The 54,298-nt window shown below is 44.0% G+C and carries 47 protein-coding genes; 16 read left to right on the forward strand and 31 right to left on the reverse strand.

The annotated features are described in order from the left end of the window. From INT03_RS08750 to INT03_RS08760, 3 genes are all read right to left on the reverse strand, one after another. Window positions 1–739, reverse strand: a 739-nt coding sequence (locus INT03_RS08750) for a PhnD/SsuA/transferrin family substrate-binding protein (protein WP_193008634.1), incomplete at its 3' end; no start/stop codon positions are given. Window positions 740–742: 3 nt separating this feature from the next. Further along, the gene (locus tag INT03_RS08755; RefSeq protein ID WP_193008635.1) at window positions 743–1,237 is read right to left on the reverse strand and encodes a PAS domain-containing protein; all 495 of its coding nucleotides are present in this window, start codon (window positions 1,235–1,237) and stop codon (window positions 743–745) included. Window positions 1,238–1,509: 272 nt separating this feature from the next. Continuing rightward, the gene (locus tag INT03_RS08760) at window positions 1,510–1,872 is read right to left on the reverse strand and encodes a roadblock/LC7 domain-containing protein (protein ID WP_193008636.1); all 363 of its coding nucleotides are present in this window, start codon (window positions 1,870–1,872) and stop codon (window positions 1,510–1,512) included. Window positions 1,873–2,508: 636 nt separating this feature from the next. Between INT03_RS08760 and gdhA the strand changes: the two genes are divergently transcribed. Together gdhA and INT03_RS08770 are read left to right on the forward strand one after the other, a co-directional pair. Next, the gene (gene gdhA / locus INT03_RS08765) at window positions 2,509–3,855 is read left to right on the forward strand and encodes an NADP-specific glutamate dehydrogenase (protein WP_055124628.1); all 1,347 of its coding nucleotides are present in this window, start codon (window positions 2,509–2,511) and stop codon (window positions 3,853–3,855) included. A 195-nt stretch (window positions 3,856–4,050) separates the two neighbouring features. Further along, complete coding sequence (locus INT03_RS08770; RefSeq protein WP_055124627.1) at window positions 4,051–4,635, forward strand: PepSY domain-containing protein; 585 nt, start codon at window positions 4,051–4,053, stop codon at window positions 4,633–4,635. Between the two features lie 164 nt (window positions 4,636–4,799). Here the strand turns inward: INT03_RS08770 and hutI are convergent, their stop codons facing one another. The 5 genes from hutI to hutU form a co-directional block, all read right to left on the reverse strand. After that, complete coding sequence (hutI, locus tag INT03_RS08775; RefSeq protein ID WP_193008637.1) at window positions 4,800–6,128, reverse strand: imidazolonepropionase; 1,329 nt, start codon at window positions 6,126–6,128, stop codon at window positions 4,800–4,802. Between the two features lie 77 nt (window positions 6,129–6,205). Continuing rightward, window positions 6,206–7,234, reverse strand: coding sequence for a formimidoylglutamase (hutG, locus tag INT03_RS08780; protein WP_193008638.1), 1,029 nt, complete (start codon window positions 7,232–7,234; stop codon window positions 6,206–6,208). 33 nt (window positions 7,235–7,267) lie between these two features. Next, complete coding sequence (hutH, locus tag INT03_RS08785; protein WP_193008639.1) at window positions 7,268–8,830, reverse strand: histidine ammonia-lyase; 1,563 nt, start codon at window positions 8,828–8,830, stop codon at window positions 7,268–7,270. 119 nt (window positions 8,831–8,949) lie between these two features. Next, window positions 8,950–10,311, reverse strand: coding sequence for a YjiH family protein (locus INT03_RS08790; RefSeq protein ID WP_193008640.1), 1,362 nt, complete (start codon window positions 10,309–10,311; stop codon window positions 8,950–8,952). A 70-nt stretch (window positions 10,312–10,381) separates the two neighbouring features. Then, a complete protein-coding gene (gene hutU / locus INT03_RS08795; protein WP_193008641.1) occupies window positions 10,382–12,100 on the reverse strand; it encodes a urocanate hydratase in 1,719 nt (572 codons plus the stop codon). A gap of 304 nt (window positions 12,101–12,404) precedes the next feature. Here hutU and INT03_RS08800 point away from each other — a divergent pair, with 304 nt between their 5' ends. The 4 genes from INT03_RS08800 to INT03_RS08815 all read left to right on the forward strand — a co-directional run bounded on the left by INT03_RS08800 (window position 12,405) and on the right by INT03_RS08815 (window position 15,913). Next, window positions 12,405–13,190 carry a UTRA domain-containing protein gene (locus INT03_RS08800; protein ID WP_193008642.1) on the forward strand — a complete coding sequence of 262 codons (786 nt, stop codon included), beginning with the start codon at window positions 12,405–12,407 and terminating at the stop codon, window positions 13,188–13,190. A 314-nt stretch (window positions 13,191–13,504) separates the two neighbouring features. Continuing rightward, the gene (locus INT03_RS08805; RefSeq protein WP_193008643.1) at window positions 13,505–14,341 is read left to right on the forward strand and encodes an amino acid ABC transporter substrate-binding protein; all 837 of its coding nucleotides are present in this window, start codon (window positions 13,505–13,507) and stop codon (window positions 14,339–14,341) included. 53 nt (window positions 14,342–14,394) lie between these two features. Next, window positions 14,395–15,078, forward strand: coding sequence for an amino acid ABC transporter permease (locus tag INT03_RS08810; protein WP_201540277.1), 684 nt, complete (start codon window positions 14,395–14,397; stop codon window positions 15,076–15,078). Window positions 15,079–15,169: 91 nt separating this feature from the next. After that, entirely contained in the window at window positions 15,170–15,913 is a 744-nt protein-coding gene (locus INT03_RS08815) for an amino acid ABC transporter ATP-binding protein (protein WP_193008644.1), read from the forward strand. 164 nt (window positions 15,914–16,077) lie between these two features. Here the strand turns inward: INT03_RS08815 and INT03_RS08820 are convergent, their stop codons facing one another. From INT03_RS08820 to uraD, 10 genes are all read right to left on the reverse strand, one after another. After that, a complete protein-coding gene (locus INT03_RS08820) occupies window positions 16,078–17,025 on the reverse strand; it encodes a DMT family transporter (RefSeq protein WP_193008645.1) in 948 nt (315 codons plus the stop codon). Window positions 17,026–17,328: 303 nt separating this feature from the next. After that, window positions 17,329–17,976, reverse strand: a complete 648-nt coding sequence (locus INT03_RS08825; protein WP_193008646.1) for an anthranilate synthase component II — start codon at window positions 17,974–17,976, stop codon at window positions 17,329–17,331. Between the two features lie 33 nt (window positions 17,977–18,009). After that, window positions 18,010–19,428 carry an anthranilate synthase component I family protein gene (locus INT03_RS08830; RefSeq protein ID WP_193008647.1) on the reverse strand — a complete coding sequence of 473 codons (1,419 nt, stop codon included), beginning with the start codon at window positions 19,426–19,428 and terminating at the stop codon, window positions 18,010–18,012. Window positions 19,429–19,553: 125 nt separating this feature from the next. Next, complete coding sequence (locus tag INT03_RS08835) at window positions 19,554–19,829, reverse strand: Trp family transcriptional regulator (protein ID WP_193008648.1); 276 nt, start codon at window positions 19,827–19,829, stop codon at window positions 19,554–19,556. Between the two features lie 241 nt (window positions 19,830–20,070). Further along, window positions 20,071–20,619 (reverse strand): ureidoglycolate lyase, encoded by a 549-nt coding sequence (locus INT03_RS08840; RefSeq protein WP_226950182.1) that lies wholly within the window; start codon window positions 20,617–20,619, stop codon window positions 20,071–20,073. Window positions 20,620–20,803: 184 nt separating this feature from the next. After that, entirely contained in the window at window positions 20,804–21,640 is an 837-nt protein-coding gene (locus INT03_RS08845) for a bifunctional allantoicase/(S)-ureidoglycine aminohydrolase (RefSeq protein ID WP_193008649.1), read from the reverse strand. 55 nt (window positions 21,641–21,695) lie between these two features. After that, window positions 21,696–22,676, reverse strand: a complete 981-nt coding sequence (puuE, locus tag INT03_RS08850; protein WP_193008650.1) for an allantoinase PuuE — start codon at window positions 22,674–22,676, stop codon at window positions 21,696–21,698. A 97-nt stretch (window positions 22,677–22,773) separates the two neighbouring features. Next, window positions 22,774–24,099 (reverse strand): urate hydroxylase PuuD, encoded by a 1,326-nt coding sequence (locus INT03_RS08855; protein WP_193008651.1) that lies wholly within the window; start codon window positions 24,097–24,099, stop codon window positions 22,774–22,776. Window positions 24,100–24,221: 122 nt separating this feature from the next. Then, window positions 24,222–24,590 (reverse strand): hydroxyisourate hydrolase, encoded by a 369-nt coding sequence (gene uraH / locus INT03_RS08860; protein WP_193008652.1) that lies wholly within the window; start codon window positions 24,588–24,590, stop codon window positions 24,222–24,224. Window positions 24,591–24,632: 42 nt separating this feature from the next. Continuing rightward, entirely contained in the window at window positions 24,633–25,154 is a 522-nt protein-coding gene (gene uraD / locus INT03_RS08865) for a 2-oxo-4-hydroxy-4-carboxy-5-ureidoimidazoline decarboxylase (RefSeq protein WP_193008653.1), read from the reverse strand. 254 nt (window positions 25,155–25,408) lie between these two features. Here uraD and INT03_RS08870 point away from each other — a divergent pair, with 254 nt between their 5' ends. Further along, a complete protein-coding gene (locus INT03_RS08870; RefSeq protein ID WP_193008654.1) occupies window positions 25,409–26,074 on the forward strand; it encodes a TetR/AcrR family transcriptional regulator in 666 nt (221 codons plus the stop codon). A 157-nt stretch (window positions 26,075–26,231) separates the two neighbouring features. Here INT03_RS08870 and INT03_RS08875 read toward each other — a convergent pair whose 3' ends face one another. Continuing rightward, the gene (locus INT03_RS08875) at window positions 26,232–27,641 is read right to left on the reverse strand and encodes a uracil-xanthine permease family protein (protein WP_226950181.1); all 1,410 of its coding nucleotides are present in this window, start codon (window positions 27,639–27,641) and stop codon (window positions 26,232–26,234) included. A gap of 656 nt (window positions 27,642–28,297) precedes the next feature. On the opposite strand from INT03_RS08875, the gene INT03_RS08880 reads away from it, so the two are divergent. Both INT03_RS08880 and INT03_RS08885 read left to right on the forward strand, forming a co-directional pair. Continuing rightward, entirely contained in the window at window positions 28,298–30,379 is a 2,082-nt protein-coding gene (locus tag INT03_RS08880; RefSeq protein WP_193008655.1) for a TonB-dependent receptor domain-containing protein, read from the forward strand. Window positions 30,380–30,543: 164 nt separating this feature from the next. Continuing rightward, window positions 30,544–31,917, forward strand: coding sequence for a PepSY-associated TM helix domain-containing protein (locus INT03_RS08885; RefSeq protein WP_193008656.1), 1,374 nt, complete (start codon window positions 30,544–30,546; stop codon window positions 31,915–31,917). 131 nt (window positions 31,918–32,048) lie between these two features. On the opposite strand, the gene INT03_RS08890 is transcribed toward INT03_RS08885, so the two are convergent. From INT03_RS08890 to INT03_RS08910, 5 genes are all read right to left on the reverse strand, one after another. After that, window positions 32,049–32,375 (reverse strand): hypothetical protein, encoded by a 327-nt coding sequence (locus tag INT03_RS08890; protein ID WP_193008657.1) that lies wholly within the window; start codon window positions 32,373–32,375, stop codon window positions 32,049–32,051. Between the two features lie 35 nt (window positions 32,376–32,410). After that, window positions 32,411–33,181, reverse strand: coding sequence for an ABC transporter ATP-binding protein (locus INT03_RS08895; protein ID WP_193008658.1), 771 nt, complete (start codon window positions 33,179–33,181; stop codon window positions 32,411–32,413). A 100-nt stretch (window positions 33,182–33,281) separates the two neighbouring features. Then, window positions 33,282–34,376, reverse strand: coding sequence for an iron chelate uptake ABC transporter family permease subunit (locus INT03_RS08900; RefSeq protein WP_226951673.1), 1,095 nt, complete (start codon window positions 34,374–34,376; stop codon window positions 33,282–33,284). 116 nt (window positions 34,377–34,492) lie between these two features. Then, window positions 34,493–35,593 (reverse strand): ABC transporter permease, encoded by a 1,101-nt coding sequence (locus tag INT03_RS08905; RefSeq protein ID WP_193008659.1) that lies wholly within the window; start codon window positions 35,591–35,593, stop codon window positions 34,493–34,495. Window positions 35,594–35,710: 117 nt separating this feature from the next. Continuing rightward, window positions 35,711–36,760 carry a siderophore ABC transporter substrate-binding protein gene (locus INT03_RS08910; protein WP_193008660.1) on the reverse strand — a complete coding sequence of 350 codons (1,050 nt, stop codon included), beginning with the start codon at window positions 36,758–36,760 and terminating at the stop codon, window positions 35,711–35,713. Window positions 36,761–37,274: 514 nt separating this feature from the next. Here INT03_RS08910 and INT03_RS08915 point away from each other — a divergent pair. The 3 genes from INT03_RS08915 to INT03_RS08925 all read left to right on the forward strand — a co-directional run bounded on the left by INT03_RS08915 (window position 37,275) and on the right by INT03_RS08925 (window position 39,501). After that, a complete protein-coding gene (locus INT03_RS08915) occupies window positions 37,275–38,249 on the forward strand; it encodes an energy transducer TonB (RefSeq protein ID WP_193008661.1) in 975 nt (324 codons plus the stop codon). A 78-nt stretch (window positions 38,250–38,327) separates the two neighbouring features. Continuing rightward, a complete protein-coding gene (locus INT03_RS08920) occupies window positions 38,328–39,017 on the forward strand; it encodes a MotA/TolQ/ExbB proton channel family protein (protein ID WP_045453206.1) in 690 nt (229 codons plus the stop codon). An 82-nt stretch (window positions 39,018–39,099) separates the two neighbouring features. Beyond that, window positions 39,100–39,501 (forward strand): ExbD/TolR family protein, encoded by a 402-nt coding sequence (locus INT03_RS08925; RefSeq protein WP_193008662.1) that lies wholly within the window; start codon window positions 39,100–39,102, stop codon window positions 39,499–39,501. Window positions 39,502–39,658: 157 nt separating this feature from the next. Here the strand turns inward: INT03_RS08925 and INT03_RS08930 are convergent, their stop codons facing one another. Next, window positions 39,659–40,132 carry a DUF2799 domain-containing protein gene (locus tag INT03_RS08930; RefSeq protein WP_109589456.1) on the reverse strand — a complete coding sequence of 158 codons (474 nt, stop codon included), beginning with the start codon at window positions 40,130–40,132 and terminating at the stop codon, window positions 39,659–39,661. A 500-nt stretch (window positions 40,133–40,632) separates the two neighbouring features. On the opposite strand from INT03_RS08930, the gene INT03_RS08935 reads away from it, so the two are divergent. Continuing rightward, window positions 40,633–41,229, forward strand: coding sequence for a hypothetical protein (locus INT03_RS08935; protein WP_193008663.1), 597 nt, complete (start codon window positions 40,633–40,635; stop codon window positions 41,227–41,229). A gap of 287 nt (window positions 41,230–41,516) precedes the next feature. Beyond that, a complete protein-coding gene (gene topA, locus INT03_RS08940) occupies window positions 41,517–44,183 on the forward strand; it encodes a type I DNA topoisomerase (protein WP_193008664.1) in 2,667 nt (888 codons plus the stop codon). Window positions 44,184–44,351: 168 nt separating this feature from the next. Here topA and INT03_RS08945 read toward each other — a convergent pair whose 3' ends face one another. The 3 genes from INT03_RS08945 to lon form a co-directional block, all read right to left on the reverse strand. Continuing rightward, window positions 44,352–44,909 carry a superoxide dismutase family protein gene (locus INT03_RS08945; RefSeq protein ID WP_045444459.1) on the reverse strand — a complete coding sequence of 186 codons (558 nt, stop codon included), beginning with the start codon at window positions 44,907–44,909 and terminating at the stop codon, window positions 44,352–44,354. Window positions 44,910–45,107: 198 nt separating this feature from the next. Further along, a complete protein-coding gene (locus tag INT03_RS08950) occupies window positions 45,108–46,259 on the reverse strand; it encodes a hypothetical protein (RefSeq protein ID WP_193008665.1) in 1,152 nt (383 codons plus the stop codon). Window positions 46,260–46,401: 142 nt separating this feature from the next. Further along, on the reverse strand, window positions 46,402–48,834 hold the full coding sequence (gene lon, locus INT03_RS08955; protein WP_193008685.1) for an endopeptidase La: 2,433 nt from the start codon (window positions 48,832–48,834) through the stop codon (window positions 46,402–46,404). Window positions 48,835–49,449: 615 nt separating this feature from the next. Between lon and INT03_RS08960 the strand changes: the two genes are divergently transcribed. Next, complete coding sequence (locus INT03_RS08960) at window positions 49,450–50,823, forward strand: Na+/H+ antiporter family protein (protein WP_193008666.1); 1,374 nt, start codon at window positions 49,450–49,452, stop codon at window positions 50,821–50,823. Window positions 50,824–50,896: 73 nt separating this feature from the next. Here the strand turns inward: INT03_RS08960 and INT03_RS08965 are convergent, their stop codons facing one another. From INT03_RS08965 to INT03_RS08975, 3 genes are read right to left on the reverse strand one after another with little or no spacing between them, the layout of a single operon-like run. Then, a complete protein-coding gene (locus INT03_RS08965) occupies window positions 50,897–51,358 on the reverse strand; it encodes a hypothetical protein (RefSeq protein WP_193008667.1) in 462 nt (153 codons plus the stop codon). After that, on the reverse strand, window positions 51,339–51,590 hold the full coding sequence (locus tag INT03_RS08970; RefSeq protein ID WP_193008668.1) for a hypothetical protein: 252 nt from the start codon (window positions 51,588–51,590) through the stop codon (window positions 51,339–51,341). Before INT03_RS08970 ends, INT03_RS08965 begins: the two co-directional genes overlap by 20 nt. Beyond that, window positions 51,587–52,240, reverse strand: a complete 654-nt coding sequence (locus INT03_RS08975) for a 5-formyltetrahydrofolate cyclo-ligase (protein ID WP_193008669.1) — start codon at window positions 52,238–52,240, stop codon at window positions 51,587–51,589. The genes INT03_RS08970 and INT03_RS08975 overlap by 4 nt, the downstream gene beginning before the upstream one ends. Before the next feature lie 195 nt (window positions 52,241–52,435). Here INT03_RS08975 and fumC point away from each other — a divergent pair, with 195 nt between their 5' ends. After that, window positions 52,436–53,839 carry a class II fumarate hydratase gene (gene fumC, locus INT03_RS08980; RefSeq protein WP_193008670.1) on the forward strand — a complete coding sequence of 468 codons (1,404 nt, stop codon included), beginning with the start codon at window positions 52,436–52,438 and terminating at the stop codon, window positions 53,837–53,839. Window positions 53,840–54,298: the final 459 nt, after the last annotated feature.

Here is a 54,298-nt window from a genome sequence, read left to right on the forward strand (position 1 = left end):
AAGTTTGCATCAAATCTATCATAAATTCAGCATCTTCTTCGTCCATGGCTTCAAACCCTTGAGGCATGCCAAGTTCAGCCAATGCTTCTCTACCATCGTCATCATTATGCAAGTTCAGGATCGCATTCATGAATATTTCTGTATCAGGAAAGCCATCTTTAATCAGTAATACATGGCTAATATCTGCCAAATCACTTTCGATTAGCACTGACAGCTGAGTTTTGGTCAAGCGTGAAAAGCTATGAAAAATCTCTGCCAAGAAGAAAGCTGCTTGAGCATCACCTTTGATGACTTTACGGGCAGCTGCCTGATAAGTTTCAGTGATATCCCAGTTGAGATCAGACTCTTCTATATCTACAGCTTCTAATAAGCGTAAACCAATCAGCTTAACATCACGGTTGTCTGCCATTGCTACGGTCGCACCCGCTTTAATGTCTTCTAAGCGCTTGATATCACTGTTTGCCGCAGCAGCAATGACCATCTCATCCGATTTGCCGATAGGGCGTGCAACAGCGCGATAGCCTTGTTCACGGATCAAAGTAGCTGCATCAAATGGGTTGGCATAGATAACTTGAATGTCACCTGCCTCAATGATTTTCTCTTGTTCAGCATGTGAGGTAGGTATATTCAGATGCATATTTAGGTTGGCACGTTTTTGAATCAAAATATTAAACATGTGCCAGCCTGCAAAACGCTCAGGAGAAAAATCAGGGGCGATTAACATATTGTGTGTCGTCATGATTTAGCCTTCCTCATTTTGATTCATTTGGGCATACTGAGCCATAGCAGCTTCGATTTTGCTACGTGATGGCTTACGGCGTACCGAGGTATAACCCACTGTTTCGCCGCGACGAATGTTTGGCACAACGGTCGCATAGACCCAGTAGTGACTACCATCTTTGCATAAATTCTTAACGTAGCCATGCCATTTTTGCCCAGCCGCTGCGGTATTCCACAAATCTTTATAAGCGGCTTTTGGCATATCAGGGTGGCGCAAAATAGATTGTGGCTGACCAATAAGCTCATCAACGCTGTAGCCACTGATTTCGACAAAAGCATCGTTGACGTGAGTCAGCACACCATCCAAATCGGTGCGAGATACAATCAGCTTGCCATCAGGATAAGGGCGTTCAATACCAGTATCATAGACAGTCCGCGATGTACCATCATAATAAGTCAGAGTAATCTGCTCAGCGGGCATATCAGGCTTATGTGCATCAGGGATTGGAGAACCCATCGTAATCTCCTTTATTTATCGTTATATTTATAATGATTAAAAAGCCAATCTGGTGTGGTAGTTGTCGATAACATCATGTTGCCTTTCAGCTCAGTCGTCGTCCCAATATTTATCAGGCTATTATTCCATACAAATAATGTGTGCCATCTTAAATATTTTTTATGAGACAGTCACCTCATTTTGATTTAAAGTCATATTTATCAGTCGTGCTATGTGCTATATGACATTAAATAATAAAAAATGTGTTATCGACAAAAATCCAAATTTACCAATTAGATAAGTTTTGCAAGGGCTTCTGAGGCACGCTTGATATCTAAGAATATCAAACCAAGTTTTGCATTCGGTTTTGCCATAATAGTAAGTACCGCTTCATCTCCAGATGAGGTCATAATCACGTAGCCTTTTTCACCTTGAATCATAATACGATCGATACTACCACGTGCCAACTCATGACCTGCGCGGTCACCCAATGACAATAAAGCCGCTGACATAGCGCCAACACGGTCTTCATCAACGCCCGTTGGTAGTGCTGAGGCAATCATCAGACCATCGTTAGAAATAAGGGCAGATGCTTCAACATCGGCTGATGAGCTGTTTAGGTCTTCCAAAATTTGCTGGAATAAATCTGTACGCATATCGCTTTCTCTATGACGGGTTATTCAATTGATAAAATAACAGTTAGTAATGGTGGAGAATAAATGTTGACTAAGTCAGCTATTATAAACCCTTGCTGTCAATATTGATATACATCAGCTCAAGCAAAAAGCCATGTTTTTGGTTTTTTTATACCGTTTGGTGCTGATTATTGACCTTTCGTCTTTACTTAACGGTTATCAATACACAAATTTCCATTAATATTTGATTTATTTACCGATTAGGAAAACGAAGACTTTTTAGTAATACAGGACTATTTTTAGCACAATCAATGAGATCTGTAAGCTCATCAGTCGGCGCCTCAAGGTGCTATGCAAAGGCGCACGCTAGACTGTGCCAATAAAAATCGCTTATAACTTTTCATGATGGTGATATTTACTAGACTTATACGTCCCAAAAATGATATATATTATGGGATAAAAAATGTTCTTGTCTCTGAATGTGGCATCTAGGCATAAATTCAGTCAGCTTTTTTAATCCCATTTGTCTCTACACAAGCCAGCGTGTCGAGGCAATTTCAGTTTTACACCAGTGTCTACAATCCTCTCGTTTGTTGTCATACGACGTGACATCGGTGTAAGTACGCACGATCACCATTTTTACCCTAAGGAAAAGATATGAGTATCAGTCAGGCCATCGAAAAAGTCGAAGCGCGTTACGCCCATCAACCTGAATTCGTTCAAGCGGTAAAAGAAGTTGCAATTACGATTGCGCCGTTATACGACGCCCACCCAGAATATGATACTTTTAAAATATTTGAGCGCCTCGTTGAGCCTGACCGCGTTATTGCTTTTCGTATTAACTGGGAAAATGATCAAGGTGAAGTTCAGGTTAACCGCGGCTGGCGTGTCCAGTTCAGCAATGCCTTAGGTCCTTATAAAGGTGGCGTGAGATTTCATCCGACTGTCAACCAATCTGTGTTGAAGTTCTTAGGCTTTGAGCAAATATTCAAAAACGCTTTGACTGGATTGCCAATGGGCGGCGGTAAAGGTGGCTCTGATTTTGATCCCAAAGGCAAAACAGACAGTGAAATCCGCCGTTTTTGCTATGCCTTTATGCGTGAACTACATCACTATGTGAATAAAGACATCGATGTGCCCGCTGGTGACATTGGCGTGGGTGGGCGTGAAGTCAGCTATATGTTTGCTATGTATAAGAATTTAACGCACGAATACGGCGGCGTTTTGACCGGTAAAGGCGTTGGCTTCGGTGGCAGTTTGATGCGTACTGAGGCGACAGGTTATGGCGCGGTGTATTTCTTAGAAAACATGCTTACGGCGCAAAATGACGATATTAAAGGTAAGAGAGTATTGGTTTCAGGTGCTGGTAACGTCTCATTACATGCTGCTGAAAAAGCCCATATGCTGGGCGGCATCGTCGTCACTGTGTCAGACTCACAAGGGACTTTGTATGATGAAGCGGGTCTGAATCAAGAAAAAATTGATTGGCTCAAGGCACAAAAAGCAAAAAGCAAACCGTTGGCTGAGTACGTCGATGTTTATGGTGGAGAGTGGTTTGCGAAGCAAAAGCCGTGGCAATTCAAAGGTGACATCGCGATTCCATCAGCGACGCAAAACGAAGTCAATGAAGAAGATGCCAAGCTCATGGTTGAAAATGGCATCACATACGTTGTCGAAGGTGCCAACATGCCATTGACTGCTGAAGCCATCGACTATATTCGTTTGCACCGGGTGCATTATGCCCCAGGTAAAGCCGCCAACGCGGGCGGTGTAGCAGTCTCTGCGCTTGAGATGTCACAAAACTCAGTCCGTCAGTATAAGAGCTTTGAGCAAATCGACTTGCGCCTCAAAAATATCATGAGAAATATCCATGACTGCGCAGCTGATGCCTCAGAACAGTATGGTCAAACGGATAATGGCTATATCAACTATATGGCTGGTGCAAATATCGTTGGCTTTAAACGAGTTGCTGATGCATTGGTCGCTTACGGTATTTTAAACTAAGCACTTTTATCATAGCCACCTACTAACGAATAACGCGTCTGTTTTAACGATAGGCGCGTTTTTTATGAATTAAACCTACCGTGAATAGTCAAAGTGGTTTTTATGAAGTGATACGATTGACCTATTGATAATATGTGTTTTTTAAAAGATAATAATTTTAGAACACTCAATAAGATTAATTTTGTGGAGACCGTTATGAGCAAGATTTTCAAGCCATTTTCGCTAACGACTTTGGGTACTCGTGCTGCAGTAGTAGTGGGTGCAGCTATGTTAACTACGACAATCTATGCATCTACGCAGCAACCGCTAGCAAGTGAGGTCCAAGCCGCCAAAGCCAGTAGAATAAGCTTACAACAAGCAATAAATATTGCGGCGAAAAAGTCATCTGGTCTATTGATGAGTGCCAGCTTTGATCACGATGATGATAAAGCGCAAGGCGGTGTGTATGAGATGGAATTTGTAACCAGTAGCCGAAACTATGAAATCAAAGTTGACGCCATGAATGGTAGAGTGATCAGTACGGATGTGGAACGATTAGACAGTGACGATCTGGTAGATTATAAGGCACTTAAACAAGCGAAGATTGATGTTAAACAGGCAATGAAAATTGCTGAAAAACAATCGGGCGGCCGTGTTATCGAGATTGAGTTTAAAAACGACCGAGATTATAGTGATCATGCGTCCTATTATGAAGCTGATATCCTCAAAGGTAATAGTATCGTTTGGCTAAATGTTGATGCCAATACTGGCAGCGTATTCAACAATAAGTTTAAGAAATAGCTAAGTAAGTTAGACAGATAGATATGATAGGTATCGCCAATAGTCGTTTTTCTTGCTACTCAGTTTTTTGAAAATGGGGTAGCAAGGCTGTGCATTTATTTTTAAAAAAGCCCCAATCATTCAATGACTGGGGCTTTTTTAATGTGAGTAGTTAGATGAGTTCGCTATACCGTCTCACGCCACTTGCCTTGAACCATAATGCCGTTAATAGGGTTTAGTCCCATCTGATAAGCCAAATCCGCAGGTCGGGCGATATCCCATAAGACCAAATCTGCATCACAGCCAACCTCTATTTTACCTTTATTAGACAGTCCCAGCGCTTGTGCTGCATAAACGGTTGAGCCTGCCAGTACTTCTTCAGTCGTTAAGTAAAATAGCGTACAGCCCATATTCATTGCTAACAGTAGCGATGTCAGCGGTGATGTACCTGGATTACAATCAGTTGAAACTGCCATAGGTACTTGGTGTCTGCGTAATGCCTCAATGGGTGGCAACTTGGTATCCCGCAGGGTATAAAATGCACCGGGCAATAGAACTGCAACCGTATCACTGGCCGCCATTTTTTTGATGTCGTCTTCTGATAAATGCTCTAAATGGTCGCTTGATAATCCTTTATATTCGGCAACTAAGGCACTGCCACCTATGTCAGATAATTGCTCAGAGTGCAGCTTAACTGGTAGGCCTAACACACGTGCTACTTCAAAAACGCGTCTGATTTGCTCAGTGCTAAAGGCGATGTTTTCACAAAAGCCATCGACTGCATCGACCAAACCCTCGCTATGCAAGATTGGTAGCCACTCGCACACTTGCTCGATATAGTCATCCGAGCGGTCCTGCATGTGAGACTTGTATTCAGGGGGTAGGGCATGCGCCGCTAGATAAGTGGTGCTCACATGGATATTATATTTTTCACCAAGCTGGCGAGCAACCGTGAGCATTTTGCGTTCCGTGTCTAAATCTAGGCCGTAGCCCGATTTGATTTCGATACTGGTGACACCCTCTTTCATCAGTGCAAGCAACCGTTTTTCACTTTGTGCAAATAGCGATTCGATACTGGCAGCGCGGGTAGCAGTGACAGTTGAGACGATACCGCCACCTTGTGCCGCAATGTCTTGATAACTAGCGCCAGTCAAACGTGCCTCAAACTCGTTACTGCGATTGCCACCATAGACGATGTGAGTGTGACAGTCGATGAGCCCGGGAGTTATCCATTTACCATCTACGTCTGTGATTTGATGATGTTGATAGTTAGGCAGATGAGCAGTGATTTGATTGTGCCCACCAATCCAAGCAATGCTGCTATTTTTAATACCGATAGCAGCATTGTTTAATTGACCATATGGGATGCTATTTGTGCAAATACCAAAACCATACTGCGCCGAAAAAGTCGCAAGATTGGCATTGATAATGATGTGGTCAAACGATGTTAGGATGTCTTTATCATCTGTAGTATTGATAGATTTTTCGAGTATCTGTGCGCTAGAGTGGTTCATAATAAGCTCCTGCTTAATACTGATAGTCAGGTGAATATATAAAATTCATCTTCAAAGTTTTATTCATAAGTCTTTATTTATAGAGTCAGTAAATGATGCTCTATAATAGTCGCTAATAGTCTTGCCGCGACCTTGCAGCTGCGCCCATCAATATCAAAGGTGGGATTAATCTCGGCAATGTCGGCCATTTTTACTTTGCCTGATGCCATGATGGTTTTGACCATGCGTTCAACGAAACCCAGCTCAATACCAAAGGCTGCAGGTGCGCTCACACCCGGCACGACACTAGATGGCAAGCAGTCCATATCAATGGTCAGATAAACCACATCAACTTGATTGATGAAGTTTATAACCTGATCGGCAAGTATCTGCCAAGGCTGATAATGGCAGTCTTCATCACTGATGATATGCACGTCCAATTGCTCAGCACGATCAAACAGCGCCGCCGTGTTAGAGAACCGACTGACGCCAATACAGCAATAATGAAAGGGCTGACCATGTGCATCAAGGTGCTCGGCAATTTGGCGAAACGGTGTACCAGAAGTTGCCACATCAGATTGACGAATATCAAGATGGGCGTCAAAATTAATGATGCCGATGGTAGGTGTGGCATTTGCTTCGCTTGTATTTTCTAATGCCTGCCATAGTCCCAAAAAACTACCATAGGCGATGGCATGACCACCACCAAGACCAATGGGCAAGCCGCCTTGTTTGACGATAGCGCTCACTTTATCCGCATATTTGAGCTGAGCTTGCTCAAGAGTGTGCGCAGCAAAGTCATCATCGTCGTGACAATAGATATCGCCTGCATCACCCAATAATGTCGCCAGTTGATTATCATAGCATGTTTGCAATGGCGCAATGACCGGCAGTGTCGCAAACGCTCGGCGAATCAGCGGCGGGGCAGCTCGTGCACCCACGCGGCCTTGATTGCGCCTAACCCCTTGATCACATGCAAAGCCGATTAGCCCAATATTTTGATCCTCGTAAGGCTTTGCGAGCTGATACCAGTAGCGGGCACGTGCCGTCTCAAATGGCTCTGCACGGCCGGTCCACAGCATCATGTCAGCCGCTGTGTGACTCACGGTTATGCTAATTTTCGTCATGGCCATTACTCATTCCCTTCTATTATCTAACGCTTATTTAGACTCGTACCAGTTGCTACGTAATGACTGCCAGTGCTCAGCAAGCGTACCGTCTAATACCAATTGCTTGGCCGCTTCGATATCAGGCGCTAGGTAGCGGTCTTTATCATAGAAAGTCACTTTCTCGCGCAGTTTCTGATGCGCCACAGTCAACGGCTCTGATGTCTCTAATCCGCGATGAAAATCAATCCCTTGACCGGCAGACAGTAGCTCAATACCGATGATAGTGGCAGTATTCTGTGCCATCTCATATAGGCGTCTTGCGCAATAGGTCGCCATAGACACATGATCTTCTTGGTTGGCTGAGGTTGGGATACTGTCAACGCTCCCCGGATGAGCGATAGATTTATTCTCCGATGCCAGTGCGGCTGCGGTCACATGGGCGATCATAAAGCCTGAGTTTACCCCAGCATTGTCGACCAAGAACGGCGGCAGACCACCTGACAGCGTCGCATCGATTAGCAAAGCAACACGGCGCTCAGACATAGAACCAATCTCGGCGATTGCCAACGCTAAGATGTCAGCGGCAAAAGCGACTGGCTCAGCATGGAAGTTACCACCTGATATGGCAACCGGGCCATCTTCATTATTAAAAATAAGTGGGTTGTCTGTCACCGCATTGGATTCGATTAGTAGCGTTTTTCCTGCTTGGTTAATGATATCAAGACAGGCACCCATGACTTGTGGCTGACAACGCAGGCAGTAAGGGTCTTGTACTCGGTCATCCTGCTCACCATCATGCGAGGCGCGAATCGCACTGCCTTTAATGAGTTGACGGTGTGCTTTGGCGATTTCAATTTGACCATGATGCCCACGTACTTCGTGAATACGCGCATCAAATGGTGAGTCCGATCCTTTGGCCGCATCAATTGACAGGGAGCCAACGATAGTCGCTGTCTCCAGCAAGTCACGCGCTAAGAAATAACCCCGTAATGCTAATGCGGTTGAGACTTGCGTGCCGTTAATAAGTGCGAGACCTTCTTTGGCTGCTAGGATAATTGGCTCAAGTCCATGCTGGGCTAGTGCTTCTGCTGCAGGCACTTTTTCGCCAGCGACAAACACGTCACCTTCACCCATCATTGCAAGCGTCATGTGTGATAAAGGCGCTAAATCACCAGAGGCACCAACAGAGCCTTTTGCCGGAATGTTTGGCGTGATTTGATTATTGATTAAGGCAAGTAAGCTGTCCACTACCTCGCGGCGTACGCCTGATACACCTTGTGCTAGGCTGGCCACTTTCATCACCATAATCAGTCGTACCACGCTGGCAGGAAGTGCTTCACCAGTGCCTACTGAGTGAGAAACAATTAGGTTACGCTGAAGTAGCTCAAGCTGATCATCACTGATACGGGTCTTTGCTAACAGGCCAAAACCAGTATTGATTCCATAAGCGCTTTTGTCTCGAGCAATAATCGTACGCACATCTTCGTGTGAGGCATCGATAGCTTTATAAGCACTCTCAGGTAATGTCAATATGACAGGTTGCTCATAGATATCACGTAGCATCTTAAAGCTAAGCTGGCGAGGGTGTAGCGTTAATTTTTTGATATCGTTCATAGGGTGATCCTAGTATTGTAAGACATATGGGTTATATTATTTTTGATTCATGTCTTTGTTGAAATGACGTTTTTTAAATGTTTTTAGTTAACATAATACTTGTTATTAAATTTGTTTTTTTAGCCAATCCAGTTGAAGTACATGGCTAGATGTCCGAATGCCGCAGCCAATAAAATACTGAGTACCACACGCTCAAACCAGATAATGACCATTTTGCCGACAGATAATGGTATTTCAGTGGCAAGCACACAAGGAATCATGGCAGAGAAAAACAACACGCTGCTAATAGAGATGACCCCTGCAACATAGCGAGTCAGTATATCAGCCTCACTGAGGAGCAGTGCTGGCAAGAACATTTCAGCCAATCCCGCTGACATACCTTTGGCGGCAACCAAAGGCTCTGGTAAGCCGCTAAGCCATGTGAATGGATAAAGAAGCAAGCCTAAAGCATCGAATACAGGCGTATACTTTGCTAATATCAATCCTGTCAAGCCAACCGCAATGATAGAAGGCACAATCGCCGCTGCCATCGTCAGCCCATCGCGAAAGTTAGACCATAAGATTTGTTTTAGGTCAGTGGCACGGCGTGAAGTGGACAAACCCAAATCAAATGCTGCCGCCAGACGTGTACCACGTTTATGGTCTAAAGCGGGACGTTCAACGCTATCATCAACAAGGCTAATGGGTGGAATACGAGCAGTAATCGCAGTGACGATAAAGGTAATCACTAGCGTAGACCAAAAGAACAGATTCCAAAACTCCATCAGACCAAGCGTTTTGGCAACAATCACCATAAATGCCGCTGATACGGTCGAAAATCCAGTCGCAATGATAATGGCTTCGCGCGCTGAATATTGCTTTTGCAAGTAGACACGATTAGTAATGAGCAGCCCGATAGAGTAGCTACCAACAAAGGATGCGACCGCATCAATCGCTGATGAACCTGGGGTTTTCCAGATAGGTTTCATGATCGGCTGCATGAGCACACCGACCATCTCGAGCAAACCAAAACCCACCAAAAATGCTAAAATTAATGCCCCAAGCGGTACAATCATACCGACTGGTAATGCCAGTTTTTCAAACAAAAACGGCAGCATGTCGGCTTCCATCATAAAGGCAGGCGCTACGTCAGCAACATACATCACTGCCAGTATCAGACCAATGATTTTAAAAGCAGTCATAATCATGTAGGTGATGTTTTTACGCCATGAGCCGTCTATAAATGGCTTGCTTACCCCAAAGATCATCAATAAAAATAATAACGTCACAGACAATGTATGCTGCTGATTGACCAGATAAGTTGCCCCATGATCGAACAAAATCGTGCTTTTCTCACCAATGGTAAATGGCACAAAAAACATGACCAAACCGATAGCACTAAAGACTATCAACTGCAGTAACGCTATAGATTTAGACAGTAGTGCTTCAGTTGGTGTCGCTGCTGCATCCTTGAGATTTAGTGTCGTATTTTGCTCAATCATATTATCCTCCTTGATAAAATGTCGATGATATCCTTATGTCAAGTAATCACTTATAAGGATAAAGGGTATGCTACTTAACCATCGGCAGATTTAGACCATAGTCTTTAGCTGTTTTGATCGCTAGCTCATAACCTGCATCCGCATGACGCATAACGCCTGAACCGCAATCGTTGACCAGCACTCGTGCCAAGCGTTTGGCTGCAGCATCAGTACCGTCTGCGACGATGACCATGCCTGAGTGCTGCGAGTAGCCCATGCCCACGCCGCCGCCATGATGCAGCGATACCCAAGTTGCGCCGCCTGCGACATTGAGCATACCATTCAATAATGCCCAATCAGATACCGCATCTGAACCATCTTTCATGCTTTCTGTTTCACGATTAGGGCTAGCCACTGAGCCTGTGTCTAAGTGATCACGGCCAATAACGATAGGGCCTTTTAGCTCGCCGTTTTTGACCATCTCATTGAATGCGAGCCCTGCTTTGTCACGTTCACCCAATCCTAACCAGCAGATACGGGCAGGCAAACCCTGAAACTGAATGCGCTCTTTTGCCATATCTAACCAGCGATGGATATGTTGGTTTTCAGGGAACAGCTCTTTAATTTTTTGATCGGTTTTGTAGATGTCTTCTGGATCGCCTGATAATGCTACCCAGCGAAATGGGCCTTTACCTTGGCAAAACAGCGGACGAATATATGCAGGGACAAAACCTGGGAAATTAAAGGCATCTTTAACGCCTTCATCAAAAGCCACCTGACGGATATTATTACCATAATCGGTCGTTGGAATGTCCATTGCCTGCAAGTCTAGCATCGCCTGTACGTGTACGGCACAAGACTGAGCGGCAGCTTTGGTTAATGCTGCATGTTGCTCTGAATCTTCTTGGGCAGCTTTCCATGCTTCCACTGTCCAGCCACTTGGTAGATAGCCATTGATCAAGTCATGCGCTGAGGTTTGATCAGTGACCAAATCAGGCTTCATACCGCCAGCATTGGCGCGCTTGACCATCTCTGGCAATATATCTGCGGCATTACCAAGTAGGGCGATAGAGACCGCTTCACCTGCGTCGGTATGCTGTTTGATGAGCTCATAAGCATGGTCTAAGTCATCGGCTTGCTTATCGACATAACCAGTACGCAAGCGGAAATCGATACTAGATTGCTGACACTCGATGTTCAGTGAGGTTGCACCTGCAAAAGTCGCGGCTAATGGCTGCGCACCGCCCATGCCGCCAAGACCCGCGGTCAAAATCCAACGTCCCGCCCAGCTACCGTCATAATGCTGACGACCTGCTTCTACAAAGGTCTCATATGTACCTTGCACGATGCCTTGCGTGCCAATATAGATCCAGCTACCAGCTGTCATTTGACCATACATCATCAAGTCTTTGCGATCGAGCTCGTTAAAGTGCTCCCACGTCGCCCAGCGCGGCACAAGGTTAGAGTTTGCAATCAATACACGCGGGGCATTTTCGTGCGTTTGAAACACGCCAACTGGTTTGCCAGATTGCACCAATAAGGTTTCATCGTCTTCCAATTCTTTCAATGACGCTAGGATTTGATCGTAGCTTTCCCAATTGCGGGCGGCGCGTCCGATACCACCGTAGACGACTAGGCTTTTAGGGTTTTCGGCCACATCAGGATGCAAATTGTTTTGCAGCATACGATAAGGGGCTTCGGTCAGCCAGCTTTTGCAATGTAATGTGCTGCCAGTGGGCGCTGCGATTTCGCGGCTCTCATCACGGCGAGTCAGCTTAGTCTCTTTATTGGTTCCATGGTCAGTAGTCATTATCATATCCTTGTGATATCTGTTAAGACGATAAAGTAATCAAAGTAAGTGTTTTACAGTCAGTCTATAAATTCAGCGAAATATCGATTAGATGACGCAGATTTTTTAGCACTGTCGTAAAGTTGTATATACAAATTATCAAAGATACTTTTTTCATGCAAGCAGTTTTTGTTAAATGACTCAATTATTTTTGTGAGGGTTTTGGTAGATAGATAAATGTCACAGTGTTTTGCCAAGGTTCATGACGTTATCTCGTGATATTATGGCGCTAATCTTATTGGTGAATTAACGGTTAAACACGGACATGATAAAGACGATTCCGGCATATCAGCGGATTAAAAACGCCATATTAGACAATATTCACTCGGGTAAATGGCAAGCGGGCAATTCAATTTCTACAGAAATGGCGTTGGCAAAAGAATTTGGCGTATCGCGTATGACGGTCAATCGCGCCCTAAAAGAACTGAGCGAAGAGCGAGTGCTAGAGCGCCGGCAAGGATCGGGGACGTTTGTCGCCCAGCAGCAGTTCAATCATACCTTTGTAGAAGTGCGCAATATCGCGCAGGATTTAAAATCTGCCAATCGCGATTATCAGGCGCAAGTGGTGAGTAAACGCATACTTACAGCTGCGATGTTAGACGATGAATTACGGCGTAAATTTGATATTAATAAAGTAGCTGTGTCTTCTAACACAAACGCTGATACAACCGTGATGGATGACAGTACTGGCGCAGATAGTAGTAGCGACGTTGCTGTTTTATACGAGGTAAAAATCATTCACTTTGCAGATGGTCAGCCCATACAGTTCGAAGAGCGCTGGGTGGATGCGCAAAAGGTGCCAGAATTTATTGAGCAGGATTTTAGTGTGGTCAATACCAGTGATTATCTCATTGCCAAAAGTCCACTAGAGCGTGGTAGCTATACCATTCGTGCACTAGCGGCACCAGATGAGATTGCCGCGCTACTGCAAATCGCACCGCAATCGCCGACATTGGTATTGCGTCGTCAGACGTATTCAGCAGGTCGAGTATTGACCTTTGTGAAGATGTGGCATGCAGGCGATCGTTATCAATTCTCCGGTGAATTATAATAGTCTTACGCATGCTCACTGTTTTTGTACGTTTATTCTTTCTGAAGTGCGCTAGTATATCAATGAATGGCTATTTAATTGGCAATAATAACGTTAATATCTGCCTAAAAAATGCCCAAAAATTCAAAGATAATATAGAAACAGTATTGAAAAATATGCTGATCATCCTCAAATCGAGCAGCCAAAGCTAAATAATGCGGCGCAAATACTTTATTATAGTATTTGCCTGTGCTGGTCCTATCCTTATTTGTTGCTATGGTTTTATTGGCACGATACCTTTTTGCATTATTCATTCACTCTTATAAGGACGTCTTATGAAACGTCGTACTCTTTTAGCACTTGCCGCCAGTACTATGCTACTTGCCGCTTGTGGTCAGTCTACTACCAATGAAGCAGAAACCAATGCGACAGACAGTGCCGCGACGGGTGGCTCTGATTTGCTGCAACGTATCAATAATGGTGGCACCATCAACGTCGGTACAGAGGGTACTTATCCGCCATTCACTTATCATGATGAGAGTGGCAAGCTAACTGGCTATGATGTCGAAGTGACACGTGCGGTTGCGGATAAACTAGGCGTAGACGTTGAATTTAAAGAGACCCAGTGGGATGCTATGTTGGCAGGTCTTGACTCAAAACGCTTCGATATGGTGGCCAATCAAGTAAGCTTGACCACGCCTGAGCGTTTGGCTAAGTATGACAAAGCCATGCCATATAGCTGGTCGGGCGCGGTTGTACTAGCACCGACTGATGACAATCGTTATAGCTCGTGGGAAGGTTTAAAAGGTCTGCGTACTGCGCAATCACTAAGCAGCAACTATGGCGAGCTTGCAGAACGCTACGGCGCAGAAATCGTCCCTGTCGATGGTATGGCGCAAGCGATTCAACTGGTTAAGCAAGAACGTGCTGACTTCACGATGAATGACAATCTGGCAGTATTGGATTATCTCAAAAAATTCCCAGATGCAGCACTTGAGATCAAACTGACAGCGCCTGCGAGTGAGCAGACTGGTTCAGGTTTAGTACTCATCAAAGGGGATGACGCTGTGGTGGCAAAATTGAATGAAGCAATGGCCGCATTAGCAGCCGATGGGACGCTGACCAAGCTTAGCGAAGAGTTCTTTGGTGCTGATATAAGTCAACAAAAATAATGCTAGCGTCTATCACGTCAATGCTAGCTGAGTTACTGGCACTACTACCATTTATGGATCCTGCGCGGGCGCAAATTGTCATCAATTCATTTTGGCCAATGCTTAAAGGCGGTATTTATTATTCGATACCGCTGGCGTTGATCTCATTTGCGATTGGTATGGCTATTGCGCTGATAGTGGCGCTGATTCGTATCGTACCGCGTGCTGGCTGGTTCCATGAAATCATATACAGACTTGCGCGTATTTATGTGTCCGCCATTCGCGGGACACCAATGCTGGTTCAGCTATTTATTATTTTCTATGGTTTGCCAAGTATCGGGGTAAAGCTTGATCCTTTTCCCTCAGCGATTATTGCCTTTTCGCTCAATATTGGCGCGTATGCATCGGAGACGGTGCGTGCCTCTATTTTGTCGATTCCAAAAGGGCAGTGGGAAGCAGGCTCGACCGTAGGCTTGACGTATCTACAAACCTTTCGCCACGTGATTTTGCCGCAAGCACTTCGGGTGTCAGTACCCCCGTTATCCAATACCTTTATTAGCCTAGTAAAAGACACCTCTTTGGCGTCATTGGTATTGGTGACTGAGCTATTTAAGCAGGCGCAAATCATCACGGCACGTAACTATGAATTTATGTTGGTCTACACCGAAGCGGCGATTATTTATTGGGGTATTTGTCTGTTCTTAACCTTTATTCAAGGTAAGCTTGAAACCAGACTCGATCGCTACGTGGCGAAATAAACCCTTGATAATGGGGGCAGTATAGGATGGTAATACCGCGTTGATAAGCGTGTGCTATTAGCAAACAGATATCAGTACAACAGGAAGCTTTATGATTCAAGTCACTAATATTAACAAAGCTTTTGGTGGCAATCAAGTGCTTAAAGGCATCGACTTGACCATCGAAAAAGGCAAGGTAGTGGTGATATTAGGACCGTCAGGGTCTGGTAAAACCACTTTTTTACGTTGTTTGAATGCGCTGGAAATTCCTGATCAAGGCATCATTGCTTTTGATGATGGTAGTTTAACGGTTGATTTTGCTACCAAGCCCAAGAAGAAAACGTTGCTGGCGTTGCAGCGTAAATCAGGCATGGTATTTCAATCGTATAACTTGTTTCCACATAAGACCGCGATTGAGAATTTAATGCTTGGGCCGACGGTAGTGCAAGGGCAAACTAAGGCGCAAGCCCGCGAACAGGCACTGGCATTACTTGATAAAGTAGGCTTATCGGATAAGGCAGATCTGTATCCGTTTCAGCTATCTGGTGGTCAGCAGCAGCGTATCGGCATTGCTCGTGCACTGGCTATCGAGCCGTCATTATTATTATTTGATGAGCCAACGTCTGCGCTCGATCCTGAATTGGTACAAGATGTACTGGGCACGATGAAGCAACTGGCATCTGAAGGCTGGACGATGGTCGTTGTGACTCATGAGATTAAATTTGCTCGTGATGTGGCGGATCATGTGGTGTTAATTGAGGATGGTCATGTGGTCGAAGAAGGTAGCGCTAAGCAGATGTTTGAAGTGTCTACTCATCCACGTACGCAGGCCTTTTTGCAGCGTATTGAACAATAATATCATCAAGACAGTCCAAGTTGTTTAGCAACTGTCTATGGTGTCAATGCTTTGCTCTAAAGTAACGTTCCAATAAAAAAATCTCCAGCTATTAATTATAGTTGGGGATTTTTTTCGTTTGATAATACAGATATAAAACTATTTAAAATAATCAAAAGTCACCACTAAATTCTTTGTCGTCTTTTTAGCCAGCGTGGTACGCGAGTGGCAGTACCGTTTAATATGGCATTAAATAAAGCTGCCAGTAAGATTAATACCACGCCCACATATTGAATCCAAGATAAGGATTGATGCAGTAATAGTATGGCAAGGGCAATGGCAGTCAATGGCTCAAAAATCGTAAATACTGATGCACGAGTGGCAGGTAGTTTCTCTAACGCTTTCATATAAAGGGCAAAGGGCACGACGGTTCCAATTAAAGACAACCCCAAGGCATAGCCCCAAGTATGTAAAGGTAAGCTCAATAACCGCCCATAGGTTTGATAGGTTTCAGGTAATAATAGCAGTACACCAGCACTGATGATAATAGAGGTAAAAAACACCAAAGGCGCAGGGTGAGCATCGTGCATCGCGCGCTTGCCCAGTACCCCGTATAAGGAATAACAGACGCCTGCTAGCAGTCCTAATAGGATGCCCCCATTGACTTGCGCTTGCTCACCAAGCATCGTCAATCCAACACCAAATACCGCCATGAGCGCCAGTAATGCCGACTGGCGAGTGATAGATTCATCAAGCAAGAATGCCGAAAACAATAAGCTAAATACAGGCGCAGTATAAAGCAAGGCAACCGCAGGCCCAGCACCGACATAGATCACAGCAAAAAAGTAGCATACCGACATACAAAGTACGCCAATCAAAGACTGCAATGCCAGTCCAAGCCACTGCTTTCGACGAAGCTTGATAAGATGCGGCCATAGTTTTGGTAGCATGACAAGAATAAGAAAAGCCGCGGTCACGATACGTAAGATCGTAATCTGCCAACCACTAAAGCCGATTTGATTGAGGTAGGTCGAAAATATCCCCAAGGTACCCCAGCAGACCGCCGCCGTGATGATTTGAATGGTGCCTATCCATGACTGCTGTGCTGACATTACGCCATCGGTATTTGCCATATCGCTCTCTATTTTTATGTGATATCAAAACCCATGCTTAAACTCAAAAACTCAAAAACTCAAACTATTCAAATCTTTTGGCTAATGGCATCATACAATACTGGAATAAGAAAAAGACAACCCGAGTAAGGGCTGTCTTTTGTTTGTTTTTTCAGTCTATCATTAAAGCGTTAATTAAGTTCGAACACAAGTCAGTTAGACATAAAATTCAATTTATTTGAGTTAGAGGTACGCTTGTTTATGGCTTATGTCTTTAGCTTATCACCCTTTGGTGCTATATCCCCCAAACTTAAGCATCATGACTTACAACTGTAGTAAAAAATTCGTCAGCAAGCGTTTGGCACCTTCCGTCGCAAATGACTCTGGGTGAAACTGCACACCTTGAATGGGATAGTCTTTATGCTGTAGTCCCATAATCTCCTCACCTGCTAGCGCAGATTCGGTTAGGCTGAACTCAGCATGAGCATTATTGGCGACGACAGCTGTGACAGCCAAGCAATCTGGTAAGGTGTCTGCTTTTACCATCAATGAGTGGTAGCGCATAATTTCAATCTCTTGTGGCAAGCCTTGATAGACACCCGCGCCATCATGGCGAATCGATGAGACCTTACCATGCATCGGCACGCTTGCCCGTACCACGTCGCCGCCGAACACATGCGCGATGCCTTGCATACCTAAGCAGACACCTAGTAGCGGCGTCGTCTTACCCATGACTTCAATTACTTCGGCACAAATACCGAAGTAGGCAGGGTCGTCAGGAGCGCCAGGGCCCGGTGAAATGATAATGCGGTCAAGATTCATGGCCTGTACATCTGCTAACGTTATCTCATTATTACGTTTAACAATGACGTTTGTGGCTTTATCGCCGTCCATCGTCTGCAAAATCTCGCCGATATATTGGTAAAGATTAAAGGTAAAGGAGTCGTAGTTATCTATAATTAAAACATTCATGGGTTATCAACTCTTTGGCAAAATATAAACAATTTACGGGTTCATAAAACTGTCTAATACCACTTTCATGGCAGACAATTTACGCTGAATTTCTAGATATTCATCAGCAGGATTGGAGTCATAAACATTACCACCACAGGTCTGCGCATAAGCTGATTCGCCGTTGATGAATAAGCTGCGAATAGGAATGGCAAAAATACAATCACCGTTAAAATTAAACGATCCAAGCGCACCACCATAAGCACCGCGACCATCTGGCTCCAGCTCATTGATGACTTTAATCGCTTCAACTTTTGGTGCGCCTGACAAAGTACCGGCGGGGAAGTTGCTGGCAAGGGCGCTAAACATATCTTCATTAGGATGCAAGATTCCGACGATTTCAGACGAGATATGTTGCACATGAGAGAAGCGTTTGATATCCATGAGACTACGTACTTTGACGGTGCCAAATTGTGCCACACGGCCGATATCGTTGCGATGCAAATCGACTAGCATATTGTGCTCAGCAATCTCTTTGGCATTGTTTAGTAATGCTCTAGCAAGCTGTCGGTCTTCGATGACATCGACGCCGCGCTTGGCGGTGCCTGCCAATGGATAGGTTTCCATCTCGCCTTGGCGCAAGCGAAATAGTAGTTCAGGCGAGGCACCAATGATGCACTGCTGGGCAAATTTCATAAAATACATGTGCGGCGACGGATTGACCGACCGCAATTTCTCATAAATGGGCATTTTATCGCCGGCAATACGGTATTTGGATTTAAAACCTACCTCACACTGAAAGATACGCCCCGAGATGATGTCTTCTTTGACTTGCATGACGGCTTTAGCGTGCTCTTCTTGACTCATGCCGTCACCCAAAAACTCAACCGTCGGCGGCTCATAGCTTGGAATTTGCTCATCAAGTAGCGCTTTGATTTGCTCGATGCGATTTTCTTGCTGCGCAGTTGGATAGTAAAAGTAGAAAATCTCACCGGTCATCTTATCGAGTGTTAGACCATCCAAATATACGCCAAATTTAAACGGTTCAAAGTCATCGCTCGCTTTAGCATTGAGACTGGGTTCAAAGAAATTGACACTGTCGTAACCCAAATAACCGACAAGACCACCGCTTTGGTCGCGAGCAATGACATGCTGCGGCGTAATTTTGCGCAGTAGCTCGTAAGGATTATCCGTTTGATAATGAGTGGTTTCAGCAGTTTTATTATCAGTAATCGCGAGGGTTGTACGATCGATGGCGGCAATGGTCATCACTGGATCAAAACCAATCGCATGATGACGCGCCATATGTCCATCTTCGCCCAATGATTCGAGCAAATAACAGGTCTCAAAAGCGCGCTCAATACGTTTGAACAACGCAAAGAAATCAATATCCTGAGTGAGTTTAATGCGCTGTGGTTTACTAGGAATATCAATAGCAGCAGGTTGGTTAGGTTTTAAGTTAGGAGAGGTCATAACAATATCCAAATTGGTTCAATGGTTGATCAAATAAAAAGTAAGACAAATTAAAATTCTAGTTTCTGATTAATTAGGCGGCCTTTTCAGCTGTGTCTTTTATGAATGTTTTCTATGAGTCATGTCTATGAGTCATGTCTATGAGTAATTAGTAAGGCACTCACATCGTGGACTTGCATGGCTTTGGCGCCGCGCGAGACGGTAGCGATACCGACACCTAGCTGCTCAGATATCTCGCGCTGGGTGACACCGCGCTCAAGCAAGTCAAAAATGCGGATACGATTGGCGATTTCCTGCTGCTCTTTTTCCGTCAATAGCGCACTGAATAGTAGGTCGATAGCGGTGCTGTCATGACAACTGGCTAAATGGCTTAATAAGCTTTGATAAGGGTCTGTGCTCATAACATTCATCTTAATGGAAAAGAAAAGGGAAGCTTACTTCGTTTCAGTATTCTAGTACGATAGTACATAAAAGGCAAGTAGCCTATGTAGATGTTTTGCTACTGCTGTTAAATAGGCACTGTGTTTTGGAAGATGATTATTTATATAGGATGGATCCTACATTTATAAAGATAAAGCCAGCTAATTTTTATTAACTGGCTTTATCTTTATAAATGGCTAACAGCTCGTTTACAGACCCTAATTAAACGGAAGAGTGCTCACTGGCAAGTTCAATTTGCACCTGCCAATCCTCTATATCCAGCTCATAACAGTTTTTGCCTTCGCCATTGATACGATCTATCACCAAAAAATCAGAGTCGCGACCGAGGGCAAGTAACGGATGATGCCAGACATTGGCATCGTATTGCACACCTTGATGAGATTGCACATAAAACACGGTCAAATCAGCCGCAGACTGTGGCGGCGCACCAGCAGGTGCAACGATGACGATATAATCCTGACCATTCATCGAAAAGAACGCTTGCGTGCCAAACGGATGATATTCCATGACCGATAAGGCAATAGGGAATTCACGTTTTTTGGCGCGAAAGATACTCATGCCTACATCGCCGCCGTCAAGTTTGGCTTCAGCGATGGCGTGATGGCGGCAGGCATAGCCTTTATTGATATGGTAGCTATTTTCAGGCGTCTGTGTTTCCTTGTCATAGGGTTCGATTACGGTGCCGTAGGGCGCAAACTCAGCTTTGGTTAAAGGTCTTGCAACGATCGTAGTCTTCATAAGAGTACTCATGACTTTGCCTTACTTTTGGTGATCACTGTTTATAATTGCTATGAGCCACTTTGCCATAAGCCCGTACGCGAATTAAATCAACATCTGGGAATAAATGACATATTCGAATGAACGATTATGCCGCTATATTGCTCATCGTTCTGAATGCTTTGTTGTTCTGATTATTATTGTTATTGCGCAGGGCTTATCGTGCTGGGCGAATAAACGGCATATGACGATTCACGTCTTTATATAGTAAATATCTAAATGGACCCGGTCCGCCAGCGTAACAAGATTGTGGGCAGAATGCGCGTAGCCACATAAAGTCACCTGCTTCAACTTCTACCCATTCACCATTTAAGTGATAGACCGCTTTACCTTCTAGGACATACAAACCATGTTCCATCACATGCGTTTCATCAAATGGAATCACGCCACCTGGTTGGAAAGTGACGATATTCACATGCATGTCGTGACGCATATCAGACTGCTCGGTAAATCTGGTGGTTGCCCATACGCCATCAGTACCCGGCATCTCAATCGCTGCAACATCGTGATCGCTGGTTACAAAGGCTTCAGGCACTTCAATACCTTCACAGTGTTGATAAGCTTTACGAACCCAATGGAATTTAACGTGCTTGTCGCTATTGTTTTTCAGCGTCCATTTGCAGCCAGGTGGTAAGAATGCATAACCACCTGCTTCAAGATGATGTGACACGCCTTCGATAGTCATGTCCATTTCGCCTTCAACGATGAATATAACACCTTCAGCGTTTGCATCTAGCTCAGGCTTTTCTGAGCCGCCATTAGGCTCAACTTCAACGATATACTGTGAAAAAGTCTCAGAGAAACCTGAAAGTGGGCGTGCAAGCACCCACATGCGCATACCTGTCCAAAACGGCAGATAGCTAATAACAATGTCGGTCAGTACGCGCTTTGGAATAATGGCATAAGCTTCGGTGAAGATAGCGCGATCAGATAGCAGTTGTGTTTGTGGAGGCAATCCGCCAGTTGGTGCGTAATAAGTACTCTTTGTTGACATTGTTGATGTTCCTTAGTGGTGTTGTGCCGCAATAAATTTGTGTCTAAACGTATGGTTACATCCAGTTTGCAGTGTTATCGGCAGTGGCTGGATGGTTTTTATACCAGTGTTTGGCAATGTCATCACGGCGGCATACCCACACATCGGGCTTGCTGGTGATATATTGCAAAAACTTTTTGAGGGCGATGATGCGACCGGCGCGACCAATGATGCGGCAGTGCAAACCGATTGTCAGCATCTTGGGCGTGTGCGCGCCTTCCTCGTATAAGGTATCGAAGCTGTCTTTTAAATATTGATAAAAAGGCTCGGCGTTGGTAAAGCCTGGGCTTGAGGCAAAACGCATGTCATTGGTCTCTAAAGTATAGGGAATGACCAAATGCGGCTTACGAGCGATTTTATTACCGTCTTCTACTTTGACATTGAGCCAGTAAGGGAGCTCATCTGCGTAAGAGTCTGAGTCATAAATATAGCCACCTTGTTCGGCAACCAGCTCACGAGTATTCGGGCTATCTCGTCCCGTGTACCAACCAAGCGGCTGACCACCGATCATGCTCTCGAATATTTCAGTGGCACGGCGCACATGCTCGCGCTCGGTCTCGCGGTACATATTTTGATAAGTAATCCAGCGTAGACCGTGACTGGCGATTTCGTGCCCATCTTCTAATACTCGCTCGATAATATGAGGCGTTTTTTCGGCAGCAGCGGCGCAAGTGAAGGTCGTAATAGGCAAACCGTATTCTTTAAAAGTATCCAATACTCGCCAAACACCCACACGGCTACCATATTCAAATGCCGACTCAATCGACTGATGACGATTGTTAAATTCTGGCGTACCTAAGACATCCGATAAAAACCGCTCTGATTGACCGTCACCATGAATCACGCTATTTTCTGCGCCTTCTTCGATATTGAGGACGAACTGTACAGCGATTTTAGCGCCGCCTGGCCAGTTGGCTTTTGGCGGCTTGTCAGCATAGCCTTTTAAGTCGCGAGGGTAGGCGTCTTGATTGAAATCGCTGATTATTTTTTTACTCATTGTCAATATATCCTAAATATTTTAAAGCAACTTAAGTCAACTAAAGCAAAATAAGGTGTAACTTTGGATCCATATAATATTTATCTACGACCTTTATCTATAATCCCGATGCGTAAGCCACCATTTGCTGACGTTCTTCATCCGTCAATTTTGTGAGATTACCCAGTGGCATATAGCCCGTTTGTACGGCAGTGACGATTTTTGCTTTATGAGTTTTCATGTCGGTCGGTGTTTGCAAGATGATACCAGCTGGCGGCGCGGCAAATCCTTGCTGAGTAGGCTGAGCGGCATGGCACGTGCTACAGCGCGTGTGCACGACATCCATAATGGCATCATCAGCAGAGGCAGTTACTGGCACGACGTCGGTAGTGATATTTTCATTTGAGATAGCATCAGTGCTTATAGTAGAACCGTCGGCTGCGCTATCAGTAGTTGTTGGTGGCACACTATTTGGTGTCGCCGTTTCAGCAGCGACTGCAGCATTGACAACAGGTAATGGCTCAATTGGTTCTGGGCGCATCCAAATAATTAATAATACAGTTAAGACAGCAGGGATGACCAAATAACGCGGCTTATGATTGTCTAAATGCTTTTGGTTAAAATAGTGACGTACGATAGCAGTGATGATACCCACAAATACCAATACCAACCAGCCGTGAGCATGAGAGTACATCATCGGATAATGATTGCTAATCATGGTAAAGATCAGCGGTAAGGTAAAATAGTTGTTCATCAGCGAGCGATTTTTTGCTTGTAGTGCCAAGTCCGCTACTTCTTTGCCTGGTTTTTCGCCACGCCTCACGCATTCTACCAGCGCTCGTTGAGCAGGCATGATGCCGAAGAAGACGTTACCTGCCATTACCGTACCTAAGATAGCACCGATATGAATGAACGAAGCACGGTCACTAAATAGCTGATAAGAACCCCAGCAGGCGATGATTAATAGGATAAAAATAATGGTGCTAAAAATGAACGAGTTTTTGCCCAAGTGGCTGCGGACAATCACTTCATAAATGAAATAGCTGCCGAATAAAAATAACAAACTGGTCGAGATGGCACCGATACTACTACCAAAATCGACTTTGCTGGGATCAATCAAGTAGGCAGTCGCATTGGCATAATAGACGATAGAGAGCATCGCCATACCCGTCAGCCAAGTGGTATAAGCTTCCCATTTAAACCAGTGCAGGGTCTTTGGCATCTCTTCGGGTTCAAACTTGTATTTGGCAATTTCATAAAAGCCGCCACCATGTACCGCCCATAAGTCGCCTGAAATGCCTTTGTCAGCCTTCCACTGTGGTGGTTTACGCAAACTAAGATCTAGCCAAACAAAGTAAAAAGACGCACCAATCCATGCCACGCCAGCGATGACGTGGAACCAGCGAAAAAATAAGTTAAACCAATCGAGATAATAAGCGCCCATGTTGCAAATGTCCTTTTTACAATTTTCTTTTGTTCAGCTTTTTTCAATCTTTCGACGCGTTTTGCTATGGCGACGTGCTTTTATGATGTTCTTTTATATGATGATGCTATATAACTACATAACTAAGAGCCACGATACGTGCTGTAGCCATGTGCGCTAAGCAGTAGCGGTACATGATAGTGACCGTTATCACTTATCATAAAATCAATGACTACTTGTGGATAAAAAGCCGTGAGATTTTGTGCATCGAAATAAGACTGCGTATCAAAGGTTAAGGTATAACGACCAACATCTAAGTGGTATTCAGCAATATCAATCGTTGGATCAAACGACCAGCTATCTGGTGCCACGCGTCCATCCGCGTTGGTGACGCCATTGGCTAATAGAGATGCCTTGCCACTTGCGCTTACGCGATCTAGCGTCACGGTAATACCAGCGGCTGGTTTGCCCAAATGGGTATCTAAAATATGCGATGAGAGAGTACCTGACATAATAATTCCTTTTATATAAATGAGTCAGATGGGCTGAATGCGTTAAGCGTCACTCAGCAGTTTCTGTAAACGTAAGCGGGTGATTTTATTTTGCTCAGCCGCCGCATTGACCAGTTCAGTAGCGCGATCATTGGGCAAGCGTGCTAACAATAAATCGAGCATTTGCTGCGCGCTCTTACCAGTGGCAAATACGATAAAGATAAAGCCAAATTTATCAAGGTAGTCTTGATTGCCTTGTGCCAAAGCTTCAATCACCTCGTCATTGGCATCATTAGCGCCCGACTGCTCATGGGCAGCACTGTCTTGAGTATTGCGGTATTTTTCTTTTAACGAGTCGACGTTGCCGATTTGTGGATGACCATCAAAAGCCTTTAGTAACTGGGCTTCTGCTGTCTGTGCTTGTGCCCAAGCATCATCACTATGAGCAAGTAATGTAGATATATCAGCGAAAGGACGTTTTTTTTCTAAAGCCTGTGCCCAATGGGTGCTGGTACAGCAGGTCAATAGATGTGAAATTGCCTCAGTTGTTGAGAGCTCATTAAACTGCTGTAAAGATAATTTCACTATGACATCCTTTTCTTTTCTGACAAAAGCAGTGGAGTAGCATCTCTCGATAACATCTCATGCTAAAGTAGTATTTATCGATTAATAATTGGTTTACTATGAGCTATTCTGCTTAAACCTGACCATTTGGTCAACTACTTTATGCAAATATTTTATTTAGACTGGTGATATTTCATAAAAATCAGCATATGAATCCAGTTATTGGCTGGGATATGGCTCTCTATTCATCACAATAATGACAGGTAACATTAATCATGGCTCAACATAACGATATAGAACCACAAGCCGCGTCTGACACGCCTGTACAGCGCAATCAGCAAGATATCCGCGCCCACAATCAAACCGTCATTTTGGCGGCGGCAGAAGAGGAGTTTGTGCTGCAAGGTTTTCGCGGTGCGACGATGCAAGGTATTGCCGATAGAGCCGAGCTGCCAAAAGCCAACGTGCATTACTACTTTAAGAATAAAAAAAATCTGTACCAAGCAGTGCTGCATTCTATTATTCAAGAGTGGAACGATGGCTTGGTCGCTATGAGTGTCGATAGTGACCCTAAAACGGTCATCGAAAAGTTTGTCCGTACCAAATTACATCAAGCGTTTGCTCATCCCAATCGCCATAAATTATTTGCGCTGGAAGTCATCGGCGGTGCCCCGCACCTGCATGAATTTATGTCGGCGACCATGAAGGCGTGGGCGCTAGACAAGGCACAAGTGATGAAAACTTGGCATGAGCAAGGCAAAATTGGCATCGCTGACCCTTTACAGCTATTGATTTTGATTTGGGCAACGACGCAGCGATATGCAGAATTTGAGACGGAAATCGTTGGTTTGATGGAAAAGAGTGAGTACGATCAGCAGGATGAAGCGCGGGCGGCAGACTTTTTAGTGCCGTTTATTTTGCGTGGCTGTGGTCTTGAGTAGTGCTTATGTACTATTATTTTATGTCTATAACGTGCCATTAATACGAAAGTACTTTAAATGCTTTCGTATTAATGAGAACTAAAAGAGTCAATGTTCAGAACCAGAACCAAGAACAGCAATGCTGATTGGTAAAGAATTTGACTATCCTAACGTACGTTTAAGAAGCCTTTTGTCTAAGAGGCTTTAGACCGTCATCCAGATGCTGTTCTGCCGTATCAAATTCGACACCGTAGTTTTTGGGCAAAATCATATCGAGAGTAATGGCCACAATACCTGACATAGTAACCGCCGAACCAAAGATATTACGGAAAAGCTGAGGCGCTTGTGCGAATACATCAGGAACAAAAGCCACGCCCATAGACAGACCTAGCGAAGTGGCAATGATTAAGATATTTCGATGGGTAAAGTTGACCGTTGATAGGATGCGAATACCAGCGGTCGCTACCGTTGCAAACATCAATAACGTCACACCGCCAACGACTGGTTTTGGCAATTGGGTAAAGATAGCACCCAAAATAGGGAATAGCCCCATAGTGAACAAGATAGCGCCAACATAGAAGCCCACATAGCGACTGGCAATGCCAGTCATCTGAATCACGCCGTTGTTTTGGCTAAAAGTCGTCACTGGGAACGTGTTAAACACCGCCGCAATTAATGAGTTGACACCATCACCTAATACGCCACCTTTAATGCGTTTCTCGTATAAAGGTCCTTTGATGGGTTCGCCTGATATCATCGAAGTCGCCGTCAAATCACCAGAGGTTTCAATACTGGTAATGACATACATAAAGGCGATAGGAATAAAAGCCTGCCAATCAAACCCAAAGCCAAACTTGAATGGCACAGGTAGCGTAAAGATAGGGGCATCAGAGACCAAAGAGAAATCAATGCGTCCCATAAGAATGGCTGCGATCAGACCAAGCATCAGCCCTATAAAGATAGCACTGGAGCGAATGACTTTATTATTAACAATACTAATCAACACCACACTGACCAAGACTCCGCCACCGAGCATTAGATTCTGTATACTCCCGAAATCTTCAGCGCCCACGCCGCCTGCCAAATCCGTCAGACCAACCTTGGTTAATGACAGGCCGATAGTCACAATCACACAACCCGTCACGATAGGGCTCATCAGAGATTTGAGTCTGGTGATGAATTGGCTTAAGAAAATCTCAACGAAGGCACCAAGAAAGGAGACGCCAAAGATAACAGAGAGAATCTCCTCCGGACTCCCGCCTTTGTTTTTTACCACAAAACCTGCTGCCAATACCGCGGCCAAGAAGCCAAAACTGGTTCCTTGTAACGCCATAAGACCGGAACCTACTGGTCCAACTTTATGCGTCTGAATAAAGGTAGCGACCCCTGATACCATCAATGACATGCTGATGAGATAAGGGATATGTTCTCCTAAACCCAAGACGCCGCCTATGATTAATGAGGGGGTGATGATACCGACAAAGCTGGCAAGTACGTGTTGTACTGCGCCCAAAAAGGCTTTTGTAGGGGTAGGGCGGTCATGCAATCCGTATAGTAAATCGGGGTTCCCTTGAATGTGTTCGCTCATCTTGGCTTCCTCCTAAAGTGACTTTTAGTCCAAGCTCTGTGGAGAGAGCTAAGCAGTGTGATGAGTTTAGAGATGGATATCGACACACCGTTTATCTTCATATTGCTTAGTTGTCTCACAAAGAGTCGCACTTATCCTTGTGCTAATAAATATCAGCAGCTAGCTATTATTTATCAATATGACTAATAGTCGTAGGTTTAAACCTGACTAATTGGTCAACTATCTAAGGGTATAGTGAAAGGGTTGGCCATTGCAACGTTTTTTTTCATGTTGATGGCTTTATTTCTTAAATAATAACAGTCTATTAGACGAACATAGCGCAGTGGATTTGGTTTGCTCGCTATTTTGACTTGTCTAAAAACAGTAAGCAACAAAACGGAATAAGCCAGCCAGATTTAGCGCTATCTTTTAATATTAAATTTCTCGCATTAATTATTGCCAAATTGTTAGTACTTCGTTATTATGCCTCTCACTATTAAAATGCTAATAATTATCATTAACATTGTTATTCGTATGAAAGACTTTGTCTTTGTCAAGACTCTAATCGTCTAAAAAATGGTTTTCAATAATAAGCGGTGCAACTGCCACAAGCTGTGCTCAACAGTAAATAGCTCTTAAAAATTCTAATTTGTGATAGTCAATAAGGTGAGTGTGTTATGCGTGAAGTAAAGTTATCAAAACTATCTAGTCAAATGACGGTATTGTCCATGGGCGTGGCAGCGGTATTATGGTCACAAGCAGTCAGTGCAGCACCTGCAGAAGACATGCCAAGCACCACGTTGCAGACCATTACGGTGACAGCCAATAGCTCAGTACGTGATAAAGTGCAAACCGATTCTGTTTACATAGAAGACTATACGCCTGCACAGCAAGCAAGCCATTTAAGCGATTTCTTAAATGTGGTGCCAGGCGTGACCATAGGCGGTACGTCATCGGTCAACCAGCGCATTCGTATTCGCGGTCTTGAAGACAGCAACCTAAAAGTCACCATTGATGGCGCGCGCCAAGAAGGCAAGCTGTTCTATCATATGGGCGATATCACCATTGATCCTGATTTGCTCAAACAAGCGGATGTGGCAGTGGGCAACAATTCTGTCACGCTCGGTAATGATGCACTTGGCGGCGCGGTTGCTTTTAAAACGGTCGATGCCGCTGACTTACTTAAACCTGGTCAAAAGATTGGTGCCAAGCTAAAAGCAGGTTATGCCAGTAATAATGATGAGCTACTGACGTCAGCCACAGTTTTTGGCGCACCATCTGATAATGTCGATTTATTGGCTTATTATGGCAAGCGTGATACCAGCTCGGGTGAAGACGGTGAAGGCCGTGAGTTGTTTGAAGACAGTGAGAGCGAGAGCTTCTTATTAAAAGCCGGCGCCTATGTTGGTAATGACCATCATGTAGGCGCAAGCTTTAGCCGTACTGATAAAGAAGGGACTTTCCCATTCCGTCCGGATTTTCCAAGCCTCGGCGATGATCCAATCCCGCAAAAAGTAAAGCGTGATACCTATACGCTTGATTATAACTTTAACCCAGCAAGCTCGCTGGTTGACGTTGATACCACCATTTATCAAACCGAGACCCAAATTTCACGTGATAATGACCCGAAAACATCGCCAGGCTATGATTGGGATGCAAAAGTGAAAACTACTGGTGGTAAGATCGAAAACACCAGTGTAATTGATGCAACGTCAGGACGCCATAAACTGATCGCAGGATTAGAGCACTATAAAAAGCAGTCAGATTTTTACACCGCTAAAGACCGTGCAACAAAACTGCCCGCATCAGGGGAAGATAGTGCTAAAAATACCTCAGTTTATTTAGAAGACCAATGGCAAATGGGTAAATTTAGCCTAACGCCAGGCGTGCGTTATGACCGCTATGAAGCACCTGATTTTATTGCTGGTGGCAAAACTTACGATAATGTTGTCGGTGCACTTGCCGCAAGCTATGAGATTGCGCCGAGTACGCAGGTTTTTGCTAGCTATACTCAGCTGTTCAATGGCCCAGATTTAGGCCAAGCTATCTTCAATCGAGATGGTGCTGGCACAGTGGTTAACAACGACCTAAAAGCAGAAGAGGGTGATAACGCTGAAGTGGGTGTCGTAACCACCTTGCGTGATCTCACTACGGCTAATGATTCGCTACAACTAAGCGGTAAATACTTTGAAACCAATATCGAAAACTATATTGAATTTATACGCTCAGGTCTAAGCTGTGGACCAAACCTTGGGAATGATTGCCAAGGTGCGGTCAATAAGGACGAAGATTATAAAATAAAAGGTGTTGAGCTGGCCGCTGATTATAAAATGAATAACTTTAGCATGGGTTTAAGCTATGCTCATGCGCGTAGTAAAGGTGAAGATACGGGTTATAGTTTTTATTCACAAACAGGGTCAGGATCAGATGCAGGTGATAAATACATGGTCAATCTAGCGTATCAGCCAACTGATACCACTGAGCTTGGCTGGCGCAGTACCTATGTAGCCCCTGTTACGCAAACCTTTATACTTCGAGGTGACGTTACGGAGCTTAAGAAACCGAGCTATGATGTCCATGATATCTTTATGAGCTACTCTCCAGCTCAAGTAGATGGCTTGAAAGCCACAGTTGGGGTTTATAACCTGTTTGATGAAACTTATGCTAGCCACGGTTCGCGCTTAAATCCAGCTAATGCTACGGCTACAGATTTTGAGATGGGTCGTAATATCAAAACCTCTTTGACCTATCAATTCTAATCTAACTGTTATTGGTAATATCTAAAAGCTAGCTGTCTTTGTATGAGAGCTGGCTTTTTTATGGTCAGTAAATGATGAAGCATGTGATAGCAATTACAACTTTTTTTAAATACCAATCAAAACAACCAATGAATAAAGAAACGATGAATAAAAAACCAATACTAATGACTTCATTTCCCCCTACGTTACGTCAGAGCTGTTTATGGATTCATCGTTATACTGGGCTTGCGATGGCAGCTTTTTTGATCATTGCTGGTATCACGGGCACGCTATTGGCGTTTCATGATGAGCTGGATGATGTGTTCAATCACAAGCTGGCAAATATTGAGTCGCAACACAAGCCGCCACTACCGATCGCCACACTGCATGATGCTGTTATCAGCGCTTATCCACAGTATCAATTTTCTAGTATGCCAACGTCAGTAGCGCTGAACAAATCAGCCGTTTTTTCGGTAGATAGAACGCGAGGTCAGGCAGCAGATAATGCTCCTAAAGCCCCATTTCAAGAAGTCTATGTCAATCCCTATACCAATGAAATCATCGGTACACGTGATAAAGAGGCGTGGGCATGGCGCAATACGATGTATAAGGTATTTTGGTTGCACCGAGATTTATTGCTAGGTGATATCGGAAAATTAATACTGGGTATCGTGTCTTTAATCTGGACGATTAATTGTTTCATCGGATTCTATTTAACCTTTCCAAGAGCAGCTAGCGCCAATAAATCTCAACAAACCGCATTGAGAAAACCATCTGGCAAACCCCGCGCTTCATTTTTTAAACGCTGGCTACCTGCTTGGAAAATCCGCCGTAAGACCAATACTTTTAAGCTCAATTATGACTTGCATCATGCGTTTGGCTTATGGCTCTGGCTCATGTTGTTTGTGATTGCGTGGTCGAGTGTTGGTTTTAATTTAAAACCGATATATCAGCCTGCAATGCAAGCGCTAGTAGGACTTGAAGGTAGAGATGAAGGCAAAGAAAAGAAACAAAATAAGCCTGCGATAAATACTGAATCTAGTAGTGATGAGGCGACTACTATTGGCACTAATATGAACAGTACTAATAAGGTAGACAAGGCTAATAGTATTGCTTATTTAAGCAGGCAGGCAGAGATCGCCGCGCAAAAAAATGGCGTCGACGTCCAGCAGCTATTGGGAGTGCGTTGGGTAGAAGAGGACAATCAATGGCAAATGCGCTTTAAAACCAATAAAGATATCGGTAAAAAAGGCGGTGCGTCATCTATCACGGTTGACGCCGCAACAGGCAATGTCGAGCGTGTTCATTTTGGCTATCAAAGCTCATTTGGTAATAAAGCTGATCAATGGATGGCAACGCTACACATGGGTCATATCAGCCATGGCGTAGGTCATTTGTTGTATCAAATATTTTTAGCATTGACGGGGTTAGCCGTGGCGGTCTTATCTGGCACAGGTGTGTATTTATGGCTCAAAGGGCGTCAAAGTCGATTAAAGCAAAAGCAAAAATTGACGGTTAAAGACAACTCTTTGAAGCGATTACGTGAAACCAGCCATTAAAGAGCAACTATAAGATATGCTGTACTTAAACCATATCCATAATAATGATGATGCAACCTTCAGAGGTAAAAGTGGTAACGTCAATATTAAAGAGTACGGCTATCTTTGATAGTATTTATTAAGGTCGCTAACTAAAGCTTTAATTGCAAAAATATACTGTAGGCTATCCCAACGGTAAGGAGCAAGGAGGCAAATAGCTCACCTAGCATGACATTTCTATGCCAGCTATTATTTTCGTCAAAGTTTTTTGTATAATCTACTGAAGCAATATTTTGAGTAAAATCCATCGGAATAACCACCAATCTTAGCACATACAAAGTCATGCCTAACCAAAATAGGGTATCTGCTATCTCTTTATTCACAGCGTAATAAAGGCACAGACAAAAGCTAATGATTAAAATTAATAGAGATAAGTTTCTGTAATTTATCCATCGATGATTCAATAGGATTTTATGCATCAACAATTCCTTTTATTGTTTGCGAAGCTCTGTACTTAAACCGCATCGACAATCACAGGGCGACCTTGATGACTGAGCACGCTAACATCGACGTTATACAGATCCTTCATAGTTGCTTGGGTGATGACCTCTGCAGGTTGACCAACAGCCATCACCTGACCCTCTTTCATGGTGACCACGGTATCGGCGAACTGCGCAGCTTGATTGATATCGTGCAGCACAATGACCACGGTTTTTTGCTGGCTATGACTCAATTCGCGCAGCTCACGCATCAGGCGACCAGCATGGTACATATCCAAATTATTCAGCGGCTCATCGAGCAATAAATACGGCGTATCTTGGCAAACAATCATCGCAATCAATACCCGCTGACGCTGACCACCCGATAGTGTCGATAAAAAACGCTCGGCTAACGGCGCAAGCTCAAAACGTTCGATAATCTCGTTTACTTTTTGCTGATCATCTGCGATTGGCTGTCCTTGATGATAGGGATAGCGCCCAAACATCAGCAGCTCATGCACGCGCAGTCGCCCTTGCACTTGGTTGTCTTGTCCAAGCATCGCCACCGTTTTGGACAAGGTTCGCGCATGACAGCTAACAATATCACGTTCCTCATTATCTACAGCGAAACTGACCTGTCCCGACTGTAGCGGTTGCAAGCGCGCCATGACCGAAAACAAGGTGGATTTACCCGCGCCATTGGGACCAATCAGGGCAATCACTTGGGCGCTTGGTAATGACAACGTAATGTTATGAAGAATTTGCTGTTTGCCAATATGGTGCGAGATGTTATTGAGTTTAATCATAGTGGTTCTTATTTTTACAAAGGATCTGATTTTTCATTACTATATCAATGGTTTTTAGATAATTGGCTACTAGGTCAGTGATTATTAAATAAGTACGATATTAACGACGCTGAGTCATAAAAATCAATATTAAGAATACCAAACCGCCCGCCAATTCAATCACCACTGATAGCACACCCGCCATGCCCAATAGCTGCTCAAATATCGTCTGACCGAGTACCAAGCAAATCATCGCCACCAAACAGACCAATATCAGACGCTCGCTGTGATACATATGCCGAGCGATACGATTGGTTAGCGCACAAACCAACAGCCCAAAGAAGGTCACTGGACCGACCAATGAGGTTGCCGTGGCGACCAATACCGCAATGACCGTTAATAGTCCAAACGCTAGGCGTTGATAATTGATACCGAGGTTAATGGCTTGTGATTTGCCAAGCATCAATACGTCACATTGATAACGCCAGCGCCAGATAAACAGTGCGCTAATGGCACAGATAACAATGCTGATACCAAGCAGCTGCGGATTGACCGTATTAAATTGCGCGTAACTGGCAGATTGTACGACCACGAAATCATCAGGATTGATCAATCTGGCAATCAGGGCTGATAAGCTACGAAACAAGACACCAAAGATAACGCCCACCAATATCAGTCGCGTCAGATCCTGACTGCTTTTTGAAAATAGTAGTCGAAATAATAGTAAAGATGCGCCAAACATTAAAACAATTTCAAGGGTGAATTTGGCAAGAGGATTGATACTGCTAAAACTTATTGCGCCCAAAAAGAAAACCAACAGGCTTTGTAATAAAACGTACAGTGAGTCAAAGCCCAGCAGTGACGGAGTCAGAATAGGGTTGTGCGTTAAGGTTTGAAATAATAAAGTCGATACACCAATTGCATAACCGACGACCATTAACGCCAGTAATTTCTTACCTCGAAGCGGTAGCGCAAAATCCCAATGCCCGTTGACGTTGACTGTCAGAAATAGGATTGTCGAGATTAGCAATATAACTGCTGCTATCGATTTTGGGTGACCAGCTATCAATGCCCAAAATTTTGCTAAGAGACTTTGTCTAGTAGCAATGACGTCATTATTTTGTTTTGAGTGCCTACTTTTTGGCGCACTTTTTTGTGCTGAGCTAGCCTTTGTAGAGCTGTCATTTATAAAATCATGCTTAGACGGTGAAAGCATACGTAAATCCTATAGTGCTAGGCTTATCCAATCAGACAAAGGAGCGATACAAGAGAGAGAAGAGGTAAAGAGGGTTATTGAGTCGTCATTAATACACAATTTTATGGCGAGCTGTTTTATGACTCAGCAGGCGCCCGTAATAGCAGCCATAAAAACAGTACTGTGCCGACGACCCCAAAAACTGTCGCAACAGGCACTTCAAATGGATAGCGTATCGAGCGCCCAATAATATCGCACAATAGCACCGCTGAAGCCCCCAATAATGCCACCGCTGGTAAGCTACGGCGCAATTTATCTCCCATCAATCGGCTGACGATATTAGGCACGACCAAACCAATAAAAGGAATCATGCCAACGGTTACAACGACAACTGCACTCATCATCGCCACCATACCAACGCCAACCCATGTTACTTGTCGTTTGCTAATGCCTAAATTGAGCGCGATATTGTCACCCAAACCGACGATAGTCAGTTTGTCAGCAATGATATACGCCAGCACGCACAGTCCGCCTGTCAGCCACAGCAGCTCGTAACGACCTGCTAAGACGCCAGAGAAATCACCAAATTGCCAGACGCTGAGCATCTGTAACGATTCTTTTTGATAGGCGATAAAAGTCGTCACTGCCTCAATGATACCGCCAAAGACGATACCAATCAGTGGGATCATCAAAAAATCCGTTGGCGGAATGCGGTGGATCAGTAGCATAAACAGCATCATGCCAAATACCGCGGCGATGGTAGCTACACCCATTTTGACAATGAGCGCACTGGCTGGAAATAGCAGGCTAACCATCAATAATCCCAGTGCAGCGCTTTGAGTTGCACCGACCATCGATGGCTCAACGAAGCGGTTTTTGAGCACCACTTGAATAATCATCCCAGCAACTGCCATGGAAACACCGGTCAAGATAATAGCGATGGTACGCGGTAGGCGACTGACCAGTAGCAGTGAGCTGTCGGAGTTGGCGCTATGGTTGATAAGGCTGTGAAATATACCTGACCACGAAAAATCAGCCACACCAATTGATAAGCTTAATAACACCAAAAGCCCCATAATAATGAGGCTGCCCGTGTTGATGACCCACGGTGGTATAGAAGCACGGCGATTTTTAGAGCTTAGACCACGGCTTGCGCTTTTTTGCCAACTCGTTGATGCGGCTGGTAAAGTAGGGCGGGCTTTAACGCTGGTCTGCGCACGAGAGGAAAATAACGGCATATCAGCTACTGGCTTAAAGTGAGGGTTGGCAACTGACAGTGATGACAGCTGCCAAAAAACGAATGACGCTTATTTAACATGTTGCTTGTGTAGCATATTGCTTATTTAACGCATTCTTTATTTAGCGTTAGCAAAAGCCTCTTTAATGGTCGTCAAATCCTGCATCCATTGATAATAACCGCCAAAGGCAAGATATGAGTCTGGGCTAAGGTAAACCACTTGATTTTTACTCCATGCGTTGGTTTGCGCGACCAGTGGATTGTCCAATACGGCTTTGGCACCAGCACCATCTTCACCAATGGCGGCACTTCGATCGACGACGAATAACCAGTCTGGATTGGTTTTTTGGATGTATTCAAACGAGATTGGCTGACCGTGGCGTGCATCGGCAATTTGGTCATCTGCCATCGGAATATCTAGCACGGTATGGATAAAACCGTAGCGTGATTTGTCGCCGTAGGCAGACAGCTTATTGCCATTGACCATGACCACTAAGCCTTTACCTTTATCTTTGGTTAATGTTTTAGTCTCATCAATGAGCCCGTCGATATTGCCTTGCAGTTTCGCTGCTTGAGCACTTTTACCGAACAATGCACCCAAATCATGCAAACGCTGCTTGCTCGATTCATAGATATTTGCAGTATCAATTGTCATGTCGAGCGTTGGCGCAATACTGGACAGCGCCTCATATTTTTCTGCCATGCGTGAGCCGACCAAGATAGCTTGCGGCTGCATCGCGTTCAACGCCTCAAGATCTGGCTCAAATACGGTGCCGACAGTTTTTGGTTCAGGCTGTGTCTTAGACTGTAAATTGTCTAATTTTAGACCGCTTGGCATACCATCGACAGCAACATCAAGCGCGGCCAAATCCTGCATCAACGTCATATCATAGACCACCAACGGCGATGGATTCATTGCCAAGTCGACATTACCTTTTACCGTGTCGACCGTGATTTTTTCAACAGAGACCGCATCGTTATTAGCGACATTCGAGGCATGATCTGCTGTTTGATTTTCAGTCTTAGCGTCAGCGGGCTCGGAGTCGTTAGATTCAGGTGAGCTACAGCCTGTCACACTGATCGTAGCAACTAGAGCGGTCACCATAGCAGTCAGTAAAGGTCGTTTGAAAAAAGGAGTAGAGCGGTTAGGCAATAAAATAATAGACATAAATAACTCGGTATATCAGCTGGTTGGACAAAGGATGTATCAAATAATCGGTCATATAAAAGTAAAAAGAACTTCATCGATGTAATTCTTCACACCATACAATGCTCGACGGTATTACTTTTGACGTTATGATTTTTTATGGTTTGTTTTTACGCTTAGCTATTGAGATGTTCAACATGCCTTAATATCTTGAGATTTTGTAATCTTAAAGATTCGCAGTCGATTAGGGGCTATGATAAATTAATTGAGACTCATTATCAATACAAATGATAATGGTTTTTATTACGTCACTTTATTACATGGGGTTTGACTGCCTTGGCACAATAAGCATGCATAGCGATATTTGAGAAAGGGTGGTCGAATGATTAAGTAGGTTTTGCTTATTAATAACGCTAAATTATTAGCCGATTATTTGCTTAATAAGCAAAATTATTATAAATTTATTATTGATAATAATTATCGTTTGCATTATTATCTACGCCATTCTACCTCGGTTAATGAATATTAGGGTGTTATGAGTTCAACGGATTTAGACGCGCCACCACTTAAATTGATACTCGCAGCTATTATTATAGTGGTGGGCTTGCACGTGCTGACGGCAGTTGCATTGGTGGCGATCAAGACGCCTGAGATAAGAGTTGAACCAAAAAAAGACACACCACCTATCGAGATAGAGATGGTGACGTTACCTGTCAAAACGGCCGTCCCTGAAGTAGAAAAAGTTCAGGAAGTAACGCCCAAAAAAGCAGCGCCTAAAACAGAGTCAAAACCTGAATCTAAAAAACAAGCACCGTCAAAACCTAAAGTAGCTCCAGTAGTGAAGGCTAAGCAAAATACACCAGAAAAACCGGTGGTAAAAGCCAAAAAGGCTGATATAGCACCTGTCGTAAAAGTAGAAAAAAAGAAGCCTGATATTATTAAAAAAGAGGTGTCGAAAAAGCCAATAGTAGAATCGAAGGTGGATACCTCAATGGCTGATAGTCAACGTGAAGCTGAAGAACGACGTAAAATGCTAGCAGCAGAATCACAAAAGGCCGCTCAAGAAGCCCATGATAGAGCAGTGCAAGATGCTAAGATAATAGCCGATGCCAAGGCTGCCCGAGAGGCTCAAGCCGAAGCGAATGCCAGAAAAGCAGCAGAAGACAAAGCGGCTAAAGATGCCGCGCAAAAAGCCGCAGCCGCTGCAAGTAATGAACCTGTGAGCTTTACTGCTAGTGCTGCAGACTGGGCATCAGCGCCAAACTTTAGCTTTCCTACTCGAGCCGCTCGTAGAGCATCTTCGGGTGATACATTCAAAGTGGTATTGATATTAAGAGTGAATAAGCAGGGCGGTATTGATAGCGCCCGCGTTGCTCAATCTTCAGGCAATTCAATAGTAGATAAAGAGGCGCAGCGTCAAGTAAGCTCTGGAAAATTCAGACCTTTTACTAAAAATGGCGTACCCGTCGTCGGTAATGTGACATTACCTGTTACTTATAATGTGCCATAAATACATGGTTATTAGTACCAAGCATCGGCGCAATCGCAAATAATCGAACAATGGTAATAAAATACAAAGGAGTCTGACATGGACTTTATGCAATACTGGCAAATCAGCGACATGGTGACAAAAACTTTGTTCTTTTTGTTGCTTGCTTTATCTATTCTTTCTTGGGTGACAGGCATCATTCGTGTGCTACAAAGCCGCAAATTGGCCGCCAATGTTGCAGATGATTTGAATCAACAGATTCAAGTAAAACAGGCTGAGATGATAGCAGCAGATGCCACTACTCGCCGTTTGGTTACTGAGCAGATCTTGCTCAAGCATATTGGTCGTTACCGTTTTGCCAGTGAGCGTGGCTTACCTATTCTTGGGACGACGGCAGCAATTGCGCCATTTATCGGTTTGTTTGGGACGGTATGGGGAATTTTTCATGCGCTACATAATATTGGCATGAGTGGGCAAGCAGGCTTGGGACAAGTAGCAGGGCCAGTCGGTGAGGCACTTATCATGACAGGTTTAGGGATCGCCGTGGCGATTCCAGCCGTGGTGTTTTATAATCTTGCAGTGCGTATCAATCGCCGTGTGATGTATCACGCCAACGATAGAGCGCATGACTTATTAGCACGTTCTGCCGAAATGGTCGTTACCCAGCAGCCGTTAACGGACAGTAAATCGACTGTTACCCAAGATTCGTTAGCAAAGGGTATGCACTCGAACACAGCAGATGTTCAGCAAGTGACTCATTATCACAGTTCAGCCGCGTCGCAGCCTTAACGACTATCCATTGATGGGACAGTCCGTTAGGCGATAGTCAAGCGAGCTATATTGCGAATAACCAAATGTATTGAGAGTAATTATGGCATTTCAATTGGGTGATGATGACAGTCAAAGTATGAGTGAGATGAACCTCATTCCGCTTATCGACATCATGCTGGTATTGATGATTATATTTCTATTGACGGCGACCGTACTGAATCCGACAGTGCCACTAGAGCTGCCGAAGACCAGTGCTGCGTTAAATGAGGCGCCACCAGAGGCTATTCAAATTAGCATCGATAAAGACGCAGGGATATTTTGGGACAGCGATGCGATTAGCATGGAGGAGTTAGAGGCACGGTTACAACAGCAAAGTGCTGGAGGTAAAGACCCTTCTGTACAATTGCATGCTGACAAAGACAGTAAGTATGACACGGTCGCTCAAGTGCTAGCCGCTGCCAGTCAAGCAGGACTTACAAAGATAGCCTTTGTCAATGAATAAGGCGAGTCTATAAAAAACGTGATTATCATATGATGTTTGCTAGATAGCCAACCATCAAAAAGGTAGCTAATATAATAATAAAACAAAAATAATAAACTTTTCTCCAGCCTCAATGAGTACTTAAACCTCAAATTAAGTACTCATTGGGGTTTTCTTTTTACCAGCCATAGCCAAAGGGATGATAGCCGTAACCGAAGCGCCCAGGCCCGTAGCCAAACGGATAAGGCGAACGTAGGTAATCGAGATCACGTTGACGGATATAGTAGTAACGTCCTTGCGCGTAAGCTTCTTCTAGCTTTTCGATGCCTTCGAGCGGACAAACGGGCTGCCAGTCGTAGCCTTCGCGACCAAGTTTATAAGCATTGAGCTCGGTGCAGTAGCTTTTGAGACCTTGCTGTCGCCCTTGCTCCCATTGTATGCGGTTGGGCATGGGACCACCTACCTTTGCGCAGCTATCAGCGTAATGACCAAAATAAGCACCTGAACGCCCTTGCAAGCCATCAGCATAGCCGACTTCTTGCCAGTTGCTTTCCTGACATTGCTGCGGGGTAAGATTTTGCGTCGTTGCACAGCCTGATAGGGTAAATAAGGCAGCGCCTACTAGCGAGAGGGTAAGCCCAGTTTTACTCATGAGTTTATGGACACATTTGCTCGCTAGTGAAGTGGTCGATGAGTTTCGCTTAAGAAGATAATTCATAATAAACCTGCGCGCGTTTAAAATTATGGTTTATCATAGCACTTTTTGATGATGACAACTTTTTGTATCTCGTTATTATGCTGTTTTTTATTCGAGTTAAGTGTTTGATCTATTAGTACATATAGCCGAACCATCGAGATTCGAAAACGTGAGTGATTGGTGGTTATCAACTCATCATGCTTGATTTTTAACGGTTCGTGCTCATTATAAGCTTCTATATAGTAGCCAGTATTCAGACAATCGTTTGTTAAACAGCCATACATTAGAACGCTACTGGTTAGAAAATGACTGGTTAAAAAGTTACTGCTCAAACAATCAATGATTGCTTTTTTATAGTTAGCTGGGCAATCACTGTCTTTGTTGTAGCCTGTTGTATAGATAGTAGTGGTTTTATTTTTTAGTACATTTTCATTTATCCAAAAGGCCGGATCATCATGGGAACATTCATTGGCGTTATCATTGTACTATTTGTATTAGGGAGTATGATGGCGCTCAAACCTAACGGTATCGATCAGCGTTTGGATAAGCTGCGCATGACCGCGCGCCGTTTGCAATTGAATCCAAAGCTGGTGAGTTGCCCTGATTGGATCAAAGGTAAAGACAACGAATATGGGCGTGGAATGCTAGGTCAATACTGTTTAGTGTTAGATGATGTGCAGCTGCCGCACACGCGCTATCAAGTGATTGATGGGCAATGGCGACCAGATAGTAGTTTTATCGATACAACCAAAGATGATGTTAAGCTCACGATTCCAAGTGCGATTCGTGCTAATAACAGCACTAATAATACGATTATCAAGAAGACCAATTTTAGCTTGGATAAAGCGTCGCTAGATTTGCCAGTCAGTATTGAGCCGTTTGTTAAAGGTTTGCTGACTAAGGCCAATAGTATCGTGATTTATTGGGAAGATATCGCTTATGTGCGTCCTTCATCCAATCCCGCTTATCAGCAAAAATTGATTGAAGCAGATTTGTTGGTGCTCAAAAAACAGCTTGAACAATGGGCGTCAGAGATGCAAAAGCGCCTATAAAACGGCTACAAGGTAGAAAATAATTTTTTAATCTCCATTTATAAGCAATATGCAAGCACTTTTGGCAAACTCTCAGTCATTTACAGTTGACAGTGTAACGCTTAGCAGTGTAACGTCTTTATAACTGACTCTTTATCTTATGGTTATTGTTTGTTTTATAAACGTTTTTTTAAGCAGCTATTACTATAATGATTCACCGCGCTACTATAACTCACAATTATAAATTGCCATGCTGCTGTATTTATTCTTACTTTTAATTTACTCATATAATAATGGTGTCGTCACATATGGCAAAAACCGCAACCAAAAAAAGTCCAGCGCCCGCTGCTGGTAATCCCAAAGGCAGTCCAAAGGGCAAGTCTTTGGTGATTGTAGAATCACCTGCCAAGGCAAAAACAATCAATAAATACCTTGGCGATGACTTTATCGTGCGCTCCAGTATTGGTCATGTCCGTGATCTACCAGTTGGCGCAAGCAAAAGTGCAAAAAAACCAACAACGACCAAAAAAGATGACAGTCTAAGCAAAGAAGAAAAAACCCAGCAAGCCTTGGTACGGCGCATGGGCGTCGATCCAGAACATGACTGGGCAGCAGTTTATGAAGTATTACCAAATAAAACTAAGGTCATTAAAGAGCTTAAAGCCTTAGCTAAAGACGCTGACAAAATCTATCTGGCAACGGATATGGATAGAGAGGGGGAGGCGATTGCGTGGCATCTTAAAGAAGTCATCGGCGGCGCTGACAGTAAGTATGAGCGTGTGGTTTTTAATGAGATTACCAAATCTGCCATTCAAAATGCCTTTAAGCAGCCATCCAAACTTGATATCGATCGTGTCAATGCTCAGCAAGCACGGCGCTTTTTAGACCGTGTTGTTGGCTTTATGGTATCGCCGTTGCTGTGGCAAAAGGTTGCTCGTGGTCTCTCTGCAGGTCGCGTCCAGTCCGTTGCTATGCGTCTGGTCGTAGAAAGAGAACATGAAATTCGCGCCTTTACACCAGAAGAGTATTGGCAAATTCATGCCGATACTCACGTTGCCAGTAGCAAAAAGGACGCTGAGCAAATTGCGATTCGCTTAGAGGCGACCAAGCAAGGCGGCAAAACGCTTAAGCTCGTCAATAAAGAGCAGACAGATAAAGTCTTAGAAATTCTTAACTCAAGTGACTTTATCGTCAAAGAGCGTGAAGAGAAGCCAACGCAGTCGCGTCCGAGTGCGCCATTTATCACCTCGACATTACAGCAAGCAGCCAGCACACGATTGGGCTTTTCAGTTAAAAAGACCATGATTTTGGCACAGCGCTTATATGAAGCGGGTCATATTACTTATATGCGTACCGACTCGACTTTCTTATCTGGTGATGCACTTGCTGCGGTACGTGGCTATATCGAAGACAGCTATGGCGCAAAATACGTACCAGAAAAGCCAAATTTCTACGGCAACAAACAAGGCGCACAAGAGGCGCATGAGGCGATTCGTCCTTCTAACGTCAATATGAAGTCAACGCAGCTTAAAGGGGTCGAGCGTGATGCCATCCGCCTGTACGAGCTGATTTGGCGTCAGTTTGTCGCTTGTCAGATGCTGCCAGCAAAATATTTGTCAGTGAATCTATTCGTCGCTGCCAATGATGTCGAGCTAAAAGCACGTGGTCGTACGTTAGTATTTGATGGTTACACCAAGGTTATGCCACCGGCAAAAACTGACGATACCTTATTACCAGATGTGAAAAAAGGCGATAAATTAATACTAGATAAGCTCGATCCGAGTCAGCATTTCACCAAGCCGCCACCGCGCTATACCGAGGCAAGTTTGGTGAAAGAGCTTGAGAAAAAGGGCATCGGTCGTCCATCAACTTATGCGTCTATCATCTCGACCATTCAAGATCGCGGCTATGTAAAGCTTGAGAACAAGCGCCTGTTTGCTGAAAAAATGGGTGATATCGTCACCGACAGACTAACCGCAAGCTTCCCAGATTTGATGGATTATACCTTTACCGCCGCGCTAGAAGACAAGCTTGACCATGTCGCAGAAGGTGATACAGATTGGAAAGATGTCCTCGATAATTTCTATGGCGACTTCAAAACAACGCTTGATCGCGCCAAAGAAAAAGACGGTATGCGTCCAAATGATCCAACTGACGTACCAGACGTGCATTGCGATCTTTGCGATCGTCCAATGCAATTACGTACTGGCTCAACGGGTGTATTCTTAGGTTGTACTGGCTATAATTTACCGCCAAAAGAGCGCTGTAAAGGCACTAAGAATTTAATGCCCGTCGAAGCTTTTGCCAATCTTGATGAGGCAGAAGGCGATGATGAAGCGGCAGAAGTTCGCGATTTGATGGAGAAAAAGCGTTGCCCGAAATGTAGCACGGCAATGAATGGTTATATCGTCGATGGCGGTCTGAAACTGCATGTGTGTGGTAACAATCCTGATTGTGATGGTTATGTCTTAGAAGAAGGCAAGTTCGAAGTGCCTGGCTCTGATTCTCCAACCATTGACTGTAATAAGTGCGATGGACAAATGGAGCTAAAGACGGGACGTTTTGGTCCTTACTTCGCTTGTCAGCAATGTGATAATACGCGTAAAGTGCTAAAAACAGGCGAAGCCGCACCGCCGCGCATGGATCCTATTCATCTGCCAGAGCTGAAATCAACCAAGCACGATGATTACTTTATCTTGCGTGAAGGGGCAGCTGGGATGTTCTTGGCGGCGTCTAAATTCCCGAAAGTACGCGAGACACGCGCACCAAAGCTGGCTGAGCTACGCGAAATCAAAGATAAAATGGAAGATAAATTCCAGTATTTGTTTGAAGGTCCAGATGAAGATCCAGATGGTAATCCCACCATCTTACGCTGGTCACGTAAAAAGAAAGAGCAATATATCGGCTCTGAGAAAAACGGTAAGGCCACACGTTGGGGTGTGTATTGGCGTAATGGCAAGTGGGTAGAGGAATAAGTCTCCTTTACTTTTTACCTTGGTGATTGATTGTTAATATATGAGCTTTTGTATCATCAATATTGTTTTAAGCTATAAAATTTTAAACAAAAAAACCTCTTAGAATCTAAGAGGTTTTTTTGTGCTATTCATATTTGTGATATCAATAACAGCTAATCTCAGATGCTATTAGTTCTTTTCGATGATACCGCAAGCAACGCGGTCGCCTGCATTACCAGCTGGTTGGCTAGTATAGTCGTCAGCACCGCTATGCACGATAAAGGCTAGACGATTAACGCTATATTTACCTGCATCAGCGACAGAGATTTTCTTATTCACATAGTTAATAGTAGCCACGCCATCTGCATTGGCAGTCAGGTTAGGCAAGTCGCCAGCATGACCATTCATATCATCAGGATTAGAGTGAGGCTTATTGTCAGGATTAAAGTGACCACCTGCTGCTTTACCCATATCAGCACAGCTGCCTGTTTCATGAATATGTAATGATACCGTCTTGCCCGGCTGCAAATTCATCAGCTTACCGTAGACTTGTACGCCGCCATCAACTGGACGTAAGAATACTTGACCCACTTCATTTTTATTACCAGCGACTGCATTGATAGTAGATTTTAAGGCAGGTTGGCTAAGTGGATTGCCAGTTTGCATTTGACCTTCGACCGTTTGGCAACCCGTCATTACTAACGCTGAACCACATAATAGGGCACTTGCAAGCATTGTCTTATTCATTATTATCTCCAATTATTTTTAATATTTAGTTATTTTTGATAAAAAGCTAACTCTTGAAGGTTTATAGGTAAGTATCTTTTGATTTCTATAAACATTCGTTAATGTCGTCATCAGTATAGCTAAGGATTAGATATAGTTATTCATCAACTGCGCAACAATCGGTTAATAAATGTAAGTATCGTATGGGTTTTAAATTGTTTACGGGATTGTTTTTACTTCGTTTTGCCATACTAGAGTTTCGCCAGTCTCCATCGTTTGCAATAAATTATAGCGAGACATATCAGTCTGATCGTCTGCTGTTGGCGATATTGATTGTGAAGGTTGCAAACTCAAACTAAGAGTGCTCTGGCTATTACTGATAAGCTTAGCAAGTTCGCCCTCAATTCTATTACCAGTAACACCGCAGCCCATGAGCGTTTGTGGTCCCGAGCCAACTAGCAATGTATAATCTTTCATCAAAATATAAGGACCACCGATACCATTGCAGCTAGAACTAAAAAATGCGTATTGACTATCGTCATACCCTCTAAATTTTAGCGACACTGGAAACTCTGGATGATAAAAATGACCAATAGACTCTCGAGATATTACCTGCCCTTTGTCATTAAAAGTATTACGAACGGCGCTAACCAGCCGCCAGTCATAGTGCTCTAATAATGCCTTATCAATAGGGAGTCCAGTCGGTTCTTTAAATGTCCTAGGCGTACCATCAAATGTTAACGTATTGCCATTTTCGATTTTAATGACCAAGTTTTTCGATGCCATTTGAGTATTAACGAGTTTGATTTTTGCGACTGGTAATAGCTCAACATCTAACTTAATAATATTATTATCGTTAGGAAATAACTTTTTGATATTTGTGTTACTTACTTTATTTTCAGTAGCACTTTCGCAGGTCGAGGATCTTTCTCTAAGCTCGCTACCATACTCAAAAGGCGGTGCGGACATCCATACGAATTTGATAGCAAAATGTTGGCAGCCTTGAAACAAGCTTAACGAACTGGGCGCAATTTCTAAAGTAATCGGCGCGTCAGTGTTAATATTAATAGCGTTACTTTTTTTGTCTTTAACTTGTGTTAACTGCCAATAATAATTACTTGCCCATTGCAGCGTCATAACTTCATTAGCTGTTTCATCAGCTACCACTACAATTTTTTCTTCCAGCTTTTCAGTTTTTATGATGGGCTGATATGATATTGGAGCAGAAGTGCTAGAGCCAGTCACTATTGAGTTAGCAGGTGTAGAATTATCTTTTGCAATATTAGACTGACAACCTATTAGCGCTGCTGGAAAAGAGATAGCGAGCAATAAAGATAGCGTTAAGCGGTTTAAAATCAGGTGGTTTAACATTATAGCTATTACCAAATAAACATTTGTCTAAAATATAGCATAAGGTATTATTAAAGATGTTCTTTATTTTTGCCAAAAAAAAGCCGCTCATTATAGTAATGAGCGGCTCTTATTTCTTAAGAATTGAATATCAAATAATCAATTAGTTATGCAATGCTTTGCTTGAGGTTTTATCGACTGTGACTTTCGCAAGCTTAAGAGGAACTGGCATACTGACCAAGGCAACCTTCAATATCTCATCAATCGTTGCCACTGGCTGAATAGTCAGACCGGCTTTGACGTTATCAGGGATATCAGCTAAGTCACGCTCATTAGTCGCTGGAATCAACACATGCTTGATTCCACCTCGATGAGCAGCTAGTAGCTTCTCTTTGAGACCACCGATACGCAGGATTTTACCGCGTAGTGTAATCTCACCCGTCATAGCGATATCTGGACGAATAGCAATGCCCGTCAATGCAGAGACTAGCGCTGTGGTAAGAGCACCACCAGCTGATGGGCCATCTTTCGGGGTCGCGCCTTCTGGCATATGCACATGGACGTCAGTCGTCTTAAAGGTTTCATAATCAATACCTAAGCTATCACCGCGAGCACGTACCACGCTCATGGCAGCGCGAATCGATTCTTTCATCACGTCACCGAGCGAACCGGTAAAGCTTAGCTCGCCTTTACCTTTCATCGCCACCGCTTCGATAGTAAGTAGCTCACCACCGACTTGCGTCCAAGCAAGCCCCGTAATACGACCAATCTCAGGCTCTTCTTCAGCCAGACCATAATCGTACTGATGGACACCGAGATAATCATCGATATTTTTGTCATCGACCACAACCAGCTGACGTTCTGCTTTTTTCGGAGCGCGGGCGCCATGGCTTTCAACCGAACCGCGAACCACTTTACGGCAGATTTTATTGACTTCACGCTCAAGGTTACGCACACCGGCTTCACGGGTATAGCTACGCACGATGCTATGTAATGCCGCTTCTACAATCTCAATTTCGCCTTCTTTGAGACCGTTATTCTTGATCGCTTTTGGCACAAGATACTTCTGCGCGATATTGACCTTTTCTTCTTCGGTATAGCCCGGCAGACGAATGACTTCCATCCGGTCAAGCAGGGCAGGCGGGATATCCATGCTGTTGGCAGTACAGATAAACATCACTTGCGATAAATCTAAATCCATATCTAAATAATGGTCGTTAAACGTATCGTTCTGTGAGGGATCTAACACTTCAAGCAATGCTGAGGCTGGATCACCGCGGAAGTCTTGCGCCATTTTATCGATTTCATCTAACAAAAACAGCGGGTTTTTAACTTCAACTTTGGCCAGCGATTGAACAACTTTACCCGGCATCGCGCCGATATAAGTGCGGCGATGACCACGGATTTCCGCTTCATCACGCACGCCGCCAAGCGCCATACGTACAAATTTACGACCAGTCGCACGGGCAATCGACTCGCCTAATGAGGTTTTACCAACACCTGGAGGACCGACTAAACAAAGAATCGGACCGCGAAGTTTTTTCACTCTTGATTGCACGGCGAGGTATTCTAAGATGCGATCTTTCACATCTTGCAAGCCGTAATGATCTTCGTCCAATACCGTTTTTGCTTTTTCTAAATTGATGGAAACCTTGGTTGTGGCATTCCACGGTGTGTCCAAAATCCATTCAATATAGTTGCGCACCACTGACGACTCACTCGAGGCAGGTGGCATCATTTTGAGCTTTTTCAGCTCTTGATCCGCTTTTTTACGCACATCTTCTGGCAAGTCGGCATCTTCTAGACGCTGCTCTAGCTCAGCCACATCATCTTCGCCATCAAACGCACCGTCATTCATATCTGACAGCTCATTTTTAATGGCTTTCATCTTCTCGTTTAAGAAGTATTCGCGCTGATTGTCTTCCATTTGCTGACGGACAGCTTCTTGGATATCTTGCTCGATATTTTGTTCAGCACTCTGCTTAACCAAATATTCGGTTAAGGTATTGATATGGGTTTTAAGGTCATCATTTTCTAAGAATGATTGCTTAATATCTAAATCCATCGATACACGGGTCGAGATGAAATAGACCAACTCAAGCAAATCATCGATACGTTTTGCCACACGAGTCAGCTCGCGAGCATTACGCAGACGCGCATCCGCATAGCTTTCAAACAATGTGGTCAATGCTTGAATCGTGTTTTTCTGCTGGCTCTCATCCATACTGACATCAAGGTCAGCACGCTCAAAGCTTGCCATCAATAATGTGTCGTGATTTTCTATAGTATCAACGCGCGCACGGTATTGACCTTCGATCAATACTTTGATGCAATTTTCATCGCTATCATGCGGCATAGTGCTGACGATGCGGCAAACCGTTCCGTACTGATACAAGTTATCTTGATCAATATCTTCGGTTAGCGAGTCTTTTTGCGCCACGACCAATACTTTATTGCCATACTCAGCTTGTGCCAATTCCACGGCTTTTACCGACGGCGCACGGCCGACAAATAAGGCAATTTGCATGTGCGGATAAACAACCACATCACGCAATGCTAGTAGTGGTAAATAGTTTTCTGTACCGTCACCTTTTATACTATCGTCTTTTGCGTCATCGTCTTCAATAGTGTTGTCCTTGTCTTCATTATCTTTATCATCACTATCTTTGCTATCACCATCTTCAACGCGATCAGCTGTTATAGCTACATCACCTGTCGTATCGTCAGGCGCGCTGTCTCGCTCCTGATCATCAGCAACAGTAGATGAAACGTCGACATCGATGTCGATATTGTCTTGGGTAATTTTATGTTCACTCATATATTCTTCCTCGTTCACCAGACTTGTAAAGTCAAGTTCGTGGTTCATGTTTAGATAAATGGTGCTCACCGATAAAATTGCAAGGCTTGTAGGCAAAGTCACACGCTTATCTGCGCAAAATAGTTATATCTATCTAAAGACTGCGAGTCATATTGTTATTCATAATTTTAAATATTAGCTGAAATTTAATGTATACAGAGCATGGGTAAGAAGTCGTAGCTAACACCTATTGGGTTCTGTGCGTAGGATTTGTGTGCAAAATAAGGTAAACTGACGCGCGTCTTAAACGGTGGTTTAAGCATCAAGCGGTTTAGAGGCAAGGGTGATATCTATCGTCCATGAGATATTAATAGGTCTTAATCAGGCTATAGCAGACAGAATAAGAGGCAATATATGACCATCAATGCGGTACTGCTGGCAGTCATCATCATGCTAGGGCTGTCTTTGGCGCGTGTACACGTGGTACTCAGCTTATTAATCGGTGCGCTGGCAGGCGGACTCATCGCTGGTTTGGGTATGACCGATACTTTGAATGCCTTTCAAGAAGGTATCCGTAATGGCGCACAAATTGCGCTGTCATATGCGCTGCTTGGGGCTTTTGCAGTGGCGATTGCGCATTCAGGATTGCCACAGTCACTGGCAGGGGCGGTGATAAAACGCATTGATGCGGGCGGCGCAGGTATAGGGGCAGGTGGCATGATTAAATACATGCTGTTTGCAGGTTTAATCACCATGAGCTGCTTTAGCCAAAACTTAATTCCTATTCATATTGCCTTTATTCCATTGCTGGTACCGCCATTATTGCTCGCCTTTAATCGTATGCACATCGATAGACGTTTAATTGCTTGTCTACTGACTTTTGGTCTTGTGACCACTTACATGTTTATTCCGTATGGCTTTGGCGATATTTATCTCAATCAAATCATGCTGAAAAACGTCGGTGAAGCAGGCATTGATATCAGTAACATCTCAGTTACCAAAGCCATGGCAATTCCGGCTTTGGGTATGTTTGTAGGCTTGCTCGTCGCCGTATTTATCAGCTACCGTAAACCGCGCCAGTATCAGCAGCTAGCAATTGATAAAGCTGCGCATGATGACGTGTTAGAGGGTGATGCGTTAAGCAAAACCGCAGCTAGTGCGCAAGCACAAAGTAAGATGAAAACGTTGGTGGCGCTTGCCGCGATTGTGACGGCATTTGTGGTGCAGATGTATACCGACTCACTTTTGCTTGGCTCAATGTTTGGCTTTGGCGTCTTTATGGCGACGGGCGTCGTTAAATGGAGTGAAGCCGATACAGTCTTTAATGACGGTATCAAATTGATGGCGATGATTGGCTTTATTATGATTACCGCGCAGGGTTTTGCGGAAGTCATGAAAGCGACTGAGCAGATTCAGCCCTTGGTTGATGGTGCCGCGTCATTATTCGCAGGTAATAAAGCGATAGCCGCATTTATTATGCTATTAATTGGTTTAATTGTGACCATGGGTATTGGTTCGTCATTCTCGACCATTCCTATCTTGGCCGCGATTTATGTGCCGCTATGTATCTCTTTAGGGTTTTCGCCTTTAGCAACCGTGGCGATTATTGGTACGGCTGGCGCGCTCGGTGATGCAGGTTCTCCAGCGTCAGATTCGACTCTTGGACCCACTTCTGGTCTAAATATCGACGGTCAGCATGACCATATCAAGGACAGTGTGGTGCCGACATTCTTGCATTACAATATTCCATTATTGATATTTGGTTGGATTGCAGCGATGGTGTTGTAGGCTATCAAAGTTAAGTAGAGTTTGGTGTAGGCTGGGTTTTTAACCCAGCTTTAAAATGTCAATTACCTTGTTATTAAACTGATTCTCTACGAAAAAATCGCCTTAAAACACATAAATAGACCTGCCACAAGCAAAGCAATAAAAATAGCAAAGAGGACAAAAACGTCCAAAAAATCATCCCACTTAATGACGGCGGTGCATGCATCGCCATCATACCGAAACCAAATAAAAATAAAATGCTAGTCCCCAGCATAGTGAAAAACTTCCAGCGACTATCCATATATACATCCATAGTCACCAGTAAGCTTAAATGAAACAGCATTGCCATTATTAATATAACGACTAATTCTATAGGATAGGGATGCGGAAGAGGAATATTCTGAACGTGAAGTAAATAGGGATCTGTGCTAAAACCTAAAGTGATAATAAGACCGACGAAAATGATCCACAAAATAGCAAAAACTACCCTTAGTGGTTTTGAGCGAAAGTAGCTCATTGTTGTCTTTCCAAATCCTCTATGGGTCTTTATTGTCATTTTCAAAATCTTTTATCCCATCATTCAAACCACGCAAAAACGCATCACTCTGCGCCAGTAATTCATTTAAGCGTTTCTCATTAACCACCTTTGCTAATTCATCGGAGTTGAAGGACTGTTCTTGACTATAGTAACGCAACTCTCTAGCGTCCTCGTTACCTAACGTTTGCAAATACTCATCCACATGATCAGCGCTAGAGTTAGTATCCATCGCTTTCTTATCCTCTTTCATCTAAACGACCTTATGCCACTTGGCGTAATTAAGCCATCTAGTGGCACATCCCACGGTTGCCGCTGTAATTGTTCAACCACTTGAAAATCATAACACCAGCCAATTTTTAATGGCTTTTTAGCGCCTGACCGATAGCTTTTGTTAAGGGTCGTATCATAAAAGCCGCCACCCATGCCCATACGATTGCCGTTTAGGTCTACTGCTACTAACGGACAGATAATAACATTCAATTCGCGCGCCCAAAGTAGACGGCGATGATGGTTTTGCTTCATACCTAAGCTATGAATGCGCGTCGGTATATTCAGCAGTTTCGACTGATAAATAGGCACAAAGCGCAGACGTTTATCATCATTACCATTTCTAGTACGACCGAGCGAGCCAACTACTGGCAAGTAAGGTAAATAGCCTAAGCGTTGACACCAATCCAATAGTAGCTGAGTAGGTAATTCGCCAAAGCCATCGTAATATAAACCAATACGCGCACGCGGTGCTAAGCGTTGTTGCAACTTAACTAAATGCAAACTTGCCATGCGCGCGTAATGTCTACGTTCGCCAGCCGTTAATTGCCGACGCTGACGGGTAAATTGCCGTCTCGGCGGATTGCTAACGGTAGATGTCTGAAACTCAGAATGTTTTAACTCAGGATGCATAGATAGACTATCCCATAATGTATTAAATTGATGATGGCTGTTGCTTGTAGAGAGCAGCAATGGCTATTTGTGAATATTCAACACGGTCTAGTCATGCTATCATAACGCCACTTTACAGCGTATTTTCCTTTATGTGCAGCGTGTGTTGCACTTTTTTCGCAGCAGCTATACAACAAACCATCAAAGAGGGTAGTTATGTCGACACAGAATCAGGCAACTCGTACCGAAAAAGATACCATGGGCAACGTGGAAGTCCCAGCTGACGCTTATTGGGGTGCGCAAACTCAGCGTAGCCGTGAGAACTTTAAAATCGGTGGCGAGACGTTGCCACGTCCAATGATTGAAGCAATGGCACTGGTCAAAAAAGCCGCTGCAATCACCAATGCAAGCCTAGAGCGTATCGACGCTGACAAGCGCGATTTAATCGTGCAAGCCGCTGATGAAATCATCAATGGTGGCCTAATCGATCAGTTTCCATTGGTTGTATGGCAGACGGGTTCTGGTACGCAGTCAAACATGAACATGAACGAAGTGTTGGCCAACCGTGCCAACGAAATTGCTGGTTCTGAGCGCGGCAGCTACACGCCGATTCACCCAAATGATCATGTCAATCATGCTCAATCTACCAACGACAGCTTCCCAACGGCGATTCGTGTTGCCGCTGCTCGTGAAATCAACAGCCTGCTTATCCCAGCGGTAAAAGCACTACGCGACACATTAGCGGCTAAAGCCAAAGAATTCGATAGCATTGTTAAAATCGGTCGTACGCATTTACAAGACGCCACACCTTTGACTTTGGGTCAAGAGTTTAGCGGCTATGTTAGCCAACTTGACCACTCATTGACTCGTATTGATAATGCACTACAAGGTCTATATGAATTGCCATTAGGTGGTACTGCGGTTGGTACGGGTCTAAACGCCCATCCTGATTACGCGGTAAAATCAGCTGAGCAATTATCAACCTTGTCTGGTCTACCATTTGTGACGTCACCAAATAAATTTGAAGCATTAGCCGCTCGTGATGCTGAAGTATTTGCTTCTGGCGCACTAAAAACCCTAGCGGGTAGCTTGAATAAAATCGCTAACGACGTACGTTGGTTAGCGTCAGGTCCTCGTTGTGGTCTGGGCGAATTGACAATTCCTGAAAATGAGCCAGGCTCATCTATCATGCCGGGTAAAGTAAACCCAACTCAGTCAGAAGCGATGACCATGGTTGTCGCTCAAGTAATGGGTAATGATGTCACTATCAGCATGGCTGGCGCATCAGGTAACTTTGAACTCAACGTTTATAAGCCAGTTATCGCGTTTAACTTATTGCAATCTATCAAACTCTTGGGTGATGGCTGCAACAGCTTCAATGAAAACTGTGCCGTTGGTATCGAGCCAGTAAAAGATAAAATCGATGACTTCTTGCATAATTCATTGATGCTAGTAACGGCATTGAACCGTCATGTCGGTTATGAAAATGCGGCGAAAATCGCTAAAACTGCTTATAAAGAAAACAAAACTTTGAAGCAAGTTGCGGTTGAGCTAGAGCTATTAACTGAAGCTCAGTTTGATGAGTGGGTTATTCCTGCTGATATGGTAAACCCTAAGTAAGCAGTAGACCAAATAATGATGTGCTACGGCGTCAGAATCGCTTAATGTACGAGCAGTACAATTTGCACTCGTCTTTCTGGTAGCAGCGTCATATTTATTCCACTTAGAATTTATAAACAAAAAGACCTTGTCATCCTTTATAAACGGATGTTCAGGGTCTTTTTTTGTCTATTAATTGAAGTACATACATCGAGCGAAACAATGTCTTACCCTCAAACAACAAGTCAACTAATATTTATAACGAGTAAAACTAAAACCTTGGTTAGAATAAGCACATAGGTAAGTGATGATGAAAAATAATTTTTAAATCATCATAGTAAATCAACACATGCACAATAAGAGCGAACGATTAGACTAACTAAAAATAGTTCGCCGCTAACGTCCCTGTTTGTATTCTCTTATCTATGACCATTCTAATTATACTTGGATTCAACATCGAAGTGCAACGCACCCGAATCT

It is taken from the genome of Psychrobacter sp. PG1, assembly GCF_014897815.1.
GTDB lineage: Bacteria > Pseudomonadota > Gammaproteobacteria > Pseudomonadales > Moraxellaceae > Psychrobacter.

What these genes read in the sequence shown, in the direction of transcription:
- INT03_RS08755 (WP_193008635.1), bottom strand. Translation starts at nt 1,237, where the DNA reads ATGGGTTCTCCAATCCCTGATGCACATAAGCCTGATATGCCCGCTGAG.
- INT03_RS08760 (WP_193008636.1), bottom strand. Translation starts at nt 1,872, where the DNA reads ATGCGTACAGATTTATTCCAGCAAATTTTGGAAGACCTAAACAGCTCA.
- gdhA (WP_055124628.1), top strand. Translation starts at nt 2,509, where the DNA reads ATGAGTATCAGTCAGGCCATCGAAAAAGTCGAAGCGCGTTACGCCCAT.
- INT03_RS08770 (WP_055124627.1), top strand. Translation starts at nt 4,051, where the DNA reads ATGAGCAAGATTTTCAAGCCATTTTCGCTAACGACTTTGGGTACTCGT.
- hutI (WP_193008637.1), bottom strand. Translation starts at nt 6,128, where the DNA reads ATGAACCACTCTAGCGCACAGATACTCGAAAAATCTATCAATACTACA.
- hutG (WP_193008638.1), bottom strand. Translation starts at nt 7,234, where the DNA reads ATGACGAAAATTAGCATAACCGTGAGTCACACAGCGGCTGACATGATG.
- hutH (WP_193008639.1), bottom strand. Translation starts at nt 8,830, where the DNA reads ATGAACGATATCAAAAAATTAACGCTACACCCTCGCCAGCTTAGCTTT.
- INT03_RS08790 (WP_193008640.1), bottom strand. Translation starts at nt 10,311, where the DNA reads ATGATTGAGCAAAATACGACACTAAATCTCAAGGATGCAGCAGCGACA.
- hutU (WP_193008641.1), bottom strand. Translation starts at nt 12,100, where the DNA reads ATGACTACTGACCATGGAACCAATAAAGAGACTAAGCTGACTCGCCGT.
- INT03_RS08800 (WP_193008642.1), top strand. Translation starts at nt 12,405, where the DNA reads ATGATAAAGACGATTCCGGCATATCAGCGGATTAAAAACGCCATATTA.
- INT03_RS08805 (WP_193008643.1), top strand. Translation starts at nt 13,505, where the DNA reads ATGAAACGTCGTACTCTTTTAGCACTTGCCGCCAGTACTATGCTACTT.
- INT03_RS08810 (WP_201540277.1), top strand. Translation starts at nt 14,395, where the DNA reads ATGGATCCTGCGCGGGCGCAAATTGTCATCAATTCATTTTGGCCAATG.
- INT03_RS08815 (WP_193008644.1), top strand. Translation starts at nt 15,170, where the DNA reads ATGATTCAAGTCACTAATATTAACAAAGCTTTTGGTGGCAATCAAGTG.
- INT03_RS08820 (WP_193008645.1), bottom strand. Translation starts at nt 17,025, where the DNA reads ATGGCAAATACCGATGGCGTAATGTCAGCACAGCAGTCATGGATAGGC.
- INT03_RS08825 (WP_193008646.1), bottom strand. Translation starts at nt 17,976, where the DNA reads ATGAATGTTTTAATTATAGATAACTACGACTCCTTTACCTTTAATCTT.
- INT03_RS08830 (WP_193008647.1), bottom strand. Translation starts at nt 19,428, where the DNA reads ATGACCTCTCCTAACTTAAAACCTAACCAACCTGCTGCTATTGATATT.
- INT03_RS08835 (WP_193008648.1), bottom strand. Translation starts at nt 19,829, where the DNA reads ATGAGCACAGACCCTTATCAAAGCTTATTAAGCCATTTAGCCAGTTGT.
- INT03_RS08840 (WP_226950182.1), bottom strand. Translation starts at nt 20,619, where the DNA reads ATGAGTACTCTTATGAAGACTACGATCGTTGCAAGACCTTTAACCAAA.
- INT03_RS08845 (WP_193008649.1), bottom strand. Translation starts at nt 21,640, where the DNA reads ATGTCAACAAAGAGTACTTATTACGCACCAACTGGCGGATTGCCTCCA.
- puuE (WP_193008650.1), bottom strand. Translation starts at nt 22,676, where the DNA reads ATGAGTAAAAAAATAATCAGCGATTTCAATCAAGACGCCTACCCTCGC.
- INT03_RS08855 (WP_193008651.1), bottom strand. Translation starts at nt 24,099, where the DNA reads ATGGGCGCTTATTATCTCGATTGGTTTAACTTATTTTTTCGCTGGTTC.
- uraH (WP_193008652.1), bottom strand. Translation starts at nt 24,590, where the DNA reads ATGTCAGGTACTCTCTCATCGCATATTTTAGATACCCATTTGGGCAAA.
- INT03_RS08870 (WP_193008654.1), top strand. Translation starts at nt 25,409, where the DNA reads ATGGCTCAACATAACGATATAGAACCACAAGCCGCGTCTGACACGCCT.
- INT03_RS08875 (WP_226950181.1), bottom strand. Translation starts at nt 27,641, where the DNA reads ATGAGCGAACACATTCAAGGGAACCCCGATTTACTATACGGATTGCAT.
- INT03_RS08880 (WP_193008655.1), top strand. Translation starts at nt 28,298, where the DNA reads ATGCGTGAAGTAAAGTTATCAAAACTATCTAGTCAAATGACGGTATTG.
- INT03_RS08885 (WP_193008656.1), top strand. Translation starts at nt 30,544, where the DNA reads ATGACTTCATTTCCCCCTACGTTACGTCAGAGCTGTTTATGGATTCAT.
- INT03_RS08890 (WP_193008657.1), bottom strand. Translation starts at nt 32,375, where the DNA reads ATGCATAAAATCCTATTGAATCATCGATGGATAAATTACAGAAACTTA.
- INT03_RS08895 (WP_193008658.1), bottom strand. Translation starts at nt 33,181, where the DNA reads ATGATTAAACTCAATAACATCTCGCACCATATTGGCAAACAGCAAATT.
- INT03_RS08900 (WP_226951673.1), bottom strand. Translation starts at nt 34,376, where the DNA reads ATGCTTTCACCGTCTAAGCATGATTTTATAAATGACAGCTCTACAAAG.
- INT03_RS08905 (WP_193008659.1), bottom strand. Translation starts at nt 35,593, where the DNA reads ATGCCGTTATTTTCCTCTCGTGCGCAGACCAGCGTTAAAGCCCGCCCT.
- INT03_RS08910 (WP_193008660.1), bottom strand. Translation starts at nt 36,760, where the DNA reads ATGTCTATTATTTTATTGCCTAACCGCTCTACTCCTTTTTTCAAACGA.
- INT03_RS08915 (WP_193008661.1), top strand. Translation starts at nt 37,275, where the DNA reads ATGAGTTCAACGGATTTAGACGCGCCACCACTTAAATTGATACTCGCA.
- INT03_RS08920 (WP_045453206.1), top strand. Translation starts at nt 38,328, where the DNA reads ATGGACTTTATGCAATACTGGCAAATCAGCGACATGGTGACAAAAACT.
- INT03_RS08925 (WP_193008662.1), top strand. Translation starts at nt 39,100, where the DNA reads ATGGCATTTCAATTGGGTGATGATGACAGTCAAAGTATGAGTGAGATG.
- INT03_RS08930 (WP_109589456.1), bottom strand. Translation starts at nt 40,132, where the DNA reads ATGAGTAAAACTGGGCTTACCCTCTCGCTAGTAGGCGCTGCCTTATTT.
- INT03_RS08935 (WP_193008663.1), top strand. Translation starts at nt 40,633, where the DNA reads ATGGGAACATTCATTGGCGTTATCATTGTACTATTTGTATTAGGGAGT.
- topA (WP_193008664.1), top strand. Translation starts at nt 41,517, where the DNA reads ATGGCAAAAACCGCAACCAAAAAAAGTCCAGCGCCCGCTGCTGGTAAT.
- INT03_RS08945 (WP_045444459.1), bottom strand. Translation starts at nt 44,909, where the DNA reads ATGAATAAGACAATGCTTGCAAGTGCCCTATTATGTGGTTCAGCGTTA.
- INT03_RS08950 (WP_193008665.1), bottom strand. Translation starts at nt 46,259, where the DNA reads ATGTTAAACCACCTGATTTTAAACCGCTTAACGCTATCTTTATTGCTC.
- INT03_RS08960 (WP_193008666.1), top strand. Translation starts at nt 49,450, where the DNA reads ATGACCATCAATGCGGTACTGCTGGCAGTCATCATCATGCTAGGGCTG.
- INT03_RS08965 (WP_193008667.1), bottom strand. Translation starts at nt 51,358, where the DNA reads ATGACAATAAAGACCCATAGAGGATTTGGAAAGACAACAATGAGCTAC.
- INT03_RS08970 (WP_193008668.1), bottom strand. Translation starts at nt 51,590, where the DNA reads ATGAAAGAGGATAAGAAAGCGATGGATACTAACTCTAGCGCTGATCAT.
- INT03_RS08975 (WP_193008669.1), bottom strand. Translation starts at nt 52,240, where the DNA reads ATGCATCCTGAGTTAAAACATTCTGAGTTTCAGACATCTACCGTTAGC.
- fumC (WP_193008670.1), top strand. Translation starts at nt 52,436, where the DNA reads ATGTCGACACAGAATCAGGCAACTCGTACCGAAAAAGATACCATGGGC.